We start from the raw sequence: 56,861 nt of genomic DNA, 5'->3' as shown, positions 1-56,861 counted from the left end.
GCTACCCGATCGTGGTGCGCCCGTCGTTCACGATGGGCGGCACCGGCTCCGGCATCGCGTTCGACGAGACCGACCTGCGCCGCATCGCCGGCTCCGGCCTCGCGGCCAGCCCCACCACCGAGGTGCTCCTGGAGGAGTCGATCCTCGGCTGGAAGGAGTACGAGCTCGAGGTCATGCGCGACACCGCCGACAACGTGGTGATCATCTGCTCCATCGAGAACCTCGACCCGATGGGCGTGCACACCGGCGACTCCATCACCGTGGCCCCGGCGATGACGCTCACCGACCGCGAGTACCAGCACATGCGCGACATGGCGATCGGCATCATCCGCTCGGTCGGCGTGGACACCGGCGGCTGCAACATCCAGTACGCCGTCAACCCGCGCGACGGGCGCCTGGTGGTCATCGAGATGAACCCGCGGGTGTCACGGTCCAGCGCACTGGCCTCGAAGGCCACCGGCTACCCGATCGCGAAGATCGCGGCGAAGGTGGCCATCGGCTACACCCTCGACGAGATCCCCAACGACATCACCACGCGCCCCGACGGCACCAGCACCCCGGCGTCGTTCGAGCCCAGCCTCGACTACGTCGTGGTCAAGGTGCCGCGCTTCGCCTTCGAGAAGTTCCCCGCCGCCGACCCCGCGCTCACCACCCACATGAAGTCGGTGGGCGAGGCGATGGCGATCGGGCGCAGCTTCACCGAGTCGCTGCAGAAGGCGCTGCGCTCGCTGGAGTCGACCGACGCCGTCTTCGACTGGCACCAGGAGCACGTCGACCTCGACAAGGACGCGCTGCTGACGCAGGTCGCCACGCCCCACGACGGCCGGCTGCGCAAGGTGATGGACGCGATCCGCGCTGGCGCCACCGCCGAGGAGATCTTCGAGGCCACCGGCATCGACCCGTGGTTCGTCGACCAGCTCGCGCTGATCAACGAGATCGCCGTCGAGGTCACCGCCGCGCCCGAGCTGACCCCCGACCTGCTGCGCCGCGCCAAGCGGCACGGGTTCTCCGACCACCAGGTCGGCAAGATCCGCGGGATGAGCGCCGACGTGGTGCGCGGGGTGCGGCACGCCCTCGGCATCCGCCCGGTCTACAAGACCGTCGACACCTGCGCCGCGGAGTTCGCGGCGGCCACGCCGTACCACTACTCGACCTACGACGAGGAGACCGAGGTGGCCCCGCGGGAGCGCACCGCGGTGATCATCCTCGGCTCGGGGCCCAACCGCATCGGGCAGGGCATCGAGTTCGACTACTCCTGCGTGCACGCCTCGCTGGCGCTCTCCGAGGCCGGCTACGACACGGTGATGGTCAACTGCAACCCCGAGACCGTCTCCACCGACTACGACACCTCCGACCGGCTCTACTTCGAGCCGCTCACCCTCGAGGACGTGCTCGAGGTGGTGCACGCCGAGGTGGCCGCCGGCCCGGTCGCCGGCGTCATCTGCCAGCTCGGCGGACAGACCCCGCTGGGCCTGGCCCAGGGCCTGGCCGCCGCCGGCGTCACCGTCGTCGGCACCTCGCCCGACGCCATCGACCTGGCCGAGGAGCGCGGGGCGTTCGGCCGGGTGCTGGCCGAGGCCGGCCTGGTGGCGCCCAAGCACGGCACCGCCACCTCCTGGCCCGAGGCCCGGCGCATCGCCGCCGAGATCGGCTACCCGGTGCTGGTGCGCCCGTCGTACGTGCTGGGCGGACGCGGCATGGAGATCGTGTACGGCGACGACGCGCTGGAGGCCTACCTCGACAAGCACATCGCGGCGGGGCTGATCAGCCACGAGGCGCCGGTGCTGGTCGACCGCTTCCTCGACGACGCCGTCGAGATCGACGTGGACGCCCTCTTCGACGGCGACGAGCTCTACCTCGGCGGCGTGATGGAGCACATCGAGGAGGCCGGCATCCACTCCGGCGACTCCTCCTGCGCGCTGCCCCCGATCACCCTGGGCGAGCGCGAGATCGGCCGCATCCGTGAGGCCACCGAGGCGATCGCGCGCGGCGTGGGGGTGTGCGGGCTGCTCAACATCCAGTTCGCGATGGCCTCCGACATCCTCTACGTCCTCGAGGCCAACCCGCGCGCCTCCCGCACGGTGCCGTTCGTCTCCAAGGCCACCTCCACGCCGCTGGCCAAGGCCGCCGCCCGCATCATGCTCGGCGAGAGCGTGGCCGACCTGCGCGCGTGCGGGCTGCTGCGCTCCACCGGCGACGGCGGCAGCCTGCCGCCCGACCAGCCGATCGCGGTGAAGGAGGCGGTGATGCCGTTCAACCGGTTCCGCACCGCCGACGGCTCCCAGGTCGACACCGTGCTCGGCCCGGAGATGAAGTCGACCGGCGAGGTCATGGGCTTCGACCGCGACTTCGGCACCGCCTTCTCCAAGTCGCAGGCCGCGGCGTTCGGCCCGCTGCCCACCTCGGGGCGGATCTTCGTGTCGATGGCCAACCGCGACAAGCGCTCGATGGTGTTCCCGGTGAAGGTGCTGGCCGACCTCGGCTTCGAGATCCTGGCCACCCAGGGCACCGCGGAGGTGCTGCGCCGCAACGGCGTGGCGAGCACCGTGGTGCGCAAGCACTTCGAGGGCCCCGGGCCGGCGGGGGAGCGCACCACCGTGCAGCTCATCCACGACGGCGAGATCCAGCTGATCGTCAACACGCCGTACGGCGCCGGTGGCGGCGGCCAGGCGCGCCTCGACGGCTACGAGATCCGCACCGCCGCGGTGATGGCCAACGTCCCGTGCATCACCACGGTGCAGGGCCTGGGTGCCGCGGTGCAGGGCATCGAGGCCGTGATCCGCGGCGACATCGGCGTGCGCAGCCTGCAGGACTGGGCGCAGGTCACCCAGCACGCCTCGCAGCGGGCGTGAGGTCGGCGTGACCGGCTACGGGCTGTTCTTCGACCACGTCGCCACCCGCGTCGACCCCGAGCGGGCCCACCACCTCGGGTTCGCCGGCATCCGCGCCGCCGCCCCGCTGCTCGGGCGGGTGGCCGCCCCGGGCGCGCCGGTGCGGGCCATGGGGCTCACCTTCCCCAACGCGCTCGGCCTGGCGGCGGGCTTCGACAAGAACGCGCTGGGCGTCGACGCGCTGGGCGGCCTGGGCTTCGGCCACGTCGAGGTCGGCACGGTCACCGGGCTGCCGCAGCCGGGCAACCCCGCGCCGCGGCTGTTCCGGCTGGTGGCCGACCGCGCGGTGCTCAACCGCATGGGCTTCAACAACGACGGCGCCGAGGCGGTGGCCGCCCGGCTCGCCGCGCGCGCCGCACGCCGTCCCGCCCGCGGCGCCGGTGACCGCACGCGGCCCGTGCTCGGCATCAACATCGGCAAGTCCAAGGTGGTGCCCGACGACGACCAGGGCGCCGTCGAGGCCGACTACGAGCGCAGCGCGTCGTTGCTGGCGCCCCACGCCGACTACCTCGTGGTCAACGTCAGCTCGCCGAACACCCCGGGCCTGCGGGCGCTGCAGGCCGTGGAGCGCCTCGAGCCGCTGCTGGCCCACGTGCGTCGCGTCGCCGACGCGGCGACCCCCGGACGCCGGGTGCCGCTGCTGGTGAAGATCGCGCCCGACCTCGCCGACGACGACGTGCTGGCCGTGGGCGACCTCGCGGTCGCCGGCCACCGCGACGAGGTGATCGACGGCGTGGTGGCCACCAACACCACCACGTCGCGCGCCGACCTGCTGACCCCGGTCGCCGAGGTGGCCGCGATGGGCGCCGGCGGCGTCTCCGGGGCGCCCCTGGCCGCGCGCGCCGACGCCGTGCTGCGGCTCCTGCGCGGACGGGTCGGGCCCGACCTCACCCTGATCGGGGTCGGCGGTGTCGACGGCCCGGCCGAGGCGCGACGCCGCCTCGAGGCCGGCGCCGACCTGGTGCAGGCCTACACCGCGTTCGTCTACGAGGGACCCGCCTGGCCGCGGCGGGTGGCCACCGCGCTGGCCCGCCCCGACGAGCGGACCCCGTGATCCCCCCGGCGGCGACCGCAGCCGGGGCCACCGGTGCCGTGCACGGCACCGCGGAGGTGCTCGCCACCAAGCGCGTCGGCGCCTACCAGCACCTCACGCTCGTGGCGCCCGGCGTCGCCGAGCGGTTCCGCCCCGGCACCTTCCTGGCCGTCTCGGTCGACACCGTCGGCGGGGCGCTGCTGGGGCGCCGGGCGCTGTGGATCCACCAGGTGCGCCCGGTCGGCGGCCACGGCCTGGCCCTGCAGGTCGTCGTCGAGCCCGTCGGGCGCGGCACCCGCTGGCTGGCCGGCGTCCCGGCCGGCACCCGCCTGCAGGTCACCGGACCGCTCGGGCGGCCCTTCGCCCTGCCCAAGGAGCCGGTGGCCACCGTGCTCGTCGGGGAGGGGTACGCCGCGGCCCCGCTGCTGCCGCTGGCCGAGCGGCTGCGCGAGCGCGGGTGCGCGGTCAGCCTGGTGGTGGCCGCGCGCGACGAGGCCCACCTGCTCTCCGCGCTGGAGGCCCGCCGCTCCGCGCGCTCGCTGACCGTGGTCACCGAGGACGGCTCCGTCGGCGTGCGCGGCCGGGTGGGCGACGTCGTGGCCGAGGCGCTGCGCCGTGCCGGCGCCGAGGTCGTCTACGCCGCCGGCAGCGCCGCCTCGCTGCACGCCGTGGCCGCCGCGGCCGAGGACCACGGCGCCTGGAGCCAGGTGGCCCTCGAGCAGCCCCTCACCTGCGCCACCGGCCTGTGCCACGGCTGCCCCGTGCCGGTCGTCGGCGAGGACGGGGTGGCCCGCACGGCACGGGCCTGCGTCGACGGGCCCGTGCTGCGCGGCGACCGCGTGCGCTGGGCCGACCTGCCCGAGACCTCCGCGCTCGCGGCGCCGGGGCCGGCCCGGTGAGCGTCGACCTCGCCGGGCTCACCCTGGCCACCCCGGTGATGGTGGCCGCCGGGTGCGGCGGCACCGGCCGCGAGCTGGCCGGCTACTCCGGGCCCGCCGGGCTCGCGGCGTACGGCGCCTTCGTCACCCGCACCCTCACCCGCGACCCCCGCCCGGGCGGGCCCGCGCCGCGGCTGGTCGAGTCGCCGGCCGGGCTGCTGCACGCCGGCGCGCTGGGCAACCCCGGCCTCGACCGGTTCCTCGCCACCGAGCTGCCCTGGCTGGTGCAGCAGGGCGCCCGCGTCGTGGTGTCGGTGGCCGGGCGCACGCTGGGGGAGTACGCCGAGGTCGCCCGCCGCCTGGCCAGCGCCCCGGGGGTCAGCGCGGTCGAGGTCAACCTCTCCGCACCCGACGCCGCGGCGGCCGGCGTCCTCGACGTCCGCGAGCCGTTCCACGCCGGCGGGGCGGTGGCGGCCGTGCTGCGCGAGCTGCCGCGCGGCGTCCCGGTGCTCGCCAAGCTGCGCCCCGACCTGGTGCGGGTCGTGGAGACCGCACGGGTGGCCCGCGACGCGGGGGCCGCCGTGGTGGTGGTCGGCAACGCGGTGGCCGCCGCGATGGCCGACGGGCGCCCCGCCGGCCTCAGCGGCCCCGCCATCGGGCCGCTGTCGCTGCGCTGCGTCACCGAGGTGCGCGCCGCCCTGCCCGACCTCGTGGTCGTCGGTGCGGGCGGCATCACCACCGCCGACGACGCCCGCGCCCACCTGCGCGCCGGCGCCCGGGCGGTGCAGGTCGGCTCCGCGCTGCTGCACGACCCCACCGCCGCCGTGCGCATCGCCGCCGAGCTGGCCGCCGACGCCGCCGACACCGCCGCTGCCCGCTGACCGCGCACCGCCCCGGAGAGGACCCCGCATGAGCCCCGCACCCACCCCGTTCGGCACCCGCCTGCAGGACGCGCTGGAGGCGCGCGGCCGGCTGTGCGTCGGCATCGACCCCCATCGCGCGCTGCTGCACGCCTGGGGCCTCACCGACGACGTCGCCGGCCTCGAGCGCTTCGCGTTGGGCGCCGTCGAGGCCGTGGCCGGCACCTGCTCGGTGGTCAAGCCGCAGTCGGCGTTCTTCGAGCGCTTCGGCTCCCGTGGCGTGGCCGTGCTGGAGCGGGTGGTCGCCACCGCTCGTGAGGCCGGTGCGCTGGTGCTCGTCGACGCCAAGCGCGGCGACATCGGCTCCACCTCGCAGGCCTACGCCGACGCCTACCTCGACCCCGCCTCCCCGCTGGGCGCCGACGCGGTCACCGTGAGCCCCTACCTCGGGGTCGGCTCGCTGGCGCCGTTCGTCGACGCGGCCCGGCGCCACGGCGCGGGGCTCTTCGTGCTCGCGCTCACCTCCAACCCCGAGGGCGCCCAGGTGCAGCGGGCCGTCGGCGCCGACGGGCGCACCGTCGCCACCACGGTGCTCGACCACCTGCGCGACCTGAACGCCGAGGACGCCGGGACCACCGGGACCGCCGGGACCGCCGCTGCGGGGGTCCTGGGGTCGTTCGGTGCGGTGGTCGGGGCGACCGTCGAGCCGGCGGGGGAGGACCTGGTCGTGGGCGGGCCGCTGCTGGCCCCGGGGTTCGGCGCCCAGGGCGGCACCGTCGACGACCTGGTGCGGGTGTTCGGGGCCGCGGCGCCGGCGGTGCTGGCGAGCTCCTCGCGCGAGGTGCTGCGGCTGGGGCCCGACGCCGCACGGATGCGCGCCGAGGTGGAGCGCACCCGCGACCTGCTGGCCGCGCTGGCCTGACCCGACCGCCCGGCCCCCGCCCGGCCCCTGCCTGACCACCTCTCGACCCGTGCGCACCCGGCCCGGCGGGGTGGGCGGCAGGCTAGGTTCGCACCCGTGACCACCCGCCGACCCCGCCCCCGACGCGTCGCGCGGTGGCGCGCCGGACGAACGGTGCCCGTCGTGGCGGTGCTGGTGGGCACCGCGCTGCTGGCCACGGGCTGCGGCGAGGACTACTGCGGCACGGTCGAGGACAACCAGCGCGCGATGACCGAGGCCACCGCCGACGGCGGTCCCGGCGCGCTGATCGGCGTCCTGCCCGAGCTGCGCGAGCTGCAGGCCACCGCACCCGACGACGTCGCCGACGAGTGGCAGCAGGTGGTCGACCGGCTCGAGGCGCTCGACGAGGCGCTCACCGACGCCGGCGTCGACCCCGACGACTACGACCCCGCGGCGCCGCCCGAGGACCTCACCGACGACGAGGCCGCCGCCATCCAGGCCGCGGCCGACGGGCTGGCCTCGCCGGTCACCGGCGACGCCCTGGCGGCGGTGCAGCAGCAGGTGCTCGACGTCTGCCAGACCCCGCTGAGCCTGTGAACGGCGCCCGGGCGCGGCCGCTCGGCGCCGGTGACGACCGGTCGTCGGCAGGGCTCGCCGGCAGGGCCGGTCGGCGGGGAGGGGCCTCGTTGCCGCCGCCCGCGCCGTCTGACTAGATTGACCCTGCCCTCGCCCCGCCACCGATCGAAGGACTCCACGCCCGTGGCTCTCCCCCCGCTCACGCCTGAGCAGCGTCAGGCCGCCCTCGAGAAGGCAGCCGCCTCGCGGCGGGAGCGCGCGGAGGTGAAGAACCGGCTGAAGAACTCCGGGGCCTCGATCGTCGACGTGCTGCGCGAGGGCCAGGTCAACGAGGTCGTCGGCAAGATGAAGGTGGTCGACCTGCTGCAGTCGCTGCCCGGTCTGGGCAAGGTGCGCGCGCGCCAGGTGATGGAGCGGCTCGGCATCGCCGAGAGCCGGCGTGTGCGGGGGCTCGGCACCAAGCAGGTCGCCGCGCTCGAGCGGGAGTTCGGCTCCCGAGACACCCCGTGAGCGACGTCCCGACCTCCCTCCCGACGTCGTCCACGACCGGTCGGCCCACCCGGCTGCTGGTGCTGGCCGGGCCCACCGCCGTCGGCAAGGGCACCGTGGCGGCCGCCGTGCGCGACCTCCACCCCGACGTGTGGATCTCGGTCTCGGCCACCACCCGCGCCCCGCGCCCCGGTGAGGTCGACGGCGTGCACTACCAGTTCGTCAGCGACGAGCAGTTCGACCGGCTCGTCGCCGACGACCAGCTGCTGGAGTGGGCGGTGGTCCACCGCCGCGCCCGCTACGGCACCCCGCGCCGTCCGGTGGAGGAGGCGCTGGCCGCCGGGCGCCCCGCGATGCTCGAGATCGACCTGCAGGGCGCCCGGCAGGTGCGGGGCACCATGCCGCAGGCGCTGTTCGTGTTCCTCAAGCCGCCCAGCTGGGACGAGCTGGTGCGTCGGCTGGTCGGTCGCGGCACCGAGACCCCCGAGGAGCGCGAGCGCCGCCTGGTGACCGCCCGCGAGGAGCTGGCCGCCGAGCCGGAGTTCGACGTCACCGTGGTCAACCACGAAGTTCACGCTGCAGCCGACGACTTGGTAACGTTGATGATGCTCCAGCAGGAGCCGTCACGGCCCGACCGGCCCTGACCCGTTCCAACCCCAGCGAGGCCTACGCGTGTCTGCTCCCAACATCGCCGCCGAGGGTGTCACCAACCCCTCGATCGACGACCTGCTCACCAAGACCGACAGCAAGTACAAGCTGGTCCTCTACAGCGCGAAGCGTGCCCGCCAGATCAACGCCTACTACTCCCAGCTCGGTGAGGGCCTGCTCGAGTACGTCGGCCCCCTCGTGGAGACCCACGTGCAGGAGAAGCCGCTGTCGATCGCGCTGCGCGAGATCAACGACGACCTGCTGACCTGCGAGGACGTCGACCCGGCCGAGCTCGCCGCCGAGGAGGCCGCGGCCAAGGCCGCCGCCATCGACGCCTCGTTCGCCCCCGGCAACGAGTGATCGTCCCCTGAGCACCGGCACCACCCGCGAGGCCGCCCCCCGATCCGGGGGGCGGCCTCGCGTCGTGCTCGGCGTGGCCGGCGGCATCGCGGCGTACAAGGCCTGCGAGCTGCTGCGCCGCCTCACCGAGTCGGGCCACGACGTCACCGTCGTGCCCACCGCCGCGGCGCTGGAGTTCGTCGGCGCCCCCACCTGGGCCGCGCTGTCGGGACACCCCGTGGCCACCGACGTGTGGACCGACGTGCACCGCGTGCCCCACGTCCGCCTCGGTCAGGACGCCGACCTGGTGGTCGTCGCGCCCGCCACCGCTGACCTGCTGGCCCGCGCCGCGCACGGCATGGCCGACGACCTGCTCACCAGCACCCTGCTCACCGCCCGCTGCCCGGTGGTGATGGCCCCCGCGATGCACACCGAGATGTGGGAGCACCCCGCCACCCGCGCCAACGTCGCCACCCTGCGCTCGCACGGCGTGCTGGTGCTCGAGCCCGCCGCGGGCCGGCTGACCGGTGCCGACACCGGCAAGGGCCGCCTCCCCGAGCCGTCCGAGATCTTCGAGGTCGCCACGGGCGTGCTGGCCCGCGCGGCGGTCTCCGCCGGCCCCGCCGGCCCGGTCGACCGGGTCGACTGGGCCGACCTGGCCGGGCGGCACGTCGTGGTCTCCGCCGGCGGCACCCGCGAGCCGCTCGACCCGGTGCGCTACCTCGGCAACCGCTCCTCGGGCCTGCAGGGCTGGGCGCTCGCCCGCGCGGCGCTCGCCCGCGGCGCCCGGGTCACCGTGGTCGCGGCCAACGTCGCGCTGCCCGACCCCGCCGGTGCCGACGTCGTGCGCGTGGAGACCACCGCCGAGCTGCGCCGCGAGGTGCTCGCCGTGGCCGGCGACGCCGACGTGGTGGTGATGGCCGCGGCGCCCGCCGACTTCCGGCCCACCGACGTCAGCACCGACAAGATCAAGAAGTCCGACGACGGCTCCGCGCCGCACGTCGCGCTGGTGCAGAACCCCGACATCCTCCACGAGATCGCCCACGCACCCGGACGTCGTTCGGTCGTGGTGGGCTTCGCCGCCGAGACCGGGGACGCCACCGGGTCGGTGCTCGACCTGGCCCGCGCCAAGCTGGCCCGCAAGGGCTGCGACCTGCTGGTCGTCAACGACGTCAGCGGGGGCGCGGTGTTCGGCAGCCCCGACAGCGAGGCCGTCGTGCTGGGCGCCGACGGGTCCGCCACCGCGGTGCCCCACGGCGCCAAGGCGCAGGTGGCCCACGCCGTCTGGGACGCCGTCGTCGCCCTCACCGCCCAGCGGCCCTGACCAACGGCCCTGACCGGCGCGCCCGAGACCGTCCGGCCCGCCTGAGACCGCCGTCGCCCGGTGGGGCAGGCTCGTTAAGGTTGCCGAAACCCTGCAGCACCCGTCGAACGAGAGCGAGAAGCACTGTGCCCGGACGTCTGTTCACCTCGGAGTCCGTGACCGAGGGTCACCCGGACAAGATCGCCGACCAGATCAGCGACTCGGTGCTCGACGCCCTGCTGGAGCAGGACCCGCACGCGCGCGTGGCGGTGGAGACGCTGCTCACCACCGGCCTGGTCGTGGTGGCCGGCGAGGTCAGCACCACCGGCTACGTCGACATCAAGGACGTCGTGCGCCGCCGCATCCTCGAGATCGGCTACGACCACTCCGACAAGGGCTTCGACGGGGCCTCCTGCGGGGTCATGGTGGCCATCGGCGGGCAGTCCGGCGACATCGCCCAGGGCGTCGACACCGGCTACGAGTCGCGCCTCGAGGAGTCCGTCGACGCGATGGACAAGCAGGGCGCCGGCGACCAGGGCCTGATGTTCGGCTACGCCTGCGACGACACCCCCGAGCTGATGCCGCTGCCGATCAAGATCGCGCAGGTGCTCTCCGAGCGGCTCTCCGAGGTGCGCAAGGACGGCACGATGGAGTACCTGCGTCCCGACGGCAAGACCCAGGTCACCATCGAGTACGACGCCGACAACCGGCCCGTGCGCATCGACACCGTCGTGCTCTCCACCCAGCACGCCGAGGACGTCGACCTCGCCACCGTCCTGCAGCCCGACATCAAGAAGCACGTGATCGACCCCGTGCTGGCCTCCTTCGACATCTCCTCCGAGGGCTACCGCCTGCTGGTCAACCCCACCGGCCGCTTCGTGGTCGGCGGCCCCATGGGCGACGCCGGGCTGACCGGGCGCAAGATCATCGTCGACACCTACGGCGGCATGGCCCGCCACGGCGGCGGTGCCTTCTCCGGCAAGGACCCGTCGAAGGTCGACCGCTCCGCGGCCTACGCCATGCGCTGGGTGGCCAAGAACGTCGTCGCCGCCGGCCTCGCGCGCCGCTGCGAGGCGCAGGTGGCCTACGCCATTGGCAAGGCGCAGCCGGTCGGCGTCTTCATCGAGACCTTCGGCACCGGCACCGTGCCCGACGAGCAGATCCAGCAGGCCGTGCTCGACGTCTTCGACCTGCGCCCCGCCGCGATCATCGCCGACCTCGACCTGCTGCGGCCCATCTACGCCCGCACCGCCGCCTACGGCCACTTCGGTCGCGAGCTGCCCGAGTTCACCTGGGAGCGCACCGACCGCGCCGACGCCCTCACCGCCGCCCTGCGGGGCTGACGGCTCGCGGGTTTCGCCAGCCGGCTGGCGAAACCCGCACCTGTCGGCCGACGCACGGGCCGACAGGTGCGGGTCTCGGCCGACCGGTCCCGCGTACGTCGGCACCTGGGCGTTGCGCGGTGGTCGGGCACCGGCCGTCACCGGGCGGCCGTCGTTCGCCAATCGAGTGCCGAGGACGGCCACCCCTCGCTGGTCAAGCGCCGAGGAGCGCCAGCCCTCGCTGGTCGAGTGCCGAGGAGCGCCACCCCCGTTCGGTCGAGTGCCGAGGAGCGCCGGCTTCGTTCGTTGGTCGAGTGCCGAGGAGCGCCAGCGACGAGGTGTATCGAGACCCCCGACTGTCGTGGTCGGGTCCCGGCACCGGCTGCGGTGGTCTCGACCCGCCCGTCGCGCCCTCGTCCCTCGGGCGCGGGGCTCGCTCGACCTCCCCGGGCCCACGCAGCCAGCTCGTTCCTTGCTGCCTGCTGCCCGGTGACCTCGTTCCTCGGGCGCGGGGCTCGCTCGACCTCCCCGGGCCCACGCAGCCAGCTCGTTCCTCGCTGCCTGCTGCCCGGTGACCCCACTCGTTGGTCGAGTGCCGAGGAGCGCCAGCGACGAGGTGTATCGAGACCCCCGACTGTCGTGGTCGGGTCCCGGCACCGGCTGCGGTGGTCTCGACCCGCCCGTCGCGCCCTCGTTCCTCGGGCGCGGGGCTTGCTCGACCTGCCCGGCCCACGCAGGCAGCTCGTTCCTCGCTGCCTGCTGGCCGGTGACGTCGGTGAGCGCTGGTAGACAACAGCCCGTGACCACGACCGGACCGGCCTCGGAGGAGCAGCCCGAGCTGCTTCCCGGGCTGGTGCGCGCCACGCTGAAGGAGTCGCAGGCCAAGGCGCGCGCGACGCGGGCGCGGAAGGCCGGCGAGGTCGAGGTCGCGGAGGTGGACCCGGTCGCCCGGGTGCTGGTCGACGTGCCGCTGGCCCACCTCGACCGGCCCTTCGACTACGCCGTCCCGGTGACGATGGCCGACGACGCCCGGCCCGGGGTGCGGGTCAAGGTGCGCTTCGCCGGGCACGACGTCGACGGGTTCGTCGTGGAGCGGGCCGCGTCGTCGTCGCACGTCGGCGCGCTGCAGCCGCTGCGCCGGGTGGTCAGCGCCGAGCCGGTGCTGACCCCGGGTGTCGCCGCGCTCACGGCCGCCGTCGCCGAGCGCTACGCCGGCGCCCGCGCCGACGTCCTGCGCCTCGCGGTGCCGCCGCGGCACGCCACCACCGAGAAGGAGCCCGCCGGCCCTGCGGCGCCCCGGCCGACCGGCGCGGCCGCCGCGGCCGCCCTGGCGGCCGCCACCGAGGCCTGGGCCGCGCACACCCACGGCGCGGCCTGGCTGCGCCACCTGCACGACGGCGGGGCGCCCCGGGCGGTGTGGGGGCCGCCGCCCGGGGCCGACTGGCCGGCCCTGCTGGCGCACGCCGCGTGGTGCGCGCCGGGGGCCGCCGTGCTGTGCCTGCCCGACGGCAAGGACGTCGCCCGGGTGGCCGCCGCTCTCGACGCGCTGGCCGAGCAGGCCGGCGGCCCCCCGCAGCACGCCGTGCTGACCGCCGACGCCGGTCCGGCCCGGCGCTACCGCGCCTTCCTCCAGCTCGCCCGCGGCGAGCGGCGCATCGCGGTCGGCACCCGCGCCGCCGCGTTCGCCCCCGTGCCCGACCCCGCCCTGCTCGCGGTGTGGGACGACGGCGACGACGACCACGCCGAGCTGCGGGCGCCCTACCCCCACGTGCGGGAGGTGCTGCTGCTGCGCGCCGAGACCGAGGGCTGCGCGGTGCTCGTCGGTGGCTTCGCCCGCACCGTCGAGGCCGACCACCTCGTGCGCACCGGCTGGGCCCACGAGCTGGTGCCCGACCGCGCGGTGCTGCGCCGTGCGGTCACCGTCGGCGTCGCGGGCGCCACCGAGCACGACCTGCGCCGCGACCCCCATGCCCGCACCGCCCGGCTGCCCACCCAGGTGCGCGACCTCGTGCGCGACGCGCTGACCACGGGGCCGGTGCTGGTCTCCACCCCCCGCAGCGGGTACGCCGCGTCGCTGGCCTGCGAGCGCTGCCGCACCCCGGCCCGCTGCGCGGTGTGCACCGGCCCGCTGCGGCTGGCCGGCGCCGCCGACCCGCCGCGGTGCGGCTGGTGCGCCACGCCCGCCCCGGGCTGGACCTGCGCCGAGTGCGGCCACCACGGCCTGCGGGCGCCCGTGGTCGGCGACGCGCGCACCGCCGAGGAGCTCGGCCGCTCCTTCCCCGGCACGCTGGTCCGCACGTCGTCGGTCGCCGGCCCCGGTGGCGGCCCCGGTGGCGGGTCGGCGCCGGCGGGCGTGCTCACCCACGTCGACGCCCGCCCCGCCATCGTGGTGGCCACCCCGGGGGCCGAGCCGGTCGCGGAGGGCGGGTACGCCGCCGTCGTCCTGCTCGACACCTGGCTGGCGCTGGCCCGCACCGACCTGCGCACCGCCGAGGAGGCGCTGCGCCGGTGGGCCAACGCCGTGGGCCTGGTGCGCCCCGGCGGGCGGGCGCTGGCCGTCGGCGACCCCGCCCACCCGGCGCTGCAGGCCCTGGTGCGCTGGGACCCCGCCGGGTTCGCCGAGCGGGAGGCCGAGGAGCGGCGCGCCGCCCACCTGCCCCCGGCGTCGCGGCTGGCCACGATCAGCGGGGACGCCGGCGCGGTCGACGACGCGCTGGTGCTGCTCGACCCGCCGCCGGGCGCGGAGGTGCTGGGCCCGGTGGCCGACGACGACGGCGCGGAGCGGGTGGTGGTGCGGGTGCCGCGGGCCCAGGGCGCGGCGCTCTCGCGCGCGCTGGGCGACCTGCAGCGGCTGCGCTCGGCGCGCAAGCTCGACCCCGTCCGGGTGCAGGTCGACCCGGCCGCCCTCGGGTGACGAGCGCGCCTAGACTTCTCCCGTCGTCGACCTGGCGCCCCCGGGGGCGCCGCAAGGAGCACCGTGGCCGTCCAGCCGATCCGCCTCTTCGGCGATCCCGTGCTGCGCAAGCCCGCCCGCGAGGTCGTCGACTTCGACCGTGAGCTGCGGCGCCTGGTCGCCGACCTCACCGACACCATGCTCGAGGCCCCCGGCGCCGGGCTGGCCGCGCCCCAGATCGGGGTGGGCCTGCGGGTCTTCACCTGGCACGTCGAGGGCGAGACCGGCCACCTGGTCAACCCCGTCCTCGAGCTCTCCGAGGAGCAGCAGCACGGCCCCGAGGGCTGCCTCTCGATCCCCGACCTGTCGTTCGACTGCACCCGCGCCCGGTCGGTGGTCGCCCGCGGCTTCGACGTGCACGGCGAGCCGCTGACCATCACCGGCAGCGACCTGCTGGCCCGCGCGGTGCAGCACGAGACCGACCACCTCGACGGCGTCCTGTTCGTCGACCGGCTCGACGCCGAGGCCCGCAAGGCGGCCATGCGCGAGATCCGCGCCGCGGAGTGGTTCGGTGTCGAGCGACCCGCGGTCAGGCTCAGCCCCCACCCCACCCGCGGCCTCGGGCTCTAGCGGCCCCACGTATTTAGCACCGCCCAGCACCGCCCAGCAGCTTCCGCCCGACCCCCAGGAGCACCGTGAGAGTCGTCTTCGCCGGCACCCCCGAGGTCGCCGTCCCGTCGTTGGACGCGGTGGCCGCCTCCGACCACGAGCTGGTCGGGGTCGTCACCCGCCCCGACGCGCCCTCGGGCCGCGGGCGCCGGCTCACCGCGAGCCCGGTGGCGCAGCGCGCCGAGGAGCTCGGCGTGCCGGTGCTGAAGCCCGAGCACCCGCGCGACCCCGAGTTCCAGGCCGCGCTGAGCGCGCTGGCGCCCGACTGCTGCCCGGTGGTGGCCTACGGTGCGCTGCTGCCGCAGTCGGCGCTCGACCTGGTCCCGCACGGCTGGGTCAACCTGCACTTCTCGTGCCTGCCGGCCTGGCGCGGTGCCGCGCCCGTGCAGCACGCCGTCTGGGCCGGCGACGAGGTCACCGGGGCCACCACCTTCCGCATCGTCAAGGCGATGGACGCCGGTCCGACGTTCGGCGTGATGACCGAGCGCATCCGGGCCACCGACACCGCCGGTGACCTGCTCGGCCGGCTCGCCGAGGGCGGTGCCGGCCTGCTGGTCGCGACCCTCGACGGGATCGCCGACGGCTCGCTGGTGGCCCGCGAGCAGCCCACCGACGGCGTGAGCGTGGCTCCCAAGATCCTCGTCGAGGACGCCGAGGTCGACTGGGCCGAGCCGGCGGCCGCCGTCGACCGACGGGTGCGGGCCTGCACCCCCGGGCCGGGAGCGTGGGCGACGTTCTGCGGCGAGCGGGTCAAGATCGGCCCGGTCACCACCACCGACGGTGCGTTGCCGCCCGGCGAGCTGGTGGTCGGCAAGCGGCACGTCGTCGTCGGAACCGGCACCCACGCGGTGAGCCTGGGCGAGGTGAAGCCGTTCGGCAAGAAGCAGATGCCGGCCGCCGACTGGGCCCGGGGCGCCCGCCTCGAGAGCGGGATGCGCTTCGACCCGCACACCCGCGACGCCCCCGCCGAGACGGCCCCCACCGCCGACGCCCCGGACGCATGAGCGGGCCGGCCGGTCGGCGCACCCCCGGTGCGCGCCCGCCCGGCGGCCGAGGTCGACCGGGCGGCCCGACGTCGCGGGTGGCGGCGGCAGACCCCGCCCGCACCGCCGCCCTCGAGGTGCTGAAGGCCGTGCGAGTCGACGGGGCCTACACCAACCTGGTGCTGCCCTCGGTGCTTCGTGAGGCCGGGCTGTCGGGACGTGACGCGGCGTTCACCACCGAGCTCGTCTCCGGCACCATCCGCCGCCAGGGCACCTACGACGCCGTGCTGGCCGCCTGCGCCGACCGGCCGCTGCGCAAGATCGAGGCCAAGGTGCTCGACGCGTTGCGCCTCGGCGCCCACCAGCTGCTCGCCATGCGGGTGCCCGACCACGCCGCGATCAGCACCACCGTCGAGCTGGTGCGCGCCAAGGTGGGCTTCGGGGCCGGGGGCTTCACCAACGCCGTGCTGCGCCGCGTGAGCGAGCGCGACCTCGACGGCTGGCTCGCCGAGCTGGCACCCCGGGCGGCCACCGACGACACGCAGGCCGCCGTCGCGTGGAGTCACCCGACGTGGGTGGTGGCGGCGCTGCGTCGCTCGCTGGGCGCCGAGCGCGCCGACGAGCTGCCCGCCCTGCTCGCCGCCGACAACGTCTCGCCCCGCGTCACGCTGGTGGCGCGGCCGGGGCGTAGCGAGCGCGCCGAGCTGCCCGGCACCCCCACCCGGTTCTCTCCCCACGGCACCGTGCTCGACGGCGGAGACCCCGGTGAGGTGCCGGCAGTGGCGCAGGGCCGCGCCGGCGTGCAGGACGAGGGCTCCCAGCTGGTGGCCACCACCCTGGCCGCCGCACCCCTCGACGGCGCCGACGCCCGGTGGCTCGACGTCTGCGCCGGACCGGGTGGCAAGAGCGCGCTGCTGGCGGGGCTCGCCGCCCAGCGCGGCGCCGGGCTGGTGGCCGGCGAGCGCCAGCCCCACCGCGCCCGGCTGGTCGCCCGCACGCTGGCCGGCTCGCCCGGCGTGATCGGGGTGGTCACGGCCGACGGCACCCGCCCGCCGTGGCCGGACGCCTCCTACGACCGGGTGCTGGTCGACGCGCCGTGCACCGGGCTCGGTGCGCTGCGGCGCCGTCCCGAGGCGCGTTGGCGCCGCCGTCCCGACGACCTGCTGGGTCTGGTGCTGCTGCAGCGCTCGCTGGTCACCGCTGCGCTCGACCTGGTGCGTCCCGGCGGTGTGGTGCTCTACGCCACCTGCTCGCCCGTCCTCAGCGAGACCGCCGAGGTGGTCTCGTCGGTGCTGGCCCAGCGGCCCGACGTCCGCCTCGACGACCTGGCCCCGCTGCTGCCCGACGTGCCCGACTGCGCCGGACCGTTGGCCGGCACCGTGCAGCTGTGGCCCCACCGCCACGACACCGACGCCATGTTCATGGCACTGCTGCGCCGCACCGGCTGACCCGGGCCAGGACCGGGACCGGGACACCGCTCACCCCAGGACGTGGCGCAGGTAGCGCTGCGGGGCCTCCAGGTAGCGCCGCCAGTGCTGCACCAGCTCGAGGTCCTCCCAGGCGGCCTCGCGCAGGCCCCACTCGCCGACCTCGAGGATGCGGGCGCCCGGCATCGCGGCGAGCACGGGGGAGTGGGTGGCGCACAGCACCTGCCCCCCGTCGTGCACGACGCGGTCGAGCGCGGCGACCAGGCCGAGGGTGGAGGAGAACGACAGCGCGGCCTCGGGCTCGTCGAGGCAGTAGAGCCCCGAGCCGTTGAACCGGTGCTCCAGGACCGCGAGGAACGACTCGCCGTGGCTCATCTCGTGGAACACGGGGTCGTGGGGGCCCGGGTGGTCGTCCATGTAGGTGTACCAGCCGTGCATGGTCTCGGCGCGCAGGAAGAACCCCCACCGGCCCGAGCCCAGGCCGCGCTGCAGCACCAGCGACCCGCTGAGCGGCGACTCGGTGGGGCGGGTGCGGTGCTGCCCGTTGCGGGTGCCGCCCTCGGGGGAGAGCCCGTAGGCCATGGCGACCGCCTCGACGAGCGTCGACTTGCCCGAGCCGTTCTCGCCGACCAGGAAGGTCACGCCGCGTCCGAGGTCGAGTCCCTCGCGGTCGAGCTGGGCCACGGCCGGCACGGTCATCGGCCACCGGCCCGCCGGCAGGCGCCGCTCGGGGTCGGTGCTGACCCGCACCACGGGCGGCTGGTCGAAGTCCACGGCCCCACCGTAGGAGGCCGCACCGACGTCGGCACCGACGACCGTGCCGACGACCGTGCCGACGTAGGTGGCGGCGACCGTGCCGCGGCGTCGGCCGGGTGGTCGGGGTCGCCGGGGTCGCTAGGGTCGGGCCATGGCCACCACGTCACCCAGCGTCGAGGTCGAGGTGGACGGCCGGGTGGTGCGGGTCAGCAACCCCGACCGGGTCTACTTCCCGCAGACCGGCGCGACCAAGCTCGACCTCGTCGAGTACTACCTCGCGGTGGGGCCGGGCATCGTGCACGCCCTCGAGGACCGCCCCTGCATGCTCCACCGCTTCCCGAAGGGCCTCGCCGGGCCGAAGGTGCACCAGAAGCGGCTGCCGGCCGGGGCCCCCGACTGGGTGGAGACCGTGCGGCTGCACTTCCCGCGGTGGGACCGCACCGCCGACGAGCTGTGCGTCACCGAGCTGGCCGCGGTGGTCTGGGCGGTGCAGATGAGCACCGTCGAGTTCCACCCGTGGAACAGCCGGCGCGAGGACACCGAGAAGCCCGACGAGTGGCGCATCGACCTCGACCCGGGCCCCGAGTCCGACTACGACACGGTGCGCCGCGTCGCCCACGTCGCCCACGAGGTGCTCGACGAGCTCGGGGCCACCGGGTTCCCCAAGACCAGCGGCAGCAAGGGGCTGCACGTCTACGTCCGGATCGCCCCCGACCACGGGTTCCCGGACGTGCGCCGCGCGGCGCTGGCCTTCGCCCGCGAGGTGGAGCGGCGCAGCCCGCAGGACGTCACCACGGCCTGGTGGCGCAAGGACCGCGACCCCGCGGCGGTGTTCCCCGACTACAACCAGAACGCCCGCGACCACACCATCGCCGCGGCCTACTCCGTGCGGGGCCTGCCCGACGCCCGGGTGTCCACCCCGATCCGGTGGGACGAGGTGGACGACGCCGACCCCCGGGACTTCACCATCGCCACCGTGCCGGCCCGCTTCGCCGAGCTCGGCGACCTGCACGCCGGCCTCGACGACGGCCGGCACACCTTCGACCTCGCCCCGCTGCTGGAGTGGGCCGACCGCGACGAGCGCGACGGCGCCGCCGTGCCCCCCGACCCCGACGACGACTGACCCGACGACGACGCACCCGCGACGACCGAGCCGGCGACCGGGCCGGGCCGGGCCACCGCGTACTCGCCCCGACGTGGTGCGGGACCGGGGCCTGCTCGCGTCGGCCCGAGCCGCCACTACGATCCCTGCCGTGGGCATCCAGATCACGCCGAGCATCCTCAACGCCGACTTCTCCCGCCTGGGCGAGGAGGTCGCGCGCATCGGTGGCGCCGACTGGGTGCACGTCGACGTGATGGACAACCACTTCGTGCCCAACCTGACCTTCGGGCCGACCATGGTCGAGGCGCTGGCCCGCAGCAGCGACGTCCCCCTCGACGCGCACCTGATGATCGAGGACCCCGACCGGCACGCACCGACGTACGTCGACGCCGGCTGCGGCTCGGTGACCTTCCACGTCGAGGTCGCCGCGGCGCCGGTGCGGCTGGCCCGTGAGATCCGCTCGGCCGGGGCCCGGGCCAGCATGGCGCTGAAGCCGGCCACCCCGGTGGAGCCGTACGCCGACCTGCTGCCGGAGCTCGACATGCTGCTGCTGATGACGGTGGAGCCCGGCTTCGGCGGGCAGTCGTTCCTCGACCTGTGCCTGCCCAAGATCCGCCGCGCCCGGGCCCTGCTGGAGCGCCACGGCGTGGAGACCTGGCTGCAGGTCGACGGCGGGGTGTCGCTCGAGACGATCGGGCGCTGCGCCGAGGCCGGCGCCGACGTGTTCGTGGCCGGCTCCGCGGTCTACTCCGCCGACGACCCCGACCGGATGGTGGCCGAGCTGCGCGCCGCCGCCGAGGCCGCGGCGCCCGGCCGGACCGACGCGCCCGCCACCGAGCGCTGAGGAGCCGACCCGTGCCGACCCTGCAGGCCACCTACCTGCGTGCCGCCCACACGTTCCGCGCCGTGCTCGAGGGCCTGGGCGCCGCCGACCTGTCCCGGCCGGTGCCGTCGTGCCCCGGGTGGAGCGTCTCCGACGTGGTCACCCACGTCCTCGACGGCCACGAGCAGGCGCTCGGCGCCCGCCTGGCCACCGCCGACCCCGCCGGCACCGCCGACCTGATGGCGACCTACGCCGCGGCCATCCCCACCGACGCCGCCCTGGCCGCCGGCGCGCCGTACGACACCCTCGAGCTGACCGTGCACGCCTGGGACGTCGCCCGCGCGGTCGACGCCGACCTGCGCCTGGGCGAGGACCAGCTCACGTTCCTCGAGGTGTTCGCCCGGGAGGCCGGCGACCGGCTCTACCTCGAGGAGGGGTTCGTGCGCCCGGAGGGCGCCGCCGCGGCCACCGACGGCCTCGACCGCCAGGGCCTGGCGCTGCTGCCGTACGGCCGGCGGGCCCTGCCCGCCGACGCCTGAGCCCTGCCCCGCCCCGGTCCCCAGGGCCCCCGAGCCCCGCCCGCACCCGCGTGCGCGTGGTCACACCCGCGGCGTGCGCCCCGGCGGCTAGACTGCTCACGACGAGTGAACACAGCTCGCGTGCTCTGGGGTCGGTGAAAATCCGAGCCGGCGGTGACAGTCCGCGACCCGGTCACCTCCAGTGACCGGTTGACCAGGTGGAACTCCTGGACCGACGGTGAAAGTCCGGATGGGAAGTGCACGCAGGTGACCCGTCGACGCACGCCCGCGTGCCGTCGTCGGTCGCCGCCGTCGGCCCCGGTGTCCGTGAGCGGACCAGAGAGGGGCCACCCGAGGTGACCACGCCGCCGGAGCACGATGCGGTCGAGCACGACGCGATGCTGCGCGCGCTCGACCTCGCCGCCACGCCCGGCGTGCCGTTCGGGCCCAACCCGCGCGTCGGCTGCGTGCTGCTGGCCGACGACGGCTCGGTCGTCGCCGAGGGCCACCACCGCGGCGCCGGCACCCCGCACGCCGAGGCCGACGCGCTGGCGCGGGCCGGTGCGGCCGCCCGCGGCACCACCGCCGTGGTGACCCTCGAGCCCTGCGACCACACCGGACGCACCGGCCCCTGCTCGCAGGCCCTGCTGGCCGCCGGTGTGCGCCGGGTCGTGGTGGCCGTGCCCGACGCCAACCCCGTGGCCGCCGGCGGCGCGGCCACGCTGCGCGCCGCCGGCGTCGAGGTGGAGGTGGGCCTGCTCGGGGCGCGGGCCGAGCGGCTCAACCGCGGGTGGCGGCACGGCCTGTCCCTCGGACGGCCGTTCGTCACCTGGAAGCTCGCCACCACCCTCGACGGGCGCAGCGCGGCCGCCGACGGCACCAGCCGCTGGATCTCCGGGTCCCGCTCGCGCCGTGACGTCCACCGGCTGCGGGCCCTGGCCGACGCCGTGGTGGTCGGCACCGCCACGGTGGAGGCCGACGACCCCCGGTTGACCGTGCGCGGCGACGACGACCGCGACCTCGACCACCAGCCGCTGCGCGTGGTGGTGGGGGAGCGCGACCTGCGCCCCGGCCTGCGGGTGCTCGACGACGCGGCGCAGACCGTGCACCTGCGCACCCGCGACCCGTACGCCGTGCTCGCCGACCTGTTCGCGCGGGGGCGCCGCGAGGTGTTCCTCGAGGGCGGGCCGACCCTGGCCGCGGCGTTCGTGCGCGCCGGGCTGGTCGACGAGGTCGTGGCCTACGTCGCGCCGGTGCTGCTCGGCGCCGGCACCCACGCCGTCGGCGACCTCGGAATCACGACGATCGCGGGGGCGTTGCGCCCCGTGGTCACCGACGTCACCGTGCTCGACCACGAAGCCGGCGAGCAGCCGGACGTGCGGCTCGTGATGACGCCCGGCCCGACCACCGCCGCACCCACCCAGGAGACCTGATGTTCACCGGAATCGTCGAGGAGCTCGGCACCGTCACCGCCGTCGAGGAGCAGGGCGACGCCATCCGGCTCACCGTGCGCGCGACCGTCGTGCTCGACGACGCCGGGCTCGGCGACTCGATCGCGGTCAACGGCTGCTGCCTCACCGTGGCCGCCCGCACCGACGACACCTGGACCGCCGACGTCATGCAGGAGACCCTCGACAAGACCAGCCTGCTCGGCGTGCGGCCCGGCGACCGGGTCAACCTCGAGCGCGCGGTGACCGCCGACGGGCGCCTCGGCGGCCACGTCGTGCAGGGCCACGTCGACGGCGTCGGCGAGGTGCTGCGCCGCAGCCCCAGCGAGCACTGGGAGGTCGTCGAGGTGTCGCTGCCCGCCGACGAGCGGGGCGGCCTGGGCCGCTACCTGGTCGAGAAGGGCTCGATCACCGTCGACGGCGTCAGCCTCACCCTCGTCGACGTCGGCGACACCAGCTTCAGCGTCAGCCTGATCCCCGAGACCCTCGCCCGCACCACCCTCGGCGCGCGGCAGGTCGGCGACCGCGTCAACCTGGAGGCCGACGTGCTGGCCAAGCACGTGGAGAAGCTGCTCGTCGGCGGCCACCTCGACGCGCTGGTGCGCCGCCTGGGGGAGCAGGACTGATGCTCGAGTGGTTCCTGCACGGCTCCATCCCCGTCGGGGGTGGTGCGCTGAGCGTGCGCGAGGTGGTCGGCAACGGCTTCGGCCTGGCCAGCGCGCTGCTCGGCATGCGCCGGCTGGCCTGGGCGTGGCCCGTGGGCCTGGTCGGCAACGCACTGCTGTTCACCGTGTTCGTCAGCGGCGAGATCAGCGGCACCGTCGCCGAGCCGCTGTGGGGCCAGGCCGGACGCCAGGTGTTCTTCGCGCTGGCGGGGCTCTACGGCTGGTGGCGCTGGACCCACGTCCGCGGCGGCAGCGACGGCGGCGCGATCGCGCCCCGCTGGGCCAGCGGGGCGGAGCGGCTGCAGCTGCTCGCGCTCGGCGTGGCCGGCTACGCGCTGGCCCACCCCGTGCTGGAGCGCATCGGCTCCTACAGCCCCACCACCGAGGCGTTCATCCTCACCGGCTCGCTGCTGGCGACGTACGGCATGGCGCGCGGCTGGGTGGAGTTCTGGCTGGTGTGGATCGCCGTCGACGTCGTCGGCGTCACGACCCTCGTGCAGGCCGGCTACTACCCGACCGCCGGCATGTACCTGTTCTACGGCGGCTTCTGCGTCGCCGGGCTCGTCACCTGGTGGCGCGCGACCCGCACGGTCGTCGAGGAGACGACCGCCCTCGAAGGAGCACCCGCATGAGCCAGACCCACCCCGGCCAGGACGCCGAGCCGGCGCTGCCGCCGCTCCCGCCGATGACCCCGCAGGAGCAGCACGGCGGAGTGCGCCTCGACAGCGTCGAGCGCGCGATCGCCGACGTCGCGGCCGGGCGGGCCGTGGTCGTCGTCGACGACGAGGGCCGCGAGAACGAGGGCGACCTGATCTTCGCCGCGGCCCGGGCGACCCCCGAGCTGATGGCGTTCACCATCCGCCACTCCAGCGGCGTGATCTGCGTGCCGATGCCCGGCGACATGCTCGACCGGCTCGAGATCCCGCTGATGACGCCGCACAACAAGGACAAGCTGCGCACGGCGTACACGATCTCGGTCGACGCCCGCGACGGCGTGTCCACCGGGATCTCGGCCGCCGACCGCGCCCACACCGCGCGCGTGCTCGCCGACTCCGCGACCGAGCCGTGGGAGATCACCCGGCCCGGCCACGTCTTCCCGCTGCGCTACCGCGAGGGCGGGGTGCTCGCGCGCCGCGGCCACACCGAGGCCGCCGTCGACCTCGCCCGGCTCGCCGGGCTGACCCCGGCCGGCGTGCTGGTGGAGGTCGTCAACGACGACGGCACCATGAAGCGGGCCCCCGAGCTGCGTGCGTTCGCCGACGAGCACGGCCTGGCGATGATCTCCATCGACGACCTGGTGCGCTACCGGCGTCGGGTGGAGACGCTCGTCGAGCGGGTGGCCGAGACCCGGCTGCCCACCCGCGCCGGCGACTTCACCGCCTACGGCTACCGCATCACCGTCGACGGCTCCGAGCACGTCGCGCTGGTGCACGGCGACGTCAGCGGCCCCGAGCCGGTGCTCACCCGGGTGCACTCCGAGTGCCTGACCGGCGACGTCTTCGGCAGCCACCGCTGCGACTGCGGGCCCCAGCTCGACGAGGCGCTCGAGCGGGTGCAGGCCGAGGGTCGCGGCGTCGTGGTCTACCTGCGCGGCCACGAGGGGCGCGGGATCGGGCTGGTCGCCAAGCTGCAGGCCTACGCGCTGCAGGACGGCGGGCGCGACACCGTGGACGCCAACCTCGACCTGGGCCTGCCCGCCGACGCCCGGCACTACGGCACCGCCACCCAGGTGCTGCGCGACCTCGGCGTCACCCGGGTGCGGCTGATGACGAACAACCCCGACAAGGTCAGCAACCTCGAGGACTTCGGGATCACCGTGACCGAGCGGGTGCCGCTCACCCCGCACCCCAACGACCACAACCTCGGCTACCTGCTGACCAAGCGGGACCGGATGGGCCACGTGCTGCCCGACCTCGACCCGGCGCGCGACCCGGTGCTCGACCCGGCCGGCGCGACCACCACCCCTCTCACGGACGGAGCCGACGCATGAGCGGACACGGCGCACCCACCCCCGAGCCCGTCGACGGCTCCGACCTGCGCGTCGCCGTCGTGGCGGCCAGCTGGCACACCGAGGTGATGGACGGGCTCCTCGCCGGCGCCCACCGCGCCCTCGACGAGGCCGGCGTGCCCGACCCCCTCGTGGTGCGGGTGCCCGGCACCTTCGAGCTGCCGGTCGTCGCGGCCGCCCTCGGCGCCCAGGGCTACCACGCCGTGGTCGCCCTCGGGGTCGTCGTGCGCGGCGGCACCCCCCACTTCGAGTACGTCTGCGGCTCCGCCACCGACGGGCTGACCCGGGTGGCCCTCGACCACCAGGTGGCCGTCGGCTTCGGCGTGCTGACCTGCGACGACGACGACCAGGCGCGTGACCGCGCGGGGCTGCCGGGCTCGCGGGAGGACAAGGGCCACGAGGCCACCCACGCGGCCCTGCAGACCGCCCTCGTGCTCCGCGGGCTGCGTCGCGACGGGGTGGCCTGAGCGTGCCCGGTCCCGCGGTGCCGCCCCCGGCGCCGACCACCACCACGACCACCTAGGCTGGCTCCCCGTGAAGACGTTCGACGAGCTGTGGTCAGAGCTGCAGGACAAGGCCCGCACGCGCCCCGAGGGCTCGGGCACGGTCGCCCAGCTCGACGCCGGCGTGCACGCCATCGGCAAGAAGCTGGTGGAGGAGGCCGCGGAGTCCTGGATGGCCGCCGAGCACGAGGGCAAGGAGCGCACGGCCGAGGAGATCAGCCAGCTGCTCTACCACGCCCAGTGCCTGATGCTGGCCAGCGGCATCGACCTCGACGACGTCTACGCCCACCTGTGAGCGCCCCCGTGACCAGCACCCCCGGCCCGACCCCTGACGTGGCTGCCGCCTCCGACGTGCCCGCACCGCTGCTGCGCGTGGCGGTGCCGAACAAGGGCTCGCTGTCGCAGTCGGCGTCCGAGATCCTGCGCGAGGCCGGCTACCGCCAGCGCGAGGACCCCAAGCAGCTCACCCTCGTCGACGCCGACAACGGGGTGGAGTTCTTCTACCTGCGCCCGCGCGACATCGCGCTGTACGTCGGCGAGGGCACCCTCGACGTCGGCGTCACCGGCCGCGACCTGCTGCACGACTCCGGCGCCAAGGCCCACGAGGCGATGCGCCTGGGCTTCGGTCGCAGCCGGTTCCGCTTCGCGGGCCGCGCGGGCACCTACACCGAGGTCGCCCAGCTCGAGGGCGCCCGCATCGCCACGTCGTACGTCGGCGTCGTGCGGGCCTTCCTCGCCGAGCGCGGCATCACCGCCACCGTCATCCGCCTCGACGGCGCCGTGGAGACCAGCATCCAGCTCGGCGTCGCCGACGTCATCGCCGACGTGGTGGAGACCGGCAGCACGCTGCGCCAGGCCGGTCTCGAGGTGTTCGGCGAGACGATCCTCGAGTCGGAGGCCGTGGTGATCACCCGCGCCGAGCCGCCCGCGCCCGACGGCTTCGAGGTGTTCCGACGCCGCGTCGAGGGCGTGATGGTGGCCCGCAGCTACGTGATGATGGACTACGACATCCCGAGCGAGGCGGTGACCGCCGCGGTGGCGCTGACTCCCGGCATCGAGAGCCCCACCGTGGCGCCGCTGCACCGCGACGGGTGGTCGGCGGTGCGGGTGATGGTGCCCCGCGCCGGTGCGCAGCGGCTGATGGACGAGCTGTGGCAGGTCGGCGCCCGCGGCATCCTCACCACCGACATCCATGCCGCCCGGCTCTGAGCGGCCCCGCCCGGTGCGGGAGCCGGCGCCGGCGCTGCCCCACACGTGGCGCCCGCTGGGCCCGCGGCTGGTGGGGGCGGTGCTGGGCGTCGGCCTGCTGGTGATGTTCGCCGCGGCGTGGTTCGGCTTCGACGCGGAGACCCGCGGCAAGTTCACGCCGTTCCAGATCGGCACGATGGTCGTCCTGGGCTCCCTCGGCTACGCGTGCCTGTTCGCGCTGGTGCGCTCGCGGGTGGTCGCCGAGCGGGAGCGCCTCGTCGTCGTCAACGGCTTCCGTCGCCGCGAGTACGACTGGCGCCAGGTGGTCTCGGTCAACCTGCCGCCCGGCGCCCCGTGGGTCACCCTCGACCTCGCCGACGGCACGTCGGTGGCGGTCATGGGCATCCAGGGCTCCGACGGCGGCCGTGCGGTGCGCTCGGCGCGCCAGCTGCGCGCCGTGGTGAGCGACCTGCACCGCTGACCCCACCGGACCGGCGCGGTCCGACCGGCGCGGTCCGGCGTACGTCCGACCGGGTCAGCCGAGGGCCCGCACGCCCCAGGAGGCCGACCAGGTGTCGTCGCCGCTGCCGGCCGGCCCAAGGGTGACCAGGTGCTCCCCGGTGCGCAGCGCGTCGGCCGGTGCCGTCATCGGCTCCACGGCCAACGCCCGCCGGGCCGTGGCGGGGTCGCTCTCGCCGGTGAAGACCTGCAGCGCGGTGTGGTGCCCGTCGACCCACAGGCACACGCCCTCGCCCGAGCCCGGGTCACGCAGCACCACGGTCGTCGTGCCGTCGTCGTCGGGCAGCAGGTCGGTGAAGCCGTCGTCGAGCACGAGGTCGCCCACCGCGCGGGCGCGGCGGAAGTCGTGGGAGGTGCCGGCCACCGGCTCGCGGTCCACCGGGATCATCCGGTCGTCGGTGAGCAGCCGCGTCACCGCCGGCAGCGTGAGCTCGAGGCCGTCCACCGGTCCGTCGCCGACGCGCAGGTAGGGGTGGGCACCGCTGGCCCAGGGGGCGGGGGAGGCGGAGGTGTTGGTGGCCCGCTGGGTGACGGTGAGGCCGTCGGGCGACAGGGCGTAGTCGACGCGCAGGTCGAGCGTCCAGGGGTAGCCGGTCTGGGCCATCAGCCGGTAGGTGAGCGCGACCGAGCTGTCGGTGCGCTCCGCCACCGTCCAGGCCACCCAGCGCACCAGCCCGTGGGAGGCGTTGCCGCGCGCCGGCTCGCTCAGCGCCAGCTGCAGCTCGCGGCCCTGCCACGTCCAGCGGCCGTCGCGCACCCGGTTGGGCCAGGGCATCAGCAGCTGGCCGCGCCCGCCGGAGGCCATCGCGTCCTCGGCGAACCCGTCGAGCAGCGGGCGCTCGCCGTGGCGCAGCACGCGCAGCGCCGCCCCGCTCTCGGTGACCGTGGCGTGGTAGCCGCCGCCGCTGATCGTGACCTGCTCACCGCTGGGAGGACGCATGCCGCCCACCCTAGGAGGGCGCCGTTCCGCGGTCGCCTGAGCGGCGCACCTGCGCGGGTGCGGCCGCGCGCCGGTGCGGACACGGCTGCACCGTGCGGGGTGCGGTGTGCGCTGGTCGAGCAGCCGTGCGAGCCCTGGATCGCTCAACCGGCGCGATCGCGCGGGTCGCGGACGACGGGTGCCCGCGCCCCGGTGCCGTCGACCAGCACGTCGGCGCGCTCGCGGGTGCGCTCGCGGGCCAGGTGGGTGGCTTCGGCCTGCGTCCAGCGCCGCCAGTGGTCGAGCTGGTCGTGGCCGTCGCGGGCCAGGCCGCGCCGCAGCCGGAGCGCGGCGGGGGCCTCGACCCACACCAGCACGGTCTGCAGCGCGTCGTGGGCCGCGGCACCCGACCCCACGCCCTCCAGCACCAGCAGCGGGGCGGGGGCGACCTCGACGGTCTCGGCCCAGGTGCCGGTGGTCCAGTCGTGCCGGCGGTAGCGCCCCACCTCCCCGGATGCCAGCGGCTCGAGCAGGGTGGCCAGCTGCCGGCCCACGCGGGGCAGCCCCGTCCAGCCGTCGTACAGGTCGTCGAGGTGCACCACCGGCGCGCCGGCGAGGCGGGCGACGGCACCGGCGAGCGTGGTCTTGCCGGAGCCGGCGGGACCGTCGACGCACACCAGCCGGCCGCCGCCCAGCGTGGGCGCGCGGTCCAGGGTCAGGTCGAGCAGGAGCCGCGCGGTGGCCGACGTGCCGGTCGGGCCGCCGCCCGGCTCGACGCCCGGCTCGACGTCCGGGCTCAGGTGATCCCGCGCTCGCGCAGCAGGGCCTCGATGTCGGCGAGGTCGTCGTCGATGGCCGGCTCGCCCTTGCCCTGGGCGGCCGCAGGACGACCTCCGACGGCGCGTCGGCCCTCCCCGGCGGGGGCGGCGGCCGGTGCGGCGCCGCGGCCCCGCACGCCGACCCCACGGGCGATCAGGGCGCCGGCGAGGAGCGCCATCGCCACACCGACCGCGGCGAGCACGACGCCCACCCAGACCGTGGGGCTGAAGACCAGGCGCAGCGCCCAGTCGGAGACCGCATCGACGATGCGGGTGAACATCTGCAGGGTGTCGGTCAGGTAGGCGGCCAGGGGCAGCAGGCTGAGGCCGGCGGCACGCAGGGCGGGGGCCGGTCCGCGGCGCTTCCAGGCGATCCAGGTCCAGACCCCACCGAGCACGGTGAGGGTGATGGTCAGTGCGGCCCACGCGGCGTCGTCCACCCCTCCAGCCTGACACACCGCCACGACGGGCGCTCGTGACCCGCGCGCCGGGCCCCGCGGGTCCGGGGCCTGGCGTGGGTCGGCCTGAGAGGGTGGGGGAGTGAGCGAGACCCCCCGACAGCTGCAAGGCCCGGCCTTCCCCGACGACGACGGCTCGACCTCGCCCGCGGTGGCCCTGGCACTGGCCGCCCACGCCGCCGACCGCAGCCGGTACGCCGAGGCCCTCGCCGCCGTGGCCGGGACGCGGCTGCTGGTCCCGGTGGTCGCGGTGCTCGGCGAGGTGGAGGTCGACGACGCGGGGCTGGCCCACGACAAGACCAGCGACATGGCCGCGGTCCTGATGACCGGCCGAGACGGGCGTACCGCCCTGCTGGCCTTCACCGGGCTGGCCTCGATGGCCGCCTGGGACCCCGCGGCCCGTCCGGTGCCGGTGCCGGCTGCCCTGGCCGCCCGCTCGGCGGTGCAGGAGGGCGCGGCGGCGCTGGTCGTCGACCTGGCGGGCCCGGCGACCCTGGTCGTGGAGGGTCAGGACCTCGACGCGCTCGCCGCGGGCTGGACGCTGACCCGCGTCGGCGAGCGCACCGGGTGGCTGCGACCCGACGCCTGAGCGTCGCCCGCGGCCGCGGGGCGGACCAGTGCCACGGGCCGGCTCGACCGCCCGGCACGATTGGCCGGTGCCGGAATCATCGGCTAATCTTCGGTGTTGACCGATCAGTTCCACCGTGACCCCACGGTGGTGCCGATCTCCAAGCGGGGACCAGCAGCACACGTCTCCCACCCGCACCGACCGCCCTCGTGGAGCAGTCCACGTCACAGGTCGTCGGGTCCGGTCTACGAGGATCCACCGACGACGTCGTCGCCGTACGACGTCAAGGACCCTCGTAGATGCGTCCCGCCGTGGCGGGAGACGTGTCGCGACTGGCTTCCGCTTGGGTCACCAGCGGAAGCCTCTGTTGATTTCGCCGCCCCCCACGGGCGACGGTGCAGAGACCTCCGGACGGATCCCCAACCAGGAGGACACATCAGCACCGAGCTTCGAATCAACGACCGGATCCGGGTTTCCGAGGTCCGTCTCGTTGGCCCCAGTGGCGAGACCGTCGGCATCGTTCCCACCGCCGACGCGCTGCGCCTCGCCCAGGAAGCCGACCTCGACCTCGTCGAGATCGCCCCCATGGCCCGCCCGCCGGTCTGCAAGCTCATGGACTACGGCAAGTTCAAGTACGAGAACGCCCAGAAGGCGCGCGAGGCCCGTCGCAACCAGACGAACGTGATCATCAAGGAGATGAAGCTTCGTCCGAAGATCGACGCCCACGACTACGAGACGAAGAAGGGGCACGTCGTCCGGTTCCTGCGGGCCGGCGACAAGGTCAAGATCACGATCATGTTCCGTGGTCGTGAGCAGCACCGCCCCGAGCTGGGGTTCCGGCTGCTGCAGCGTCTGGCCGAGGACGTCACCGACCTCGGCTTCGTGGAGTCCTCGCCCAAGCAGGACGGGCGCAACATGATCATGGTCCTCGGCCCGCACAAGAAGAAGGCCGAGGCCAAGGTCGACATGCTGGCCCAGAAGGAGAACAAGGCCGCCGAGCGGGCCGCCGTGGTCGCCGACGAGCGCGCTGAGCGCGACGCCGCCCACGCCGCGGGGCCCGTGGCGAAGAAGAAGGAGCGCGGCCGCTCCGAGAACCTCGATCCCGAGATCGAGGCCTGAGACTCCCGCCGGGGCACCACCGTGCCCGAGGCGACGACGAGAGAGAGATCGATATGCCGAAGAACAAGAGCCACTCCGGTGCGAGCAAGCGCTTCCGCGTGACCGGAACGGGCAAGATCCTTCGCGAGAAGGCGGGCAAGCGACACAACCTGGAGAAGAAGTCCTCCAAGGTCACCCGTCGCCTGACCGGCACCGTGGAGGTCGCCAAGGCCGACGTCCCGCGCGCCAAGAAGATGCTGGGCATCTGATCCACCGCCCCGTGCCTGCGCAGCGCGCAGGCGCCTGACCGGTCCCGACGTCGGCACCCGGTCACCCCCGAACCCGAGCAACAAGGAGCACCATCGTGGCACGCGTCAAGCGGGCAGTGAACGCCCAGAAGAAGCGCCGGACGACCCTCGAGCGGGCCAGCGGCTACCGCGGCCAGCGCTCGCGGCTGTACCGCAAGGCCAAGGAGCAGGTCACCCACTCCCTGGTCTACAGCTACAACGACCGCCGCAAGAACAAGGGCAACTTCCGCAAGCTGTGGATCCAGCGCATCAACGCCGCCGCGCGTGCGCAGGGCATGACCTACAACCGCTTCATCCAGGGCCTCAACCTGGCCGGCGTCGAGGTCGACCGCAAGATCCTCGCCGACCTGGCCGTCAACGACGTCGCCGCGTTCAACGTCCTCGTGGAGACGGCCCGCGCCGCGCTCCCCGCCGACGTCAACGCCCCCAAGGTCGAGGCCTCGGCCTGAGCACCATCCCCCTGACGGCCGGCAACAGCCGCGTCAAGGACGCACGCAGGCTCAGCCGCCGCTCGGATCGCTCCGAGCGGCGGCTGTTCCTCGCTGACGGCCCGAAGGCCGTCGAGGGTGCCCTGGGCACCCCCGGCTGCGTGGTCGAGGTCTTCGCCACGCCGGCCGCCGCCCAGCGCCACCCCGACCTGGTGGCCGCCGCCCCGGTCTGGACGCCGGTCGACGAGCGCGCGCTCGCCGCGCTCAGCGACTCCGTGAGCCCGGCCGGTGTCGTGGCGGTCTGCCGCTTCCTCGACCGCCCGCTGCACCACCTCCTCGACCCCGCGCCGGCACTGGTCGCGGTGTGCTGCGACGTCCGCGACCCCGGCAACGCCGGCACCGTCGTGCGCTGCGCCGACGCCACCGGCGCGGGCGCCGTCGTGCTGGCCGGCAGCTCGGTCGACGCGTACAACCCCAAGACGGTGCGGGCCAGCGTCGGCAGCCTCTTCCACGTGCCGCTGGCGGTCGAGCCCGACCCCGTGGCCACCGTGCTCGCCCTGCAGGCCGCCGGCCTGCAGGTGCTGGCCGCCGAAGGCGACGGCGACGACGACCTGTTCGACCTCGACGACGAGCTGGCCCGCCCGACCGCCTGGCTGTTCGGCAACGAGGCCCGCGGCCTGCCCACCGAGCTCGCGGCCCTGGCCGACCGGCGCGTGGCCATCCCCATCCACGGCCGCGCCGAGAGCCTCAACCTCTCCACCGCCGCTGCGGTGTGCTTGTACGCCTCGGCCCGGGTGCAGCGGGCCCGACCCGCCTGACCTGGCGCACGGCCGGGCCCGGACGTGCTGGCAGGCCGGGCGTGCCGGCCGTGCCGTCACACGGCGGGGGAGCGGCGTCCTAGGGTGGGCGCGTGGACGCCCAGGAGCTCGCCGACTCGTTGCCCGACGGCGTCGTCTCGGCCGACGCCGAGGGCCGGGTGACCCTGGTGTCGCGTGTCGCGGCGCAGATGCTCGGCGCGGCCGCCGTCGACGCGGTGGGCCGCGACCTCGGCGACGTCCTGGCCCTGCAGGACCAGGACGGGGTGGCCTGGTTCCAGCACAACCGCCCCTACGCGGGCCTGGCCACCCGCACCGCCGTGCCCGAGCAGTCGTGGCTGCTGCCCGACGGCACCGAGGTGCTCGCCGCGGCGCGCATCCACCGGCCGGGGCTGCGCAGCCCCGTCTCGGGGGTCGTGGTGACGCTGCGCTCCGGGCGTGGCCGGGCGCGCCTGGACCGGGAGCGCTCCGACCTGGTGGCGACCGTCGCCCACGAGCTGCGCTCGCCGCTGACCGGGGTCAAGGGCTTCGTCACCGCGATGCTCAACCGCTGGGACCGCCTGAGCGACGAGCAGAAGAAGCTGATGCTCACCACGGTCAGCGCCGACTCCGACCGGCTCAGCCGCCTCATCGCCGAGCTCCTCGACGTCGCCCGCATCGACACGGGCCGGCTGCAGCTCTACCCCCGCCCGTGCGACGCGGAGGTGCTGGTCACCCGCATCGTGGAGTCGGTGCGCGCCGGCACGACCCGCCGCATCGACCTCGACGTGCGCCCCGGGCTCCCGCCGGTCTCCGCCGACCCCGACAAGCTCACCCAGGTCGTCACCAACCTGGTCGAGAACGGTGTGCGCCACGGCGACGGCACCGTCAGCGTGCTCCTCGAGCCCGACGGCGCCGAGCCCGAGGGGGTGCGGATCACCATCGACGACGAGGGGGAGGGCATCCCGCTCGACCTGCGCCGACGGGTCTTCACGAAGTTCTGGAAGGGCGGTGCCCGCGGCGGGACCGGCCTGGGCATGTACATCGTCGGCGGGCTCACCCGCGCCCACGGCGCGACCGTGGTGATCGACGACGCCCCCGGTGGCGGCGCGCGCATCGTGCTCACCTGGCCCACCGAGGACCGCCGGGTCCGGTGACCCCGTGCCCCGGCGCCGGGCCCGCCCGCGGTGCTAGGGCGCGCCCACGCCGTCGATGCTGCGGGACGGGGCCAGCACCAGGTCGCCGGCGGCCTCGCCCAGCACCGCGCGCGCCTCCTCGGGCAGGCCCTCGTCGCTGATGACGAGGTCGGCCTCCTCGAGCGGGATGATCGTGCTGATGCCGATCATCCCCCACTTCGTGTGGTCGGCCAGGACGACCAGGCGCTGACCTGCGGCGACCAGCGCCTGGTCGGTGTCGGCCTCCGACAGGTTCGGCGTCGTGAAGCCTGCCCGGGCGTCCATGCCGTGCACGCCGAGGAACACCAGGTCGAGGTGGAGCAGCCGCAGCGACGAGACCGCCACCGGCCCCACCAGGGCGTCCGACGGGGTGCGCACACCCCCGGTGAGGACGACGTTGCTGGTGCCCGCGGCGTGCAGCACGTCGGCCACCCGCATGGAGTTCGTGACCACCGTGAGCTCGGGGATGTCCCGCAGGTGGTGGGCCAGGGTCCAGGTCGTGGTGCCGGCCGACAGGCCGATGGCCGACCCCGGGCGCACCAGCGCGGCGGCCGCGGCCGCGATGGCCTCCTTCTCCGCGGTCTGGCGCACGAACTTGGCCTCGAAGCCCGGCTCGTCGGTGCTGGGACCGCCCCCGCCGGACACCGTGGCACCCCCGTGCACCTTGTCCAGACGCTGCTGGGAGGCCAGCACGTCGAGGTCGCGACGGATGGTCATCTCGGAGACCTGCAGCAGGCGGGCGAGCTCGCTGACCCGGACGGCCCGGCGTCGCTCGACCTCGTGCAGGATGCGGGCCTGGCGTTCGGCGGCGAGCATGCGGGGTCCTCTCGGCGGGCCGCCGTGGGCGGTGGGGGGCGGCGACAGTGAAGCACGGGTCCGGGCGCCGGGCGGGGGAGCTGCCGACGTTGTGTGGTGTTGTTCGGATCTGCGTTCGCCTGTTGGCAATTGTCATCATGGCCCGTGTCGTGCGTCACACGCAACGTACGACGGCCACGACCCCGGCGGTGCCGTGCCGGGTGGTGTGCGGGGGCGTCCCGGCACCGGCGACTGGGCGCGGCCCGTTGCGCTTTCCTGTGCGTTCATGTTTGCTTGGCCCATCTGCTGTGACCGCCGTTACACGAGGCAGCCCCCTCGGCTCAAGGAGAAGACATGAACACCCAGCACACCGTGACGCGATGGCGCGCCCTGGCGACCGCGGCCGTCGCGACCCTCGCGCTCGCCGGCTGCACCAACTCCGGCGACGACGAGTCGGCCAGCGACGGCCCCGTCGGCGACGACGAGCAGGTCGTCAAGGAGGCCGAGGGCACCGGCCCCACCTGCACCCTCGACGAGTACGGCGGCAAGGCGCTCGACCTCGCCGACGCCACCGTCGGCTTCTCGCAGTCCGAGCCGGACACCGCGGCGTTCCGCGCCGCCGAGACCCAGTCGATCCGCGACGCCGCGGCCGACGTGGGCGTGAAGAAGCTCATCGTCACCAACGCCAACGCCGAGCTGCCCAAGCAGATCGCCGACATCCAGGACATGCTCAACCAGGGCGTCGAGTTCCTGATCGTGGCCCCGGTCAACTCCGAGGGTCTCGACCCCGCCCTCGACGCCGCGAAGAAGGCGGGCGTGCCCGTGCTGACGATCGACCGCAAGGTCACCAACCAGGCCTGCGAGGACTACGTCGCCTTCCTCGGCTCCGACTTCTACGACCAGGGCCAGCGCGCGGCCGACGCGATGGCGGAGGTCACCGGTGAGGAGGCGCAGGTCGCCGTCCTGCTCGGGTCGTCCGGCAACAACGTCACCGACGACCGCAACGCCGGCTTCAAGGACGCGGTCGAGGAGAAGTACCCCGGGCTGGAGATCGTGGCCGAGCAGACCGCGAACTTCGCGCGCGACGAGGGCCAGACGGTCACCGAGCAGCTGCTGCAGTCCAACCCCGACATCACCGCCATCTACGCCCACAACGACGAGATGGCCCTGGGCGCCGTCACCGCCGTGAAGGCGGCGGGGCTCGACCCGGGCAAGGACATCTCGATCGTCTCCATCGACGGCACCCGCAACGCGGTGCAGGGCATCGTCGACGGCGACATCAACGCCGTCATCGAGTCCAACCCCCGCTTCGGGCCGCTGGCCTTCGAGACCGCGGAGCAGTTCTTCGCCGGCGAGGAGATCCCGGAGGACGTGATCATCGAGGACGACATGTACACCGAGGAGAACGCCGAGGCGGACCTCGGCAAGGCGTTCTGAGGCCGAGGTGACGCAGACCACCACCACCGCGCCGCCGCGCGGCGAGCCGGGTGACCCCGTCCTCGAGACCGACGGGGTCACCAAGTCCTTCGGCGGCGTGCACGCCCTGCGCGGCGTCGACTTCCGGCTCGCGCCGGGGGAGATCCACGCCCTCGTGGGGGAGAACGGCGCCGGCAAGTCCACGCTGATCAAGGTGCTCACCGGGGTCTACGTGCCCGACGGCGGGGAGGTGCGCTACGCCGGTGCCGGCGTGCGCTTCCGACGTCCCTCCGACGCCCAGGACGCGGGGATCTCCACGATCTACCAGGAGGTCAACCTGGTGCCGCTGCTCAGCGTGGCCCGCAACATCTTCCTGGGTCGCGAGCCGCGGCGCCTCGGCCTGCTCGACGTGCGCACCATGAACCGGCGCGCCCGCGAGCTGATGGCCGAGCTCGGCATCGACATCGACGTGACCGCCGACCTCGGCCGGCTCGGGCTGGGCGCCCAGCAGATGGTGGCGCTCGCGCGGGCCATGTCGGTCGACAGCAAGGTCGTGATCATGGACGAGCCGACGTCGTCGCTGGAGGCCAAGGAGGTGGAGACCCTCTTCCGTGTCGCGCGCTCGCTGCGCGAGCGCGGGGTGGGCCTGGTCTTCGTCTCCCACCGCCTCGACGAGCTCTTCGAGCTGTGCGACTCCGTCACCATCCTGCGTGACGGACGGCAGGTGCACGCGGGGCCGATGGCCGACCTCACCCGGCTCGAGCTGGTGTCGTTGATGCTGGGCCGCGACGTCGAGGAGGTCGCCGCGGGCGGCGCGACGGAGTTCGGCGAGTCGCACCGCACCGACGGCGAGCCCGCGCTGGTCGTCGAGGGGCTCGAGGTGCGCAACCGCCTCCACGGCGTCGGACTCACCGTGCGGCCCGGCGAGGTGGTCGGCCTCGCCGGCCTCCTCGGCTCCGGACGCAGCGAGACCGTCAAGGCCGTCTACGGCGCGATGCGCACGCAGTCTGGCTCGGTCACCGTGGCCGGGAGCCCGGTGCGCGGCAACTCCGTGCGCCAGGCGCTGAAGGCCGGCATCGCGCTGCTCTCGGAAGACCGCAAGGCCGAGGGGATCATCCCCGACCTCTCGGTGCGCGACAACATCGCGCTCGCGGTCCTGCCCCGGTTCTCCCGGGCCGGCGTGGTGTCCGACGCGCGCATCGACGCCCTCGTCGACACGTTCATGAAGCGCCTGCAGATCAAGGCCTCCAGCCCCCGCCAGCTCGTGCGCGAGCTCTCGGGGGGCAACCAGCAGAAGGTGCTCATCGCCCGCTGGCTCTGCACCGAGCCCAAGGTGTTCCTGCTCGACGAGCCCACGCGCGGCATCGACGTCGGCGCCAAGCGCGAGGTGCAGTCGCTCATCGACGAGCTCGCCGCGCAGGGGCTGGCGGTGGTGCTGATCTCCAGCGAGATGGAGGAGCTCGTCGAGGGCGCCGACCGCATCGTGGTGCTGCACGACGGCACCGCGGAGGCCGAGCTCGACAGCACCCGGCTCACCAGCTCCGAGCTGCTGCACGCCCTGGCCGGCGGCCGCGACACCGACGGCCGGCACCCCGAGCCGTCGAGCACCCCGACCACCACCACCACGTCCACCACCACGCCCCCCGCCGGAGGACCCCATGGCTGAGCGCACCGCCTCACCGGCCACCGCGCCCGACCCGTCGACGGGTGGCGCGGCCCGCTCGCGGCGACCCGACGCCGACTGGGTGCGCCGCAACGGCGTGTTCGTCGCGCTGGGCCTGCTGTTCCTGGTCAACGTCGCGATCAGCGACAACTTCCTCAGCACCGGCACCCTGCGCCTGCAGCTGGTGCAGGTCGCGCCGGTGGTCATCGTGGCCCTCGGCATGGCCCTGGTGATCGGTACCGAGGGCATCGACCTGTCGGTGGGCGCCGTGATGGCGCTCGCCGCAGCGCTCATCCCGCTCTACGTCGGCTACGGCACCGGCGCCTCCATCGCGGTGGGGCTGCTGGCCGGCGTCGCGGTCGGGGCGATCGCCGGCTTCCTGGTCGCCCACGTCGGGGTGCAGCCCATCGTGGCGACGCTCGGGCTGATGGTCGCCGGGCGCGGGGTCGCCAACCTGTTCGGCGACCAGATCAAGACCATCCGCGACCCCGGCCTGGTCGAGCTCGGCACCGGCAGCGTCCTCGGCGTCCCCTACGTCGTGGCGGTGGCAGCGGTGGTCGCCCTCGTGGTGGGTGGCCTGGTGCGCCGCTCCACCTACGGTCGCCAGCTGGTGGCCATCGGCGGCAACAAGCTCGCCGCCGAGCTGGCGGGCCTGCCCGTGCGGCGGGTGCTGGTGACGACGTACGTCATCTCGGGGCTGCTCGCGGCGATGGCCGGCATCCTGCTGGCCGCCCGCTCGCAGGCCAGCGACCCCACCAAGCTGGGGCTGCTCATGGAGCTGTCGGCGATCACCGCCGTCGTCATCGGCGGCACCCCGCTCTCGGGGGGCCGGGTGCGCATCCTCGGCACCGTCGCGGGGGCGCTGCTCATGCAGCTGATCACCGCGACGCTGATCTTCCACGACATCCCCGACTCCACCGCCCAGGTCGCGCAGGCCGTGATCGTGATCCTGGCGGTCTACGTGCAGCTCGGTCGAGGAAGGACCCGTACATGACCACCTCCACCACGGCCCCGGCCGGCGACGCGGCCTCGGCGAACGCGGTCACGGCCGCCTCGTCGTCCCGGGCCCGCTTCGCCGCACTGGTGCAGCGCCAGGGCGCCATCGCGGTGTTCGTGCTGGTGCTCGTCGTGGCCAGCGTCAGCTTCGACACCTTCGCCAGCCGCGGCAACCTCACCAGCATCGGCGTGCAGGCCTCGTTCCTCGCGGTGATCGCGCTGGGCATGACCTTCGTGATCATGACCGGCGGGATCGACCTCTCCGTGGGCAGCGTGTTCGCCCTGGGGGGCGTGCTCGCGGCCTGGGGGTCCCAGCACGGCACGCTGGTCGCCCTGGCGCTGCCGCTCGGCGTCTGCGGCCTGATCGGCCTGGTGCAGGGCCTGGTGATCGCCCGCGGCGGCCTGCCGCCGTTCATCGTGACGCTGGCCGGGCTGCTCTTCGCCCGTGGGCTGCTGCTGCTGCTCACCGACGAGGGCGCGACCACCTACAAGGTGCCGGCCGGCTCGGGGTTCCGTGAGATCGCCCAGGGCGAGCTGCTCGGCGTGCCGTTCCCCGTGCTGTTCGTCGTGGTGCTCTTCGCCCTCGGCGCGCTGGTCCTGCACCGCACGTCGTACGGCGCCAGCGTGCTGGCGATCGGCGGCCAGGAGGACGCCGCCGACCTGATGGGCCTGCCCGTGCAACGCACCAAGGTGCTGACCTACGTCGGCTCCTCGCTGCTGGCCGGCTTCGGCGGCATCATGATCGCCTCCTACACCTCCTCGGGCGTCACGATCCTCGGGGTCGGCACCGAGCTCGAGGCGATCGCTGCGGTGGTGCTGGGCGGCACCCTGCTCACCGGCGGTGCCGGCACCGTGCTCGGCACCCTGGTGGGCGTCCTGCTGCTGCAGGTCATCAAGAACGTGATCAACCAGGTGGGCTCGCTCGACTCCGACTGGCAGGCCGTCGTCAGCGGCACGATCCTGCTCGTCGTGGTCACCCTGCAGCGCTGGCTCACCCGCGTCGACCGACGCTGACGAGCGCCTGGCCACGACGCACGACGGCCCGGCACCCCACGAGGGGGTGCCGGGCCGCGGTGCGTGCGGCGCAGCGCTCAGGCGTCGCCCATCACCAGGCCCTCGATGGTGTGCTTCTGGGTGATCGGAGTCAGCTCGTCGACGACCGGGCAGGCCAGGTGGGCGCGCACGCGCTCCGGCAGCTGCTCCCAGTAGTCGCGGGTGACCGCGAGGTCGTGCTTCTCGCTGTTGCCGGCGCCGGGGGCGTCGATGCCGAGCACCAGCACGGGGCGCGCCTTCTGCGAGTGGTTGGTCGTGCCGCGGTGCACGGTCAGCGCCGAGCGCGCCGAGATGTCGCCGCGCTGGGGGAACTTGCGCACGGCGAGGGCCTCGTAGCGGGCGTACTCGCTGCGGTCGGGGAACATCTCGTGCTTGAAGTCCTCGCCGGTCTCCCACTGCGTGCCGGGGGCGACCTCGAAGGGCCCCATGTCCTCCTCGGTGTCCACGCAGGTCACGTTGAAGGCCAGCGACGTGAGCCGGCGCTCGGCGCGGGTCTCCGGCGGGCTCGGGAAGTCGCGGTGCCACGGCTGGTTGACCGCGCCGGCGAACGGGATGTCGAAGCCCACCTCCACGATCTCGTAGTCGGCACCGAGGACGCTCTCGCAGACCCCGCGCACCCACGGGTGGTCGACGAGGTCGACGAACCCGCGCAGCTGCTGGGGGTGGATCTCGACGTACCAGCGGTGGGGCCCGCGCCCGACGGCGCCGTTCTCGCGGCCGCGGGCCTCCTCGAAGGCCGCCTCGACGTCCTCGCGCAGCTCGTCGGCCCAGGCGGTGGAGAACGCGCCCTTGCAGCCGATGATGCCGTCGGTGTGGATCGTCTCGCGGATCAGGTCGACGTCGACGGGGACGTCGAGGATCGGTGACGTGCTCATGGTTCCTCCCGGGTGTGGTGTGCGTCCCAGTTTGCAACGTTGCAAAGCGGATGGCAATAGGGTCACGGCAGGAGGTGGTGACCGGTGGCCGGGGTGAACCTGCGTGACGTCGCCGAGCGGGCCGGGGTCTCGGTGCGCACGGTGTCGAACGTCGTCAACGAGCCGCACGTCGTGGCCGCGCCCACCCGGGAGCGGGTGATGGCCGCGATCACCGAGCTCGGCTACCGCCCCAACCTGGCCGCCCGCCAGCTGCGTCGCGGGCGCACCGAGGTCATCGGGCTCGTGGTGCCCGAGATCGACTCGCCGTACTTCGCCGAGCTCGGCGCGCTGGTCGTGCGCGCCGCCGAGCGGCGCGGCTGGGCGGTGCACATCGAGCAGACCGACGGCGACGCCGAGCGCGAGCGCCAGCTGCTCGACGGCGCGCGCGGGCTCGGCGTGGACGGCGTGGTCTTCAGTCCGTGGGCCATGACGCCCCACGACGTGTCGCGCCGCGCGGTGGCGCCACCCGTGGTGATGCTGGGGGAGCAGCCCGGGCTGGGCGTGGTCGACCGGGTGGCCATCGACAACCGGTTGGCCGGCGAGCAGGCCACCCGCCACCTCCTCGCCTCCGGGCGCCGTCGGATCGCGGCGGTCGGGCTGCAGCCCCACCTGAGCAACGAGACCGCGCGGCAGCGGCTCGCCGGCCACCACGACGCGCTCGCGGGGAGCGGCGTGGCGCGCGACCCGGACCTCGAGGTGGCCGTCGACCGCCTGCACCGCGCCGACGGCGCCCGGGCGCTGCACGCCCTCGCCGACCGGGGCGTCGAGGTGGACGCGGTGTTCTGCTTCAGCGACCAGCTCGCGCTGGGCGTGGTGCGCGCCTGCGCCGACCGGGGCCTCGAGGTGCCGCGCGACGTCGCCGTTGTCGGCTTCGACGACATCGAGGACGCGGCGTACGCCGTGCCGTCGCTGACCACCGTCGCCCCCGACAAGCAGCTGTTGGCCGAGCGCGCCCTCGACTGCCTCGCCGACCGCATGCGCGACACGTCGCTGGCGGGCCGCGACGTGCTGGTGCCCCACCGGCTCGTCGTGCGCGAGAGCGCCCCCACCGCGCCGTCGCCCTGAGCCCCGTCGTCCACGCAGGTCAACCCGGTCGCGGCCGGGGCCGGCGGCTTCCTAGACTTGCGCGGGCCGCAGGCCGGAGCCTGCGTCCCCCCGCTCGAGAGGCAGTCATGTCCGGCCCCAACACCGACTACGACCCCGTGGAGGTCACCCCCTTGAAGCACGAGGAGGTCGAGGCCGCCCGCGACGCCGCGCTCGCCGCCATCGAGGCCGCCCACGACCTCGACGAGCTGAAGGCGGTGCGCCTCGAGCACGCCGGCGACCGCTCGCCGCTGGCGCTGGCCAACCGCGAGATCGGGGCGCTGCCGCCGCAGGCGCGCAAGGAGGCCGGCCAGCGCATCGGCAAGGCCCGGGGCGCGGTCGGCCAGGCGCTCACCCGGCGCCAGGAGGCGCTGGAGGTCGCCCACGAGGAGCGGATGCTGGTCGAGGAGGCCGTCGACGTCACGCTGCCCACCGACCGGCTGCCCGTCGGCGCCCGCCACCCCGTCACCACCGGCTCCGAGCTGATCGCCGACGTCTTCGTGGCGATGGGCTGGGAGGTCGCCGAGGGCCCCGTGCTGGAGGCGGAGTGGCTGAACTTCGACGCGCTCAACCTCGGACCCGACCACCCGGCGCGCACCATGCAGGACACCTTCTGGGCCGACCCCGCCGACCACGGCGTCGTGCTGCGCACCCACACCTCGCCGGTGCAGGCCCGCACCATGCTCACCCGCGAGCCCCCGATCTACATCGCCTGCCCCGGTCGGGTCTTCCGCACCGACGAGTACGACGCCACCCACAGCCCGGTGTTCCACCAGGTCGAGGGGCTCGCCGTCGACGAGGGCCTGACGATGGCCCACCTGCGCGGCACCCTCGACCACCTCGTCGCCGCACTGTTCGGCGAGGGCCTGGCCACCCGCTTCCGCCCGTCGTACTTCCCCTTCACCGAGCCGTCGGCCGAGATGGACATGGTCTGCTTCGTGTGCCGCGGCACCGGCCTGGCCACCACGCCCGACGCACCCGCCGGGGCGGCGTGCCGCACGTGTCGCGGCGAGGGCTGGATCGAGCTGGGGGGCTGCGGCATGGTCAACCCCCGCGTGCTCACCGCCTGCGGCGTCGACGCGGAGCGCTACACCGGCTTCGCGTTCGGCTTCGGCATCGACCGGCTGCTCATGTTCCGTCACGGCATCGAGGACCTGCGCGCCCTCTTCGAGGCCGACGTCCGCTTCACCACCGCCTTCGGATCGGAGATCTGATGAAGTTCCCCGTGTCCTGGCTCCACGAGCTCGTCGACCTGCCCGCGGAGGCGACCACCGACGACCTCACCGCGCGCCTCACCGCGCTGGGCCTGAAGCTCGAGGCCGTGGAGCGTGCCGGCGCCGGCATCACCGGTCCGCTCGTGGTCGGCCGCGTGCTGACCATGGAGCCCGAGCCGCAGAAGAACGGCAAGACCGTCAACTGGTGCACCGTCGACGTGGGCGGGGCCAACGACACCGGCGAGCCGCAGGGCATCGTGTGCGGCGCCCACAACTTCGCCCCCGGCGACCTCGTCGTCGTCGTGCTGCCCGGTGGGGTGCTGCCCGGTGACTTCCGCATCTCCGCCCGCAAGACCTACGGCCACGTCTCGGCCGGGATGATCTGCTCCTCGGCCGAGCTCGGCCTCGGCGAGTCCGCCGGTCCCGACGGCGGCGGCATCATCGTGCTGCCGTCGGGTGCGGGTGAGCCCGGCGACGACGCCTTCGACGTGCTCGGCCTGCGCGAGGAGGTCGTCGAGCTCGAGGTCAACCCCGACCGCGCCTACGCCCTGTCGCTGCGGGGCGTGGCCCGCGAGGCCGCCCTGGCCTACGGGGTCGACCTCACCGACCCCGCCCGGCGCGACGTGCCGGCCGCCGACGGCGCCGGCCACCCCGTGGTCGTCGAGGACCCCGCCGGGTGCCCGGTCTTCGTCACCCGCTCGGTCACCGGCTTCGACGCCACCGCGCCGACGCCCGACTGGATGGCCCGGCGCCTGCAGCAGGCGGGCATGCGCTCCATCTCGCTGGCCGTGGACGTCACCAACTACGTCATGCTCGAGCTCGGGCAGCCGCTCCACGGGTACGACGGCGACCGGCTGCAGGGCGCCCTGCGGGTGCGGCGCGCCACCGCGGGCGAGCAGCTCACCACCCTCGACGGCACCCGGCGCACCCTCGACGTCGACGACCTCCTCATCGCCGACGACTCGGGGCCCATCGGCATCGCGGGCGTCATGGGCGGGCAGGACACCGAGCTGTCGGCGACGTCCACCCACGTGGTCGTCGAGTCGGCCCACTTCGACGCCACCACCGTGTTCCGCTCCGGGCGCCGCCACCGCATCACCTCCGAGGCCGGCAAGCGCAACGAGCGCGGGGTCGATCCGCTGCTGCCGCAGGTGGCCGCCGACCGCGCGGTCGAGCTGCTGACGACGTACGGCGGCGCCACGGCGAGCCCCGGCGTCACGGTCGTCGGGGTCGCCCCCGCGCAGCCCACCGTGCGCATCGCCGCCGACCTGCCGGCGCGGGTCACCGGCCTGCCGGTCGGCGCCGAGGCCACCGTGGCCCACCTGCGCGCCGTCGGGTGCGACGTCGTCGTCGACGGCGACCACCTCGACGTCACCCCGCCGTCGTGGCGCCCCGACGTCACCGACCCCTTCGACCTCGTCGAGGAGGTCGCCCGCGTGGTGGGCTACGACGAGGTGCCCTCGGTGCTGCCGGCCGAGGCCGCCGGGCGCGGGCTCACCCGCGAGCAGCGGCTGCGCCGACGCGTGGGCCGCGCGCTGGCCGGGGCCGGGCTCGTCGAGGCGATCAGCTTCCCGTTCGTCGGCGACGCCGTGCTCGACGACCTCGGACTGCCGGCCGACGACGAGCGCCGCCGCACCGTGCGGCTGGCCAACCCCATCTCCTCGGAGGAGCCGTCGTACACCACGACGCTGCTGCCGGGGCTGCTGCGCGCGGCCGCGCGCAACATCGGCCGTGGCGCCCCGGGGGTCGCCCTGTTCGAGACCGGCTCGGTGGCGTTCCCCCGCGACGCGGGCCCCGCCCCCGTCTACGGCGTCGAGCGCCGGCCCACCGACGACGAGCTCGCCGCCCTGCTGGCCGCCGTGCCGCGCCAGCCGCTGCACGTCGCGGTGGTGCTGGCCGGCGAGCGCGAGCGCGCCGGCTGGTGGGGCGCAGGCCGCGAGGCCGGCTGGTCCGACGCCGTGGCGGTGGCCCGCCGCGTCGCCGGCGAGCTGGGCCTCCAGGTCGACCTGACGGCGGCCGCCCGCGCTCCCTGGCACCCCGGCCGCTGCGCCGAGGTGGCGCTCGGCGAGGGCGACGACCGGGTGGTGCTCGGCCACGCCGGTGAGCTGCACCCGCGGGTCTGCCAGGCCCTCGACCTGCCGCCGCGCACCGCCGCCCTCGAGCTCGACCTCGACCTGCTGGTGGCCCGCGCCGTCGACGTCGTGCCCGCCCCGGTGGTCTCGTCGTTCCCGGTGGCCAAGGACGACGTCGCCCTGGTCGTCGACGAGGCGGTCACCGCCGCGGAGGTCGGCCGGGCGCTCGCCGAGGGCGCGGGCGACCTGCTCGAGTCGGTGCGGCTCTTCGACGTCTACCGCAGCGAGCAGGTGGGGGAGCAGCGCAAGTCGCTCGCGTTCGCGCTGCGCTTCCGCGCCGCCGACCGCACGCTGACCGACGAGGAGACGGTGGCCGCCCGCGCTGCCGCCGTCGCCCGCGCCGCCGAGGCCACCGGGGCGGTGCAGCGGGCCTGACGCCCGCCCCGGCTCAGTCGATCGGCTGGTCCAGGCAGGCCCGCAGGTGGGCCAGCGCCTCGGGCGAGCCGGTCAGCGACAGGGGGCGGTCGTCGGCGCGGTGCCACAGCCACAGGTCGAGGTCGGCGGCCGTGCCGGCCACCACGGCCTCGGGGGCGACCCCGGGGTCGTCGACCACCGCCAGGTCGGGCTCGTCACGGGCCACCCCGTCGGGGTCGGTGCCGACGAACCGGCCCAGCCGCACCCACACCGCCTCGTCCATGTCGACCAGGTCGACCCGCACGAGCCGCGGGCCGGCGTCGAAGCGACCCCACGGCGGCACGCCGGCGTACATCACGCCCAGGCACTCCCGCACCCCGTCGGCGGCCAGGGCGGCGTCGATCGGCGTCACGGCCAGGCCGGCCGCCTGCTCGGCGTCCACCCGGTGCACCAGCGCCTCGTGGGCCTGGCGCCGGTGGGTGAACCCCACGGTCTGCTCCGGGGCCCAGGTCCACGCCGGCTCGGCGGGGTCGGCGGCGGCCAGCACGTGCGCGAGCTCGCCCGACCAGGCGTCGTAGGCCGCCAGCAGGCCGGCGCGGTCGGTGGGTCGCGGCGGCGCGGCGTCCTCGTCGGCCGGCGCCGCCGGGCGGGCGCGCACCGTGGCGGCCCAGAACCACTGCACGCACGCGAGGTGCCACAGCAGGTCGTCGGCGTCCCAGTCCGGGCAGGCCGGCACCCGGGCGTCGCCGGGGGCGCGCGCCACCGCGTCGCGGAAGCGGCGCGACTCCTCGCGCAGGTGGGTCAGGTACGTCAGCGTCTCGAGGGGGGCCACCGGCCCACGGTAGGACCGGTCTGCTCCCGGGGCACCGGGGTTTCCGCACCCGGGTCTCCGTGCCCCGCACGGGCGTCGGTGCCCGGTGCGCCCCGGATGCACATGACAATGCACTTCGCTGTATAGTCATGCACATGTCGAAGCCACGTGTCGCGGTCGCCGGAGCCAGCGGGTACGCCGGGGGTGAGGTGCTGCGCCTGCTCCTGGGCCACCCGGGCGTCGAGATCGGCGCCCTCACCGGCGCCTCCAACGCCGGACAGCCCCTGGGAGTCCTGCAGCCCCACCTCGTGCCCCTGGCCGACCGGGTGCTCGAGGAGACCACGATCGAGGTGCTCTCCGGCCACGACGTGGTGTTCCTCGCCCTGCCCCACGGGCAGTCGGGCGCGGTGGCCGAGCAGCTCGGCGAGGACACCGTGGTGGTCGACTGCGGCGCCGACTTCCGCCTCGAGAGCCCCGAGGCCTGGGAGCGCTTCTACGGCGGCGAGCACGCCGGCACCTGGCCGTACGGCCTGCCGGAGCTGCCGGGCCAGCGCGACCGCCTGGTCGGACGCACCCGCTTCGCCGTGCCGGGCTGCTATCCGACGGTCTCGACGCTCACGATGGCCCCGGCCGTCGCGGCCGGGATCGTCACGCCCGACATCGTGGTCGTGGCGGCCTCCGGCACCAGCGGCGCCGGCAAGGCCGCGAAGTCCGACCTGATCGGCAGCGAGGTGATGGGCAACGCCCGCGCCTACGGCGTCGGCGGCGGCCACCGGCACACCCCCGAGATCGCGCAGAACCTGTCCCGCCTGACCGCGGAGGAGGTGCGGGTCAGCTTCACCCCGGTGCTGGTGCCGATGCCCCGCGGCATCCTCGCCACCTGCAGCGCCCCGCTCGTCGGGGACGTCGACCCCGACGAGGCCCGCGCGGTCTACGCCGAGGCCTACGCCGACGAGCCGTTCGTCCACCTGCTCCCGGCCGGCTCCTGGCCGCAGACGCAGGCGGTGACCGGCTCCAACGCCATGCACGTGCAGGTCGCCGTCGACCCCGACGCCCGCCGCCTGGTGGCGGTCGGCGCGCTCGACAACCTCGCCAAGGGCACCGGTGGTGCTGCGGTGCAGTGCATGAACATCGCGCTCGGCCTCGACGAGACCACCGGCCTGTCGACCGTGGGGCTGGCGCCGTGAGCGCCGGCACGCCGGACGGCGCCCCGGAGACCACCCCCGACACCACCCCCGACGGCACGCCCGGAGTCACGCACGACGCGGCCCCCGCCGACCACGGGCCCGTCTACACGCTGCAGCAGTTCCCCGAGAAGCTCGCCGTGGTGAAGCTGCCCGTCGGCGCCGAGGTGCCGGGCTGGGCGGAGTCGTCGTCGCTGTTCTCCATCACCGCCACGGCCACCGAGACCACGATGGTCTGCGCCGGCCGCAACGTGCCGACCAAGCAGGTCGCCCACAAGGGCCTGGTCGGCTTCGCGGTGCAGGGACCGATCCCGCCGGAGTCGGTCGGCGTGCTGGCCGCACTGCTGACGCCGCTGGCCGAGGCGGGCATCAGCGTGTTCTCCCTCTCCACGTTCGACACCGACTGGGTGCTGGTGCCGTCGGGCTCCACCGAGCGCGCGACCGAGGCCTGGCGACGACGGGGGCACGTCGTGCGTCCCGCCGTCCCCGTCGCCCCCTCGCGGGGCGGCAGCCAGAAGAACGCGTCCGAGAAGAGGAAACGATGAGCGTCACCACCCCCGCCGGCTTCGTCGCCGCCGGTGTCGAGGCCGGGCTGAAGACCTCCGGCGGCAAGGACGTCGCCCTGGTGGTCAACCAGGGTCCGCGCCTCGACTCCGCCACCGTCTTCACCGCCAACCGCTGCAAGGCCAACCCGGTGCTGTGGAGCCAGGAGGTCGTCAAGGACGGCACCGTCAAGGCCGTCGTGCTGAACTCCGGTGGCGCCAACTGCTACACCGGGCCCGAGGGCTTCCAGACGACGCACGCGGTGGCCGAGCGGGTGGCCGACCACCTCGGTGCCGGCGCCGGCGACGTCGTGGTATGCTCGACCGGCCTGATCGGGCTCACCAACGACCGCGCGCAGGTGCTCGCCGGTGTCGACGCCGCCCACGCCGCCCTGTCGGACGACGGCGGCACCGATGCCGCCCACGCGATCATGACCACCGACTCGGTGAGCAAGCAGGTCGTCGTCGAGGGCGCGGGCTGGTCGGTCGGCGGCATGGCCAAGGGCGCCGGCATGCTCGCGCCGCAGCTGGCCACGATGCTGGTGGTGCTCACCACCGACGCCGTCGTGCCGGCCGCCGAGCTCGACGCGGCCCTGCGTGCCGCCACCCGGGTCTCCTTCGACCGGCTCGACTCCGACGGGTGCATGTCGACCAACGACACCGTCACCGTGATGGCCAGCGGCGCCAGCGGCATCACCCCGCCCGCCGACGACTTCACCGCCGCCCTCACCCAGGCCTGCACCGACCTCGCGATGCAGCTGCTCAAGGACGCCGAGGGCGCCGAGCACGAGATCGCGATCACCACCCTCGGTGCGGCCTCGGAGGACGACGCCGTCGAGGTCGGGCGCAGCGTGGCCCGCAGCAACCTCTTCAAGGCCGCGGTCTTCGGCAACGACCCGAACTGGGGCCGGGTGCTGGCCAGCCTCGGCACCACGTCGGCGGCCTTCGACCCCGCCGACCTCGACGTCGCGATGAACGGTGTCTGGGTGTGCCGCAGCTCGACGCCGCACGCCGACCCCACCGAGGTCGACCTCACCGGTCGCGAGGTCAGCGTGACCATCGACCTCAAGTCGGGTCCCGAGCGGGCCACCGTCTGGACCAACGACCTCACCCACGCCTACGTCCACGAGAACAGCGCGTACTCCTCATGACCCAGACCCCCGGCGCCCAGCCGTCCCCCAAGCCCACCAACGACTCCTCGACCGGCGAGTTCACCGTCGGCAAGCCCGACCAGGCCAAGGCCCGCACGCTGGCGGCGGCCCTGCCGTGGCTGAAGCAGTACCACGGCAAGATCGTGGTGGTGAAGTACGGCGGCAACGCCATGACCGACGAGACCCTCAAGCAGGCCTTCGCCGAGGACATCGCGTTCCTGCGCTTCGCCGGTTTCCGCCCCGTCGTCGTGCACGGCGGCGGTCCGCAGATCTCCACCATGCTCGACCGCCTCGGCATCGAGTCGGAGTTCCGCGGCGGCCTGCGGGTCACCACCCCCGAGGCCATGGACGTCGTGCGCATGGTGCTGGTCGGGCAGGTGCAGCGCGAGCTGGTCGGGCTGATCAACGACCACGGCCCGCTGGCGGTCGGCTGCTCCGGCGAGGACGCCGGGCTGTTCACCGCCACCCGCACCGGCACCGTCGTCGACGGCGAGGAGGTCGACCTCGGCCTGGTCGGCGAGGTCACCCGGGTGCGCCCCGAGTCGGTGCTCGACCTCATCGAGGCCGGCCGGATCCCAGTGGTCTCCTCCGTGGCCCCCGACGAGGACGGCACGATCCACAACGTCAACGCCGACTCCGCGGCGGCGGCGCTGGCGGTGGCCCTGGGTGCCGAGAAGCTGCTGGTGCTCACCGACGTCGAGGGCCTGTTCCTCGACTGGCCCGACTCCGAGGACGTCGTCGGCGAGATCAGCCCCGAGGCGCTCGCCGAGATCCTCCCGTCGCTGGCCAGCGGGATGGTGCCGAAGATGGGCGCCTGCCTGCAGGCGGTCAGCGAGGGCGTGCCGCGGGCCACCGTGGTCGACGGCCGCGAGCCGCACGCGGTGCTGCTCGAGCTGTTCACCAAGGAGGGCGTCGGTACCCAGGTGCTGCCGGGCGTCGAGACCAAGACCCGCAAGGCCCGGGAGGCGCTGTCGTGACCACCGAGCAGTCCACCGAGCAGTCCACCGCGCACGCCACCGAGCACGGGGGCGGGGTCTCGCAGGACGCCCTGCAGGAGCGCTACGCCGCCTCGCTGATGAACACCTTCGGCCCGCCCAAGCTGGTGCTGGTGCGCGGCGAGGGCGCCCACGTGTGGGACGCCGACGGCCGCGAGTACGTCGACCTGCTCGGCGGCATCGCGGTCAACGCGCTCGGTCACGCCCACCCCGCGCTGATCGCCGCGGTCACCGAGCAGCTCTCCACGCTCGGCCACGTCTCCAACTTCTTCACCAGCGTCCCCCAGGTCGAGCTGGCCGAGCGGCTGCTGTCGCTGGCCGGAGCCGGTGGTTCCGGGGGCAAGGTCTTCTTCGCCAACTCCGGTGCCGAGGCGAACGAGGCGGCGTTCAAGCTGACCCGCCGCACCGGGCGCACCCACGTCGTGGTCGCCGAGGGCGGCTTCCACGGCCGCACGATGGGCGCGCTGGCGCTGACCTCCAAGGAGGCCTACCGGGCGCCGTTCGAGCCGCTGCCCGGCGACGTGCAGTTCGTGCCGTTCGGCGACGAGGCGGCCCTGGCCGCTGCGGTTACCGACCGCACCGCCGCGGTGCTGCTGGAGCCCATCCAGGGCGAGGCCGGCGTCGTGGTGGCCCCCGACGGCTACCTCGCCGCCGCCCGCCGCGTGGCCGACCAGCACGGCGCGCTGCTGTGGTTCGACGAGGTGCAGTCGGGGATGGGCCGGACCGGGCGCTGGTTCGCCCACCAGTCCAGCGGCGTGGTGCCCGACGTGGTCACGCTGGCCAAGGGCCTCGGCGGCGGCTTCCCGATCGGCGCGGTGCTGGGCCTGGGCCGCGCGGGCGACCTCTTCGACCCCGGCAACCACGGGACCACCTTCGGCGGCAACCCCGTCGCCTGCGCCGCCGCGCTCGCCGTGGTCGACACCCTCACCACCGACGGCCTGCTCGAGCGCGCCGTCGTGCTCGGCGACCGGCTGCGCGCCGGGCTGCTGGCCGACCCCCGGGTCACCGAGGTGCGCGGCGAGGGCCTGCTCGTGGGCCTCGACCTGGTCTCGGAGCACGCCGCCGAGGTCACCGCCGCCGCGCTGGCGCGCGGGTTCATCGTCAACAACCCCACCCCGCGGCGCATCCGGCTGGCCCCGCCGCTGGTGCTCACCGACGACGACGTCGCCGCGTTCCTGGCCGCCTGGCCCGGTGTGCTCGATGACGCGGGGGTGTCGTGACGACCGCGGGGCTGCGCCACTTCCTGCGCGACGACGACCTCAGCCCCGCCGAGCAGGCCCGGGTGCTCGACCTGGCGGCGGCGCTGAAGGCGGCGCCGTACGACGCCCGTCCGCTGGCCGGCCCGCGCTCGGTCGCGATGATCTTCGACAAGCCCACGCTCCGCACCCAGGTGTCGTTCTCGGCCGGCATCGCCGAGCTGGGGGGCTTCCCGATGGTCGTCGAGGGGCGCCTGGCCGGCATCGGGGTGCGCGAGTCGGTGGAGGACGTCGCCCGCGTGCTCGGCCGCCAGGTCGCCGCGGTCGTGTGGCGCACCTTCCACCAGCACGACCTCGACACGATGGCCGCCCACGCCGGCGTGCCGGTGGTCAACGCCCTGACCGACGCGTTCCACCCCTGCCAGCTGGTCGCCGACCTGCTCACGGTGCGCGAGCACAAGGGCCGCCTCGCCGGGCTCACCGTCGCCTTCGTCGGCGACGCCGCCTGCAACATGGGCCACTCCTGGCTGCTGGCCGGCGCGACCGCGGGCATGCACGTGCGGGTCAGCGCCCCGGAGGGCTACCTGCCGGCGCCCGAGATGTTCGCCCAGGCCGCCCGCATCGCGGCCACCACCGGGGGATCCGCCACCGCCGAGCCCGACCCGCGCGTCGCGGTGGCCGGTGCCGACGTGGTGGTCGCCGACACCTGGATCTCGATGGGCAAGGAGGAGGAGGCGGCCGCCCGCGAGCAGGTGCTCGCCGCGTGGTCGCTGACCGCCGAGCTGCTCGCCCTGGCCGACCCCGACGCCGTCGTCCTGCACTGCCTGCCGGCCTACCGCGGCAAGGAGATCGCCGCCGAGGTGCTCGACGGCCCGCAGAGCGTGGTGTGGGACGAGGCGGAGAACCGTCGCCACGCGCAGAAGGCCGTGCTGGCCTTCCTGCTGGCCGCCGCCTCCGAGCAGGCCGCCCCGGCCGTCCTCGCCCCGGCCGCTGCGGCGGGGGAGAGGTGAGCGCCATGACCGAGTCCGTGCTGCGCCCCGCCACCAAGAACGCCCGCCACCAGCTGATCATCGAGCTGGTCGGCAGCCAGGAGGTGCACTCGCAGGGCGAGCTCGCGGTGCTGCTGGCCGAGAGCGGCGTGCGGGTCACCCAGGCCACGCTGTCGCGCGACCTCGTCGAGCTCGACGCCGTCAAGGTGCGCGCGGCGTCCGGGGGGCTGGTCTACGCCGTGCCCGGCGAGGGCGGCGACCGGCGTCCGAGCGCCCCGGCCGACTCCGCGGCCGGGCGTGCCCGCCTGGCACGGCTGTGCGCCGAGCTCCTGGTCAGCGCCGACGCCAGCGCCAACCTCGTCGTGCTGCGCACGCCGCCGGGCGCTGCGCAGTTCCTCGGCAGCGCCTTCGACAAGGCCGACTTCCCCGACATCCTCGGCACCATCGCCGGCGACGACACCGTGCTGGTGATCGGTCGCGACCCGCACGGCGGCGAGGAGCTGGCGCGACGATTCCTGGCGCTGGCGGAGACGCACGCCCCGCCCGCGCCCTGACCCCCGCTCCTCCTCCCTGAACCCGACGGCCCCACCGGCCGCGGGCCCACCCCGAACCCCAAGGAGCTCCTCGTGAGCAAGGTCCTCACCACGCTGCCCCAGGGCGAGCGCGTCGGCATCGCGTTCTCCGGCGGCCTCGACACCTCCGTCGCCGTCGCCTGGATGCGCGACAAGGGCGCCGTGCCCTGCACCTACACCGCCGACATCGGCCAGTACGACGAGCCCGACATCTCCGGCGTCCCCGAGCGCGCCACGCAGTACGGCGCCGAGATCGCCCGGGCCGTCGACTGCCGCACCCAGCTGGTCGAGGAGGGCTTCGCGGCGATGGCCTGCGGCGCGTTCCACGTCCGCTCGGGTGGCCGCACCTACTTCAACACCACCCCGCTGGGCCGCGCCGTGACCGGCACGATGCTGGTGCGTGCCATGCACGACGACGGCGTCGACATCTGGGGCGACGGGTCCACCTTCAAGGGCAACGACATCGAGCGGTTCTACCGCTACGGCCTGCTGGCCAACCCCGCGCTGCGCATCTACAAGCCGTGGCTCGACGCCGACTTCGTCCACGAGCTCGGCGGGCGCGCCGAGATGAGCCAGTGGCTCACCGAGCACGACCTGCCCTACCGCGACAGCGCCGAGAAGGCGTACTCCACCGACGCCAACATCTGGGGCGCCACCCACGAGGCCAAGGTGCTCGAGCACCTCGACACCTCGCTCGAGGTCGTGGAGCCGATCATGGGCGTGAAGTTCTGGGACCCCGCGGTCGCCATCGAGCCCGAGGACGTCACCGTGCGCTTCGAGCGCGGACGCCCCGTGGCGATCGACGGCCGGGTCTTCACCGACCCGGTGGCGCTCGTGCACGAGGCCAACGCCATCGGCGGGCGCCACGGGCTCGGCATGTCCGACCAGATCGAGAACCGCATCATCGAGGCCAAGTCGCGCGGCATCTACGAGGCGCCCGGGATGGCCCTGCTCTGGATCGCCTACGAGCGCCTGCTCAACGCGGTGCACAACGAGGACACCATCGCCAGCTACCACGGCGAGGGCCGTCGCCTGGGCCGGCTGCTCTACGAGGGCCGCTGGCTCGACCCGCAGGCCCTGATGCTGCGGGAGTCGATCCAGCGGTGGATCGCATCGCTGGTGACCGGCGAGGTCACCCTGCGGCTGCGCCGCGGCGAGGACTACACGGTGCTGCGCACCGACGGTCCTGCGTTCTCCTACCACCCCGACAAGCTCTCGATGGAGCGCACCGAGAACGCCGCGTTCGGTCCGACCGACCGCATCGGCCAGCTCACCATGCGCAACCTCGACATCGCCGACTCGCGCGCCAAGCTCGAGCTCTACGCCGCCCAGCCGCTCGACGAGGGCCAGGTCCTGGTCGAGAACGGCACCCTGTTCGGCGAGATCGAGCCCGGCGGCGCCACCCGCATCGCCACCCGCGGCGAGTCCGGGCCCGGCGACATCGACGACGAGGCGCTCGACCACGCCGCGATGGAGTCCGGCACCGACTGATGGAGCCCACCCTGCGTCGCAGCGCGCGCGTGCTGCCGGTCAACGAGGCCGGCGAGGTCCTGCTGCTGCTCGACCGCGACCCGGCCGTGCCCGACGTGGTGCGGTGGGGCACCGTCGGCGGTGGCGTCGACCCGGGCGAGGCGTTGGTCGACGCCGCGCTGCGCGAGCTGCACGAGGAGACCGGCGTCGTGGCCACCGCGCAGGACCTCACCCCGGCGTTCCACCGCGCGGCGCACGACCACCACTGGGACGGCACCACCTACCGCGGCGACGCCACCTTCTTCGCGATGCGGCTGCCGCGCGAGCACCCCGTCACCTTCGACCACCTCGAGCCCGCCGAGGTCGGCGCGGTGCTCGAGGCGCGCTGGTGGACCCCCGACGACCTGGCCCGCGACGGCCGGCTCGTCGTCCCCGACCTGTGCGACATCATGGTCGCGGCCGTCGAGGCCGCGCAGGCCCACCGAGGAGGAGAGCAGTGAGCACCACCAACGAGGGCAAGCTGTGGGGCGGCCGGTTCGCCGGCGGCCCGTCGCCCGAGCTCGACGCGCTGTCGCGCTCGACCCACTTCGACTGGCGCCTCACGCCGTACGACCTCGCGGGCTCCCGGGCCCACGCCGGGGCGCTGCACCGTGCGGGGCTGCTCACCGACGCCGACCACGCCGAGCTGCTGCGGGGCCTCGGGGTGCTGGGGGAGCGGTACGCCGCCGGCGACCTGCACCCCGACCCGTCAGACGAGGACGTGCACGGCGCGCTGGAGCGGCTGCTGCTCGACGAGGTCGGCACCGAGGTCGGGGGCCGGTTGCGGGCCGGGCGCAGCCGCAACGACCAGATCGCCACGCTGTTCAAGGTGTTCCTGCGCGACCACGCCCGTGTGGTGGGCGCGCTCGTGCTCGACCTCGTCGACGTGCTCGCCGCCCAGGCCGCCGACCACCTCGACGGCACGCCGACGGTGATGCCCGGGCGCACGCACCTGCAGCACGCGCAGCCGGTGCTGCTGGCCCACCACCTGATGGCCCACGCCTGGCCGCTGCTCCGCGACGTCGACCGGCTGCTGGACTGGGACGCCCGGGTCGCGGCCGACTCGCCGTACGGCTCGGGGGCGCTGGCCGGGCAGAGCCTGGGCCTCGACCCCGTCGGCGTGGCCACCGAGCTCGGGTTCACCGGGTCGAGCGCCAACTCCATCGACGGGACGGCCGCACGCGACTTCGTCGCCGAGCTGGCCTACGTGCTGGCGCAGGTCGGCATCGACGTCAGCCGCCTGGCCGAGGAGGTGATCCTCTGGTCGACGCGCGAGTTCGGGTTCGTGACGCTGCACGACTCGTGGTCGACGGGGTCGAGCATCATGCCGCAGAAGAAGAACCCCGACATCGCCGAGCTCGCTCGGGGCAAGGCCGGCCGACTGGTCGGCAACCTCTCGGGCCTGCTCGCCACGCTCAAGGCGCTGCCCCTGGCCTACAACCGCGACCTGCAGGAGGACAAGGAGCCGGTCTTCGACTCCGTCGACACCCTCGAGGTGCTGCTGCCCGCGTTCACCGGCATGGTGGCGACCCTGGTGTTCGACCGTGACCGGCTGGCCGAGCTGGCGCCCCAGGGGTTCTCGCTGGCCACCGACGTCGCGGAGTGGCTGGTGCGGCAGAACGTGCCGTTCCGGGTGGCCCACGAGGTCGCCGGGGCCTGCGTGCGCCGGTGCGAGGAGCTGGGCATCGAGCTGCACGAGCTCGACGACTCCCAGCTCGCCGAGCTGTCCCCGGCGCTGACCCCCGGGGTGCGCGACGTGCTCACCGCCGAGGGGTCGGTGGCCTCGCGCGACGGTCGCGGCGGCACGGCAGCGGTGCGGGTGCGCGAGCAGCACGCCGAGCTGACGGCCCGCGCGGGCGAGGGCCGTGCCCGGCTCGCCTGACCTGGCAGACGTCCTCGAAGGCCCGGTCGAGGAGGTCGCCCCGCGGCTGCTCGGCGCGGTGCTCACGCACGCGGGGGTGAGCCTCCAGCTCACCGAGGTCGAGGCGTACGGCGGCGACACCGACCCCGGGTCGCACGCCTACCGCGGCCGTACCGCGCGCAACGCGGTGATGTTCGGGCCGCCGGGCCGGCTGTACTGCTACTTCACCTACGGCATGCACGTGTGCGCCAACATCAGCTGCGGGCCGGACGGCAGCGCCGCCGCGGTCCTGCTGCGTGCTGGTCGGGTGGTCGACGGGCTCGACCTGGCCCGCGAGCGCCGCCGCGGGCGCCCCGACGTGGACCTCGCCCGGGGGCCGGCCAAGCTGTGCCAGGCCCTGGCCATCGCGCTCGACCTCGACGGTGCCGACCTCGGCGACGGACCGGTGCGACTGGTGCCGGGGGAGGCGCCGTCCGCCTGGGCCAGCGGTCCGCGGGTGGGGCTGCGCGGGGCCCCGGAGCGTCCCTGGCGGTTCTGGGTGGGCGACGACCCGACGGTGTCGACCTACCGGGCGGCTCGCCCCTCGGGGTGTTGACCCCCTGATTTGGCCCCCCGGACACCCGGGGGTAATGTTCCACCTGTCGCCGCGAGCGGCGCCGCCCGGGCCGAGAGGCTGTGGGGCGGTGTTCCACTCGCCGACCTGGTCCACCGGCCCCCTGCTCCTCGGAGTTGACGGGCCCGACTCGGACCGGTAAGTTTCTGCAGGTTGCCCCGCCGCTGGTCAGTGATGATCAGGACGGGTTGCGTCTGATTCTTGAGAACTCAACAGTGTGTCATAGTCGACGAATTAGTTTGTTTGCCCCGTTGACTCTCTTTCTCTGCCGCTGTTTTTGGGTGGTGGGGTTGTGGGTTGATGGTTTTGGTAAGGCAATGATTCTGGCAATATATTGTCGGGGTTTTGTTCTTGTCAGGCATCTCTTTTTCCTCGCATGGGCCTTTTGGGGTTGGTGTGGGGTGTTGTTTTTCAACGGAGAGTTTGATCCTGGCTCAGGACGAACGCTGGCGGCGTGCTTAACACATGCAAGTCGAGCGGTAAGGCCCTTTCGGGGGTACACGAGCGGCG

General features: G+C 74.7%; 57 protein-coding genes, 1 rRNA gene and 1 riboswitch (1 of these 59 running past the window's edge). Of the genes, 51 read left to right on the top strand and 7 right to left on the bottom strand.

Annotated features, from left to right (window positions below; genetic code table 11):
• The 15 genes from carB to AC4OR8_RS09765 form a co-directional block, all read left to right on the top strand.
• On the top strand, positions 1–2,852 hold the 3' portion of the coding sequence (carB, locus tag AC4OR8_RS09835) for a carbamoyl-phosphate synthase large subunit (RefSeq protein WP_492165375.1). 487 nt of this gene lie to the left of the window's left edge; only the last 2,852 of its 3,339 coding nucleotides appear in the window; its start codon lies beyond the left edge, outside the window; it ends in the stop codon at positions 2,850–2,852.
• A gap of 7 nt (positions 2,853–2,859) precedes the next feature.
• Positions 2,860–3,945 carry a quinone-dependent dihydroorotate dehydrogenase gene (locus tag AC4OR8_RS09830; protein WP_492165374.1) on the top strand — a complete coding sequence of 362 codons (1,086 nt, stop codon included), beginning with the start codon at positions 2,860–2,862 and terminating at the stop codon, positions 3,943–3,945.
• Positions 3,942–4,823, top strand: a complete 882-nt coding sequence (locus AC4OR8_RS09825) for an iron-sulfur cluster-binding protein (RefSeq protein WP_492165373.1) — start codon at positions 3,942–3,944, stop codon at positions 4,821–4,823. The genes AC4OR8_RS09830 and AC4OR8_RS09825 overlap by 4 nt, the downstream gene beginning before the upstream one ends.
• A complete protein-coding gene (locus AC4OR8_RS09820) occupies positions 4,820–5,683 on the top strand; it encodes a tRNA-dihydrouridine synthase (protein WP_492165372.1) in 864 nt (287 codons plus the stop codon). The genes AC4OR8_RS09825 and AC4OR8_RS09820 overlap by 4 nt, the downstream gene beginning before the upstream one ends.
• A 28-nt stretch (positions 5,684–5,711) precedes the next feature.
• The gene (pyrF, locus tag AC4OR8_RS09815) at positions 5,712–6,584 is read left to right on the top strand and encodes an orotidine-5'-phosphate decarboxylase (RefSeq protein WP_492165371.1); all 873 of its coding nucleotides are present in this window, start codon (positions 5,712–5,714) and stop codon (positions 6,582–6,584) included.
• 96 nt (positions 6,585–6,680) lie between these two features.
• A complete protein-coding gene (locus AC4OR8_RS09810; RefSeq protein WP_492165370.1) occupies positions 6,681–7,160 on the top strand; it encodes a hypothetical protein in 480 nt (159 codons plus the stop codon).
• 162 nt (positions 7,161–7,322) lie between these two features.
• Positions 7,323–7,649, top strand: a complete 327-nt coding sequence (gene mihF / locus AC4OR8_RS09805) for an integration host factor, actinobacterial type (protein ID WP_492165369.1) — start codon at positions 7,323–7,325, stop codon at positions 7,647–7,649.
• The gene (gene gmk, locus AC4OR8_RS09800; RefSeq protein WP_492165368.1) at positions 7,646–8,272 is read left to right on the top strand and encodes a guanylate kinase; all 627 of its coding nucleotides are present in this window, start codon (positions 7,646–7,648) and stop codon (positions 8,270–8,272) included. Before mihF ends, gmk begins: the two co-directional genes overlap by 4 nt.
• A 28-nt stretch (positions 8,273–8,300) precedes the next feature.
• Entirely contained in the window at positions 8,301–8,636 is a 336-nt protein-coding gene (gene rpoZ / locus AC4OR8_RS09795) for a DNA-directed RNA polymerase subunit omega (RefSeq protein WP_492165367.1), read from the top strand.
• Positions 8,637–8,643: 7 nt separating this feature from the next.
• Positions 8,644–9,939, top strand: a complete 1,296-nt coding sequence (gene coaBC / locus AC4OR8_RS09790; protein ID WP_492166405.1) for a bifunctional phosphopantothenoylcysteine decarboxylase/phosphopantothenate--cysteine ligase CoaBC — start codon at positions 8,644–8,646, stop codon at positions 9,937–9,939.
• 125 nt (positions 9,940–10,064) lie between these two features.
• A complete protein-coding gene (gene metK, locus AC4OR8_RS09785) occupies positions 10,065–11,261 on the top strand; it encodes a methionine adenosyltransferase (protein WP_492165366.1) in 1,197 nt (398 codons plus the stop codon).
• 778 nt (positions 11,262–12,039) lie between these two features.
• Positions 12,040–14,154 (top strand): primosomal protein N' family DNA-binding protein, encoded by a 2,115-nt coding sequence (locus tag AC4OR8_RS09780; protein WP_492165365.1) that lies wholly within the window; start codon positions 12,040–12,042, stop codon positions 14,152–14,154.
• Between the two features lie 63 nt (positions 14,155–14,217).
• Positions 14,218–14,763, top strand: coding sequence for a peptide deformylase (gene def, locus AC4OR8_RS09775; protein WP_492165364.1), 546 nt, complete (start codon positions 14,218–14,220; stop codon positions 14,761–14,763).
• 65 nt (positions 14,764–14,828) lie between these two features.
• Entirely contained in the window at positions 14,829–15,806 is a 978-nt protein-coding gene (gene fmt / locus AC4OR8_RS09770) for a methionyl-tRNA formyltransferase (protein WP_492165363.1), read from the top strand.
• Between the two features lie 77 nt (positions 15,807–15,883).
• Positions 15,884–17,233, top strand: a complete 1,350-nt coding sequence (locus tag AC4OR8_RS09765; protein ID WP_492165362.1) for an RsmB/NOP family class I SAM-dependent RNA methyltransferase — start codon at positions 15,884–15,886, stop codon at positions 17,231–17,233.
• 30 nt (positions 17,234–17,263) lie between these two features.
• On the opposite strand, the gene AC4OR8_RS09760 is transcribed toward AC4OR8_RS09765, so the two are convergent.
• The gene (locus AC4OR8_RS09760; protein ID WP_492165361.1) at positions 17,264–17,986 is read right to left on the bottom strand and encodes an AAA family ATPase; all 723 of its coding nucleotides are present in this window, start codon (positions 17,984–17,986) and stop codon (positions 17,264–17,266) included.
• Between the two features lie 133 nt (positions 17,987–18,119).
• Here AC4OR8_RS09760 and ligD point away from each other — a divergent pair, with 133 nt between their 5' ends.
• From ligD to AC4OR8_RS09705, 11 genes are all read left to right on the top strand, one after another.
• A complete protein-coding gene (ligD, locus tag AC4OR8_RS09755) occupies positions 18,120–19,091 on the top strand; it encodes a non-homologous end-joining DNA ligase (protein ID WP_492165360.1) in 972 nt (323 codons plus the stop codon).
• A 130-nt stretch (positions 19,092–19,221) separates the two neighbouring features.
• On the top strand, positions 19,222–19,914 hold the full coding sequence (rpe, locus tag AC4OR8_RS09750) for a ribulose-phosphate 3-epimerase (protein WP_492165359.1): 693 nt from the start codon (positions 19,222–19,224) through the stop codon (positions 19,912–19,914).
• Positions 19,915–19,925: 11 nt separating this feature from the next.
• A complete protein-coding gene (locus tag AC4OR8_RS09745) occupies positions 19,926–20,432 on the top strand; it encodes a maleylpyruvate isomerase N-terminal domain-containing protein (protein WP_492165358.1) in 507 nt (168 codons plus the stop codon).
• A 116-nt stretch (positions 20,433–20,548) separates the two neighbouring features.
• Positions 20,549–20,678, top strand: a riboswitch (FMN riboswitch).
• A gap of 131 nt (positions 20,679–20,809) precedes the next feature.
• Positions 20,810–21,844 carry a bifunctional diaminohydroxyphosphoribosylaminopyrimidine deaminase/5-amino-6-(5-phosphoribosylamino)uracil reductase RibD gene (ribD, locus tag AC4OR8_RS09740; protein ID WP_492166404.1) on the top strand — a complete coding sequence of 345 codons (1,035 nt, stop codon included), beginning with the start codon at positions 20,810–20,812 and terminating at the stop codon, positions 21,842–21,844.
• Positions 21,844–22,485 carry a riboflavin synthase gene (locus AC4OR8_RS09735; RefSeq protein WP_492165357.1) on the top strand — a complete coding sequence of 214 codons (642 nt, stop codon included), beginning with the start codon at positions 21,844–21,846 and terminating at the stop codon, positions 22,483–22,485. The genes ribD and AC4OR8_RS09735 overlap by 1 nt, the downstream gene beginning before the upstream one ends.
• Positions 22,485–23,156 (top strand): nicotinamide riboside transporter PnuC, encoded by a 672-nt coding sequence (pnuC, locus tag AC4OR8_RS09730; protein WP_492165356.1) that lies wholly within the window; start codon positions 22,485–22,487, stop codon positions 23,154–23,156. Before AC4OR8_RS09735 ends, pnuC begins: the two co-directional genes overlap by 1 nt.
• Positions 23,157–23,209: 53 nt before the next feature.
• A complete protein-coding gene (locus AC4OR8_RS09725; RefSeq protein ID WP_492166403.1) occupies positions 23,210–24,514 on the top strand; it encodes a bifunctional 3,4-dihydroxy-2-butanone-4-phosphate synthase/GTP cyclohydrolase II in 1,305 nt (434 codons plus the stop codon).
• Positions 24,511–24,999: a 6,7-dimethyl-8-ribityllumazine synthase gene (gene ribH / locus AC4OR8_RS09720; RefSeq protein WP_492165355.1), complete on the top strand. Its 489-nt coding sequence runs from the start codon at positions 24,511–24,513 to the stop codon at positions 24,997–24,999. The genes AC4OR8_RS09725 and ribH overlap by 4 nt, the downstream gene beginning before the upstream one ends.
• A 67-nt stretch (positions 25,000–25,066) precedes the next feature.
• A complete protein-coding gene (locus tag AC4OR8_RS09715; RefSeq protein WP_492165354.1) occupies positions 25,067–25,330 on the top strand; it encodes a phosphoribosyl-ATP diphosphatase in 264 nt (87 codons plus the stop codon).
• A 68-nt stretch (positions 25,331–25,398) separates the two neighbouring features.
• Positions 25,399–26,244, top strand: coding sequence for an ATP phosphoribosyltransferase (gene hisG / locus AC4OR8_RS09710; RefSeq protein ID WP_492166402.1), 846 nt, complete (start codon positions 25,399–25,401; stop codon positions 26,242–26,244).
• Positions 26,228–26,704 carry a PH domain-containing protein gene (locus AC4OR8_RS09705; protein WP_492165353.1) on the top strand — a complete coding sequence of 159 codons (477 nt, stop codon included), beginning with the start codon at positions 26,228–26,230 and terminating at the stop codon, positions 26,702–26,704. Before hisG ends, AC4OR8_RS09705 begins: the two co-directional genes overlap by 17 nt.
• Positions 26,705–26,758: 54 nt before the next feature.
• On the opposite strand, the gene AC4OR8_RS09700 is transcribed toward AC4OR8_RS09705, so the two are convergent.
• The 3 genes from AC4OR8_RS09700 to AC4OR8_RS09690 all read right to left on the bottom strand — a co-directional run bounded on the left by AC4OR8_RS09700 (position 26,759) and on the right by AC4OR8_RS09690 (position 28,919).
• A complete protein-coding gene (locus AC4OR8_RS09700) occupies positions 26,759–27,682 on the bottom strand; it encodes an aldose 1-epimerase family protein (RefSeq protein WP_492165352.1) in 924 nt (307 codons plus the stop codon).
• Between the two features lie 143 nt (positions 27,683–27,825).
• Positions 27,826–28,338 carry a uridine kinase family protein gene (locus tag AC4OR8_RS09695; protein WP_492165351.1) on the bottom strand — a complete coding sequence of 171 codons (513 nt, stop codon included), beginning with the start codon at positions 28,336–28,338 and terminating at the stop codon, positions 27,826–27,828.
• A 119-nt stretch (positions 28,339–28,457) separates the two neighbouring features.
• Positions 28,458–28,919, bottom strand: coding sequence for a hypothetical protein (locus AC4OR8_RS09690; protein ID WP_492165350.1), 462 nt, complete (start codon positions 28,917–28,919; stop codon positions 28,458–28,460).
• 100 nt (positions 28,920–29,019) lie between these two features.
• On the opposite strand from AC4OR8_RS09690, the gene AC4OR8_RS09685 reads away from it, so the two are divergent.
• The 6 genes from AC4OR8_RS09685 (at position 29,020) to AC4OR8_RS09660 (ending at position 33,290) form a co-directional block, all read left to right on the top strand.
• Complete coding sequence (locus tag AC4OR8_RS09685; protein WP_492165349.1) at positions 29,020–29,526, top strand: SseB family protein; 507 nt, start codon at positions 29,020–29,022, stop codon at positions 29,524–29,526.
• A 93-nt stretch (positions 29,527–29,619) separates the two neighbouring features.
• Positions 29,620–30,624 (top strand): translation initiation factor IF-3, encoded by a 1,005-nt coding sequence (gene infC / locus AC4OR8_RS09680; protein WP_492165348.1) that lies wholly within the window; start codon positions 29,620–29,622, stop codon positions 30,622–30,624.
• Between the two features lie 53 nt (positions 30,625–30,677).
• A complete protein-coding gene (gene rpmI / locus AC4OR8_RS09675; RefSeq protein ID WP_492165347.1) occupies positions 30,678–30,872 on the top strand; it encodes a 50S ribosomal protein L35 in 195 nt (64 codons plus the stop codon).
• A 95-nt stretch (positions 30,873–30,967) separates the two neighbouring features.
• Positions 30,968–31,360, top strand: a complete 393-nt coding sequence (gene rplT, locus AC4OR8_RS09670; RefSeq protein ID WP_492165346.1) for a 50S ribosomal protein L20 — start codon at positions 30,968–30,970, stop codon at positions 31,358–31,360.
• On the top strand, positions 31,357–32,157 hold the full coding sequence (locus AC4OR8_RS09665) for a TrmH family RNA methyltransferase (RefSeq protein WP_492166401.1): 801 nt from the start codon (positions 31,357–31,359) through the stop codon (positions 32,155–32,157). Before rplT ends, AC4OR8_RS09665 begins: the two co-directional genes overlap by 4 nt.
• A 92-nt stretch (positions 32,158–32,249) precedes the next feature.
• Positions 32,250–33,290 (top strand): sensor histidine kinase, encoded by a 1,041-nt coding sequence (locus AC4OR8_RS09660; protein ID WP_492165345.1) that lies wholly within the window; start codon positions 32,250–32,252, stop codon positions 33,288–33,290.
• Between the two features lie 33 nt (positions 33,291–33,323).
• Here AC4OR8_RS09660 and AC4OR8_RS09655 read toward each other — a convergent pair whose 3' ends face one another.
• Entirely contained in the window at positions 33,324–34,124 is an 801-nt protein-coding gene (locus tag AC4OR8_RS09655) for a DeoR/GlpR family DNA-binding transcription regulator (RefSeq protein ID WP_492165344.1), read from the bottom strand.
• A 333-nt stretch (positions 34,125–34,457) separates the two neighbouring features.
• Between AC4OR8_RS09655 and AC4OR8_RS09650 the strand changes: the two genes are divergently transcribed.
• The 4 genes from AC4OR8_RS09650 to AC4OR8_RS09635 are packed head-to-tail and all read left to right on the top strand — an operon-like array spanning position 34,458 to position 39,192.
• Entirely contained in the window at positions 34,458–35,540 is a 1,083-nt protein-coding gene (locus AC4OR8_RS09650) for an ABC transporter substrate-binding protein (protein WP_492165343.1), read from the top strand.
• 7 nt (positions 35,541–35,547) lie between these two features.
• Positions 35,548–37,185 (top strand): sugar ABC transporter ATP-binding protein, encoded by a 1,638-nt coding sequence (locus tag AC4OR8_RS09645; protein WP_492165342.1) that lies wholly within the window; start codon positions 35,548–35,550, stop codon positions 37,183–37,185.
• Positions 37,178–38,176 (top strand): ABC transporter permease, encoded by a 999-nt coding sequence (locus AC4OR8_RS09640; RefSeq protein ID WP_492165341.1) that lies wholly within the window; start codon positions 37,178–37,180, stop codon positions 38,174–38,176. The genes AC4OR8_RS09645 and AC4OR8_RS09640 overlap by 8 nt, the downstream gene beginning before the upstream one ends.
• Positions 38,173–39,192, top strand: a complete 1,020-nt coding sequence (locus AC4OR8_RS09635; RefSeq protein ID WP_492165340.1) for an ABC transporter permease — start codon at positions 38,173–38,175, stop codon at positions 39,190–39,192. Before AC4OR8_RS09640 ends, AC4OR8_RS09635 begins: the two co-directional genes overlap by 4 nt.
• A 77-nt stretch (positions 39,193–39,269) precedes the next feature.
• Here AC4OR8_RS09635 and AC4OR8_RS09630 read toward each other — a convergent pair whose 3' ends face one another.
• Positions 39,270–40,106 (bottom strand): phytanoyl-CoA dioxygenase family protein, encoded by an 837-nt coding sequence (locus tag AC4OR8_RS09630; RefSeq protein ID WP_492165339.1) that lies wholly within the window; start codon positions 40,104–40,106, stop codon positions 39,270–39,272.
• An 84-nt stretch (positions 40,107–40,190) separates the two neighbouring features.
• On the opposite strand from AC4OR8_RS09630, the gene AC4OR8_RS09625 reads away from it, so the two are divergent.
• The 3 genes from AC4OR8_RS09625 to pheT all read left to right on the top strand — a co-directional run bounded on the left by AC4OR8_RS09625 (position 40,191) and on the right by pheT (position 44,949).
• Complete coding sequence (locus AC4OR8_RS09625) at positions 40,191–41,210, top strand: LacI family DNA-binding transcriptional regulator (RefSeq protein ID WP_492165338.1); 1,020 nt, start codon at positions 40,191–40,193, stop codon at positions 41,208–41,210.
• 107 nt (positions 41,211–41,317) lie between these two features.
• The gene (gene pheS, locus AC4OR8_RS09620; protein ID WP_492165337.1) at positions 41,318–42,442 is read left to right on the top strand and encodes a phenylalanine--tRNA ligase subunit alpha; all 1,125 of its coding nucleotides are present in this window, start codon (positions 41,318–41,320) and stop codon (positions 42,440–42,442) included.
• Positions 42,442–44,949: a phenylalanine--tRNA ligase subunit beta gene (pheT, locus tag AC4OR8_RS09615; protein WP_492165336.1), complete on the top strand. Its 2,508-nt coding sequence runs from the start codon at positions 42,442–42,444 to the stop codon at positions 44,947–44,949. Before pheS ends, pheT begins: the two co-directional genes overlap by 1 nt.
• Before the next feature lie 13 nt (positions 44,950–44,962).
• Here pheT and AC4OR8_RS09610 read toward each other — a convergent pair whose 3' ends face one another.
• Entirely contained in the window at positions 44,963–45,760 is a 798-nt protein-coding gene (locus tag AC4OR8_RS09610) for a maleylpyruvate isomerase N-terminal domain-containing protein (protein ID WP_492165335.1), read from the bottom strand.
• A 128-nt stretch (positions 45,761–45,888) separates the two neighbouring features.
• On the opposite strand from AC4OR8_RS09610, the gene argC reads away from it, so the two are divergent.
• The 12 genes from argC to AC4OR8_RS09550 all read left to right on the top strand — a co-directional run.
• Entirely contained in the window at positions 45,889–46,926 is a 1,038-nt protein-coding gene (gene argC, locus AC4OR8_RS09605; RefSeq protein ID WP_492165334.1) for an N-acetyl-gamma-glutamyl-phosphate reductase, read from the top strand.
• Positions 46,923–47,468 (top strand): ACT domain-containing protein, encoded by a 546-nt coding sequence (locus tag AC4OR8_RS09600; protein ID WP_492165333.1) that lies wholly within the window; start codon positions 46,923–46,925, stop codon positions 47,466–47,468. The genes argC and AC4OR8_RS09600 overlap by 4 nt, the downstream gene beginning before the upstream one ends.
• The gene (argJ, locus tag AC4OR8_RS09595; protein ID WP_492165332.1) at positions 47,465–48,616 is read left to right on the top strand and encodes a bifunctional glutamate N-acetyltransferase/amino-acid acetyltransferase ArgJ; all 1,152 of its coding nucleotides are present in this window, start codon (positions 47,465–47,467) and stop codon (positions 48,614–48,616) included. The genes AC4OR8_RS09600 and argJ overlap by 4 nt, the downstream gene beginning before the upstream one ends.
• A complete protein-coding gene (gene argB, locus AC4OR8_RS09590; RefSeq protein ID WP_492165331.1) occupies positions 48,613–49,593 on the top strand; it encodes an acetylglutamate kinase in 981 nt (326 codons plus the stop codon). The genes argJ and argB overlap by 4 nt, the downstream gene beginning before the upstream one ends.
• Positions 49,590–50,831 (top strand): acetylornithine transaminase, encoded by a 1,242-nt coding sequence (locus AC4OR8_RS09585; RefSeq protein ID WP_492165330.1) that lies wholly within the window; start codon positions 49,590–49,592, stop codon positions 50,829–50,831. The genes argB and AC4OR8_RS09585 overlap by 4 nt, the downstream gene beginning before the upstream one ends.
• The gene (gene argF, locus AC4OR8_RS09580; RefSeq protein WP_492165329.1) at positions 50,828–51,817 is read left to right on the top strand and encodes an ornithine carbamoyltransferase; all 990 of its coding nucleotides are present in this window, start codon (positions 50,828–50,830) and stop codon (positions 51,815–51,817) included. The genes AC4OR8_RS09585 and argF overlap by 4 nt, the downstream gene beginning before the upstream one ends.
• A gap of 5 nt (positions 51,818–51,822) precedes the next feature.
• Positions 51,823–52,350, top strand: a complete 528-nt coding sequence (locus tag AC4OR8_RS09575) for an arginine repressor (protein ID WP_492165328.1) — start codon at positions 51,823–51,825, stop codon at positions 52,348–52,350.
• A 72-nt stretch (positions 52,351–52,422) separates the two neighbouring features.
• Complete coding sequence (gene argG, locus AC4OR8_RS09570) at positions 52,423–53,859, top strand: argininosuccinate synthase (protein ID WP_492165327.1); 1,437 nt, start codon at positions 52,423–52,425, stop codon at positions 53,857–53,859.
• Positions 53,859–54,338, top strand: coding sequence for an NUDIX hydrolase (locus AC4OR8_RS09565; protein WP_492165326.1), 480 nt, complete (start codon positions 53,859–53,861; stop codon positions 54,336–54,338). Before argG ends, AC4OR8_RS09565 begins: the two co-directional genes overlap by 1 nt.
• On the top strand, positions 54,335–55,759 hold the full coding sequence (argH, locus tag AC4OR8_RS09560; RefSeq protein WP_492165325.1) for an argininosuccinate lyase: 1,425 nt from the start codon (positions 54,335–54,337) through the stop codon (positions 55,757–55,759). Before AC4OR8_RS09565 ends, argH begins: the two co-directional genes overlap by 4 nt.
• Positions 55,743–56,333: a DNA-3-methyladenine glycosylase gene (locus AC4OR8_RS09555; protein ID WP_492165324.1), complete on the top strand. Its 591-nt coding sequence runs from the start codon at positions 55,743–55,745 to the stop codon at positions 56,331–56,333. The genes argH and AC4OR8_RS09555 overlap by 17 nt, the downstream gene beginning before the upstream one ends.
• 429 nt (positions 56,334–56,762) lie before the next feature.
• Positions 56,763–56,861: ribosomal RNA gene (locus AC4OR8_RS09550) — 16S ribosomal RNA — on the top strand; the annotation flags it as partial.

The sequence above is a fragment of the Nocardioides sp. FY1077 genome (genome assembly GCF_058681775.1).
This window is presented reverse-complemented; position numbering and strand designations above follow the sequence as displayed.

Bases quoted from the DNA above. Each gene is read 5' to 3' on its own strand.
- AC4OR8_RS09635 (WP_492165340.1), top strand. From the start codon at position 38,173: ATGACCACCTCCACCACGGCCCCGGCCGGCGACGCGGCCTCGGCGAAC.
- pnuC (WP_492165356.1), top strand. From the start codon at position 22,485: ATGCTCGAGTGGTTCCTGCACGGCTCCATCCCCGTCGGGGGTGGTGCG.
- pheT (WP_492165336.1), top strand. From the start codon at position 42,442: ATGAAGTTCCCCGTGTCCTGGCTCCACGAGCTCGTCGACCTGCCCGCG.
- AC4OR8_RS09565 (WP_492165326.1), top strand. From the start codon at position 53,859: ATGGAGCCCACCCTGCGTCGCAGCGCGCGCGTGCTGCCGGTCAACGAG.
- argJ (WP_492165332.1), top strand. From the start codon at position 47,465: ATGAGCGTCACCACCCCCGCCGGCTTCGTCGCCGCCGGTGTCGAGGCC.
- AC4OR8_RS09705 (WP_492165353.1), top strand. From the start codon at position 26,228: ATGCCGCCCGGCTCTGAGCGGCCCCGCCCGGTGCGGGAGCCGGCGCCG.
- AC4OR8_RS09630 (WP_492165339.1), bottom strand. From the start codon at position 40,106: ATGAGCACGTCACCGATCCTCGACGTCCCCGTCGACGTCGACCTGATC.
- AC4OR8_RS09735 (WP_492165357.1), top strand. From the start codon at position 21,844: ATGTTCACCGGAATCGTCGAGGAGCTCGGCACCGTCACCGCCGTCGAG.
- pheS (WP_492165337.1), top strand. From the start codon at position 41,318: ATGTCCGGCCCCAACACCGACTACGACCCCGTGGAGGTCACCCCCTTG.
- AC4OR8_RS09700 (WP_492165352.1), bottom strand. From the start codon at position 27,682: ATGCGTCCTCCCAGCGGTGAGCAGGTCACGATCAGCGGCGGCGGCTAC.
- pyrF (WP_492165371.1), top strand. From the start codon at position 5,712: ATGAGCCCCGCACCCACCCCGTTCGGCACCCGCCTGCAGGACGCGCTG.
- ribH (WP_492165355.1), top strand. From the start codon at position 24,511: ATGAGCGGACACGGCGCACCCACCCCCGAGCCCGTCGACGGCTCCGAC.
- AC4OR8_RS09650 (WP_492165343.1), top strand. From the start codon at position 34,458: ATGAACACCCAGCACACCGTGACGCGATGGCGCGCCCTGGCGACCGCG.
- AC4OR8_RS09575 (WP_492165328.1), top strand. From the start codon at position 51,823: ATGACCGAGTCCGTGCTGCGCCCCGCCACCAAGAACGCCCGCCACCAG.
- argC (WP_492165334.1), top strand. From the start codon at position 45,889: ATGCACATGTCGAAGCCACGTGTCGCGGTCGCCGGAGCCAGCGGGTAC.
- AC4OR8_RS09640 (WP_492165341.1), top strand. From the start codon at position 37,178: ATGGCTGAGCGCACCGCCTCACCGGCCACCGCGCCCGACCCGTCGACG.
- rpmI (WP_492165347.1), top strand. From the start codon at position 30,678: ATGCCGAAGAACAAGAGCCACTCCGGTGCGAGCAAGCGCTTCCGCGTG.
- ribD (WP_492166404.1), top strand. From the start codon at position 20,810: ATGCTGCGCGCGCTCGACCTCGCCGCCACGCCCGGCGTGCCGTTCGGG.
- AC4OR8_RS09655 (WP_492165344.1), bottom strand. From the start codon at position 34,124: ATGCTCGCCGCCGAACGCCAGGCCCGCATCCTGCACGAGGTCGAGCGA.
- ligD (WP_492165360.1), top strand. From the start codon at position 18,120: ATGGCCACCACGTCACCCAGCGTCGAGGTCGAGGTGGACGGCCGGGTG.
- AC4OR8_RS09725 (WP_492166403.1), top strand. From the start codon at position 23,210: ATGACCCCGCAGGAGCAGCACGGCGGAGTGCGCCTCGACAGCGTCGAG.
- argB (WP_492165331.1), top strand. From the start codon at position 48,613: ATGACCCAGACCCCCGGCGCCCAGCCGTCCCCCAAGCCCACCAACGAC.